General features: G+C 60.9%; 38 protein-coding genes, 2 tRNA genes, 1 other RNA gene and 1 riboswitch. Of the genes, 10 read left to right on the forward strand and 31 right to left on the reverse strand.

The window, feature by feature from the left end:
• Positions 1-128: 128 nt before the first annotated feature.
• Positions 129-401, reverse strand: a complete 273-nt coding sequence (locus ADB02_RS11765; protein WP_241482429.1) for a hypothetical protein — start codon at positions 399-401, stop codon at positions 129-131.
• A gap of 1,170 nt (positions 402-1,571) precedes the next feature.
• Here ADB02_RS11765 and ADB02_RS06650 point away from each other — a divergent pair.
• A complete protein-coding gene (locus ADB02_RS06650; RefSeq protein WP_080969588.1) occupies positions 1,572-2,939 on the forward strand; it encodes an exonuclease domain-containing protein in 1,368 nt (455 codons plus the stop codon).
• 59 nt (positions 2,940-2,998) lie between these two features.
• Here the strand turns inward: ADB02_RS06650 and ADB02_RS06655 are convergent, their stop codons facing one another.
• The 4 genes from ADB02_RS06655 to ADB02_RS06670 form a co-directional block, all read right to left on the reverse strand.
• The gene (locus ADB02_RS06655; RefSeq protein ID WP_049190150.1) at positions 2,999-3,445 is read right to left on the reverse strand and encodes a DCC1-like thiol-disulfide oxidoreductase family protein; all 447 of its coding nucleotides are present in this window, start codon (positions 3,443-3,445) and stop codon (positions 2,999-3,001) included.
• Positions 3,442-3,966, reverse strand: a complete 525-nt coding sequence (locus tag ADB02_RS06660) for a hypothetical protein (RefSeq protein ID WP_141737768.1) — start codon at positions 3,964-3,966, stop codon at positions 3,442-3,444. The genes ADB02_RS06655 and ADB02_RS06660 overlap by 4 nt, the downstream gene beginning before the upstream one ends.
• Positions 3,967-4,041: 75 nt before the next feature.
• Positions 4,042-4,941 carry an ImmA/IrrE family metallo-endopeptidase gene (locus ADB02_RS06665; protein ID WP_049190155.1) on the reverse strand — a complete coding sequence of 300 codons (900 nt, stop codon included), beginning with the start codon at positions 4,939-4,941 and terminating at the stop codon, positions 4,042-4,044.
• A 12-nt stretch (positions 4,942-4,953) separates the two neighbouring features.
• Complete coding sequence (locus tag ADB02_RS06670) at positions 4,954-5,292, reverse strand: helix-turn-helix domain-containing protein (protein WP_049190157.1); 339 nt, start codon at positions 5,290-5,292, stop codon at positions 4,954-4,956.
• A 289-nt stretch (positions 5,293-5,581) separates the two neighbouring features.
• Between ADB02_RS06670 and ADB02_RS06675 the strand changes: the two genes are divergently transcribed.
• Both ADB02_RS06675 and ADB02_RS06680 read left to right on the forward strand, forming a co-directional pair.
• Positions 5,582-6,991 carry a MurT ligase domain-containing protein gene (locus tag ADB02_RS06675; protein ID WP_241482430.1) on the forward strand — a complete coding sequence of 470 codons (1,410 nt, stop codon included), beginning with the start codon at positions 5,582-5,584 and terminating at the stop codon, positions 6,989-6,991.
• Positions 6,992-7,804, forward strand: a complete 813-nt coding sequence (locus ADB02_RS06680; RefSeq protein ID WP_016421874.1) for a type 1 glutamine amidotransferase — start codon at positions 6,992-6,994, stop codon at positions 7,802-7,804.
• A 39-nt stretch (positions 7,805-7,843) separates the two neighbouring features.
• Here the strand turns inward: ADB02_RS06680 and recR are convergent, their stop codons facing one another.
• The 16 genes from recR to ADB02_RS06755 all read right to left on the reverse strand — a co-directional run bounded on the left by recR (position 7,844) and on the right by ADB02_RS06755 (position 24,399).
• The gene (recR, locus tag ADB02_RS06685; RefSeq protein WP_005511888.1) at positions 7,844-8,470 is read right to left on the reverse strand and encodes a recombination mediator RecR; all 627 of its coding nucleotides are present in this window, start codon (positions 8,468-8,470) and stop codon (positions 7,844-7,846) included.
• Between the two features lie 37 nt (positions 8,471-8,507).
• Positions 8,508-8,831 carry a YbaB/EbfC family nucleoid-associated protein gene (locus ADB02_RS06690; protein ID WP_005511884.1) on the reverse strand — a complete coding sequence of 108 codons (324 nt, stop codon included), beginning with the start codon at positions 8,829-8,831 and terminating at the stop codon, positions 8,508-8,510.
• Between the two features lie 114 nt (positions 8,832-8,945).
• Positions 8,946-11,768, reverse strand: coding sequence for a DNA polymerase III subunit gamma and tau (locus tag ADB02_RS06695; protein ID WP_049190161.1), 2,823 nt, complete (start codon positions 11,766-11,768; stop codon positions 8,946-8,948).
• A gap of 30 nt (positions 11,769-11,798) precedes the next feature.
• Positions 11,799-12,524: a suppressor of fused domain protein gene (locus tag ADB02_RS06700; RefSeq protein ID WP_005511889.1), complete on the reverse strand. Its 726-nt coding sequence runs from the start codon at positions 12,522-12,524 to the stop codon at positions 11,799-11,801.
• Between the two features lie 34 nt (positions 12,525-12,558).
• On the reverse strand, positions 12,559-13,830 hold the full coding sequence (locus ADB02_RS06705; RefSeq protein ID WP_176719102.1) for an aminotransferase class I/II-fold pyridoxal phosphate-dependent enzyme: 1,272 nt from the start codon (positions 13,828-13,830) through the stop codon (positions 12,559-12,561).
• Positions 13,831-13,955: 125 nt separating this feature from the next.
• Positions 13,956-15,425 (reverse strand): SulP family inorganic anion transporter, encoded by a 1,470-nt coding sequence (locus ADB02_RS06710; protein ID WP_049190164.1) that lies wholly within the window; start codon positions 15,423-15,425, stop codon positions 13,956-13,958.
• A gap of 323 nt (positions 15,426-15,748) precedes the next feature.
• Positions 15,749-15,843: signal recognition particle sRNA small type (ffs, locus tag ADB02_RS11155), an RNA gene on the reverse strand.
• A 245-nt stretch (positions 15,844-16,088) separates the two neighbouring features.
• Positions 16,089-16,174 (reverse strand) — tRNA-Ser (locus tag ADB02_RS06715).
• Between the two features lie 174 nt (positions 16,175-16,348).
• Positions 16,349-16,696, reverse strand: a complete 348-nt coding sequence (locus ADB02_RS06720; RefSeq protein ID WP_049190165.1) for a metal-sensitive transcriptional regulator — start codon at positions 16,694-16,696, stop codon at positions 16,349-16,351.
• A 3-nt stretch (positions 16,697-16,699) separates the two neighbouring features.
• Positions 16,700-18,898 (reverse strand): heavy metal translocating P-type ATPase, encoded by a 2,199-nt coding sequence (locus ADB02_RS06725; RefSeq protein WP_049190167.1) that lies wholly within the window; start codon positions 18,896-18,898, stop codon positions 16,700-16,702.
• Between the two features lie 20 nt (positions 18,899-18,918).
• Entirely contained in the window at positions 18,919-19,128 is a 210-nt protein-coding gene (locus ADB02_RS06730) for a heavy-metal-associated domain-containing protein (RefSeq protein WP_049172422.1), read from the reverse strand.
• A 37-nt stretch (positions 19,129-19,165) separates the two neighbouring features.
• Positions 19,166-20,344, reverse strand: a complete 1,179-nt coding sequence (locus ADB02_RS06735; RefSeq protein WP_049190169.1) for an HNH endonuclease signature motif containing protein — start codon at positions 20,342-20,344, stop codon at positions 19,166-19,168.
• Between the two features lie 120 nt (positions 20,345-20,464).
• Positions 20,465-21,985 carry an AMP nucleosidase gene (locus ADB02_RS06740; protein WP_049190172.1) on the reverse strand — a complete coding sequence of 507 codons (1,521 nt, stop codon included), beginning with the start codon at positions 21,983-21,985 and terminating at the stop codon, positions 20,465-20,467.
• A gap of 80 nt (positions 21,986-22,065) precedes the next feature.
• Positions 22,066-22,419 carry a hypothetical protein gene (locus tag ADB02_RS11290; protein WP_080969589.1) on the reverse strand — a complete coding sequence of 118 codons (354 nt, stop codon included), beginning with the start codon at positions 22,417-22,419 and terminating at the stop codon, positions 22,066-22,068.
• 10 nt (positions 22,420-22,429) lie between these two features.
• Positions 22,430-22,550: riboswitch (SAM riboswitch) on the reverse strand.
• Between the two features lie 89 nt (positions 22,551-22,639).
• Complete coding sequence (locus ADB02_RS06750) at positions 22,640-23,908, reverse strand: Nramp family divalent metal transporter (protein WP_305764021.1); 1,269 nt, start codon at positions 23,906-23,908, stop codon at positions 22,640-22,642.
• 38 nt (positions 23,909-23,946) lie between these two features.
• Entirely contained in the window at positions 23,947-24,399 is a 453-nt protein-coding gene (locus ADB02_RS06755) for a flavodoxin family protein (RefSeq protein WP_049190179.1), read from the reverse strand.
• A gap of 142 nt (positions 24,400-24,541) precedes the next feature.
• Between ADB02_RS06755 and ADB02_RS06760 the strand changes: the two genes are divergently transcribed.
• Positions 24,542-24,889: a DUF4288 domain-containing protein gene (locus ADB02_RS06760; RefSeq protein WP_049190182.1), complete on the forward strand. Its 348-nt coding sequence runs from the start codon at positions 24,542-24,544 to the stop codon at positions 24,887-24,889.
• Positions 24,890-25,153: 264 nt separating this feature from the next.
• On the opposite strand, the gene gluQRS is transcribed toward ADB02_RS06760, so the two are convergent.
• A complete protein-coding gene (gene gluQRS / locus ADB02_RS06770) occupies positions 25,154-26,116 on the reverse strand; it encodes a tRNA glutamyl-Q(34) synthetase GluQRS (RefSeq protein ID WP_053087286.1) in 963 nt (320 codons plus the stop codon).
• A 315-nt stretch (positions 26,117-26,431) separates the two neighbouring features.
• On the opposite strand from gluQRS, the gene ADB02_RS11295 reads away from it, so the two are divergent.
• Together ADB02_RS11295 and ADB02_RS06775 are read left to right on the forward strand one after the other, a co-directional pair.
• Complete coding sequence (locus tag ADB02_RS11295) at positions 26,432-26,575, forward strand: hypothetical protein (RefSeq protein WP_224783815.1); 144 nt, start codon at positions 26,432-26,434, stop codon at positions 26,573-26,575.
• A 126-nt stretch (positions 26,576-26,701) separates the two neighbouring features.
• Complete coding sequence (locus ADB02_RS06775) at positions 26,702-27,478, forward strand: queuosine precursor transporter (protein WP_049190189.1); 777 nt, start codon at positions 26,702-26,704, stop codon at positions 27,476-27,478.
• 59 nt (positions 27,479-27,537) lie between these two features.
• On the opposite strand, the gene ADB02_RS06780 is transcribed toward ADB02_RS06775, so the two are convergent.
• The 5 genes from ADB02_RS06780 to ADB02_RS06800 form a co-directional block, all read right to left on the reverse strand.
• Positions 27,538-28,317 carry an ABc transport system integral membrane protein gene (locus ADB02_RS06780; RefSeq protein WP_049190211.1) on the reverse strand — a complete coding sequence of 260 codons (780 nt, stop codon included), beginning with the start codon at positions 28,315-28,317 and terminating at the stop codon, positions 27,538-27,540.
• 13 nt (positions 28,318-28,330) lie between these two features.
• Positions 28,331-29,284, reverse strand: a complete 954-nt coding sequence (locus ADB02_RS06785) for an ABC transporter ATP-binding protein (protein ID WP_049190213.1) — start codon at positions 29,282-29,284, stop codon at positions 28,331-28,333.
• Between the two features lie 228 nt (positions 29,285-29,512).
• Positions 29,513-30,814 carry a tRNA guanosine(34) transglycosylase Tgt gene (tgt, locus tag ADB02_RS06790; protein WP_049190192.1) on the reverse strand — a complete coding sequence of 434 codons (1,302 nt, stop codon included), beginning with the start codon at positions 30,812-30,814 and terminating at the stop codon, positions 29,513-29,515.
• Between the two features lie 61 nt (positions 30,815-30,875).
• The gene (locus ADB02_RS06795) at positions 30,876-33,914 is read right to left on the reverse strand and encodes an MMPL family transporter (RefSeq protein WP_049190195.1); all 3,039 of its coding nucleotides are present in this window, start codon (positions 33,912-33,914) and stop codon (positions 30,876-30,878) included.
• A 425-nt stretch (positions 33,915-34,339) separates the two neighbouring features.
• Positions 34,340-34,430: transfer RNA gene (locus tag ADB02_RS06800), tRNA-Ser, on the reverse strand.
• Positions 34,431-34,662: 232 nt separating this feature from the next.
• Here ADB02_RS06800 and ADB02_RS06805 point away from each other — a divergent pair.
• A complete protein-coding gene (locus tag ADB02_RS06805; protein WP_048732160.1) occupies positions 34,663-35,643 on the forward strand; it encodes a diaminopimelate dehydrogenase in 981 nt (326 codons plus the stop codon).
• A 107-nt stretch (positions 35,644-35,750) separates the two neighbouring features.
• On the opposite strand, the gene ADB02_RS06810 is transcribed toward ADB02_RS06805, so the two are convergent.
• The 3 genes from ADB02_RS06810 to ADB02_RS06820 form a co-directional block, all read right to left on the reverse strand.
• On the reverse strand, positions 35,751-35,939 hold the full coding sequence (locus ADB02_RS06810; protein WP_049190198.1) for a CsbD family protein: 189 nt from the start codon (positions 35,937-35,939) through the stop codon (positions 35,751-35,753).
• A 135-nt stretch (positions 35,940-36,074) separates the two neighbouring features.
• Positions 36,075-36,605: a tRNA adenosine(34) deaminase TadA gene (gene tadA, locus ADB02_RS06815; RefSeq protein ID WP_256379070.1), complete on the reverse strand. Its 531-nt coding sequence runs from the start codon at positions 36,603-36,605 to the stop codon at positions 36,075-36,077.
• A complete protein-coding gene (locus ADB02_RS06820) occupies positions 36,595-37,152 on the reverse strand; it encodes a tRNA adenosine deaminase-associated protein (protein WP_005510946.1) in 558 nt (185 codons plus the stop codon). Before ADB02_RS06820 ends, tadA begins: the two co-directional genes overlap by 11 nt.
• Before the next feature lie 38 nt (positions 37,153-37,190).
• On the opposite strand from ADB02_RS06820, the gene ADB02_RS06825 reads away from it, so the two are divergent.
• Positions 37,191-38,216 (forward strand): prephenate dehydrogenase, encoded by a 1,026-nt coding sequence (locus ADB02_RS06825; protein WP_049190201.1) that lies wholly within the window; start codon positions 37,191-37,193, stop codon positions 38,214-38,216.
• A 9-nt stretch (positions 38,217-38,225) separates the two neighbouring features.
• Complete coding sequence (locus ADB02_RS06830; RefSeq protein ID WP_049190202.1) at positions 38,226-39,074, forward strand: CoA transferase; 849 nt, start codon at positions 38,226-38,228, stop codon at positions 39,072-39,074.
• A gap of 47 nt (positions 39,075-39,121) precedes the next feature.
• Here ADB02_RS06830 and ADB02_RS06835 read toward each other — a convergent pair whose 3' ends face one another.
• Entirely contained in the window at positions 39,122-40,111 is a 990-nt protein-coding gene (locus ADB02_RS06835) for an LLM class flavin-dependent oxidoreductase (protein WP_049190204.1), read from the reverse strand.
• A 428-nt stretch (positions 40,112-40,539) separates the two neighbouring features.
• On the opposite strand from ADB02_RS06835, the gene ADB02_RS06840 reads away from it, so the two are divergent.
• Positions 40,540-41,724: an IS256-like element IS3503 family transposase gene (locus ADB02_RS06840; RefSeq protein ID WP_011018353.1), complete on the forward strand. Its 1,185-nt coding sequence runs from the start codon at positions 40,540-40,542 to the stop codon at positions 41,722-41,724.
• The last annotated feature ends 43 nt before the right edge of the window (positions 41,725-41,767 follow it).

A 41,767-nucleotide genomic window follows, 5' to 3' on the forward strand; every position in this document is an offset into this window, starting at 1 on the left:
CTCCTGGTCGAAAGTGGTGATGCATTCACCGCCTGAACCTACCGTGCTCAAAGTGTCATAAACCTAGTCACTTTCTTTTTGGGGCAAACTATCCAGCGGTCCCTCGGCCCCACTACCCAATTACCCAACTACCCAATCAACGGGCCGGCATTGCGCACATCCGCGCGGAAAGTCACCCCACCTGCGGCTACCACGCGTTCGCGCTCGATGAGGATTGAACGGAGCGTCGATAAGCGAACTGCGTGCAATTCCACCTCTTTCCACACCACCCGCGCGACATCCAGCCCCGTTGCGCGCAGCGAACGCTCGCGGTAAGTCTCCCGCGTGAGCAGCTTGGACTGAGCCGCGGGCGTCGGCGCGACCTCGCTCGCCGAATACTTGATGTGGCCGTCGAACTCCACGACAAGCAGCAGTTCAGGGATATAAAATCCACGCGGGCGAGAAAGTGCGGCGGATCGTGGCTGGTGCCGCGAGTCCAGATTTCGGCTTGCTCGTGGAACTTCAGGCCGAGTTCGAGAAGAGCGGCTTTAGTCAGCGCCTCACCGGGCGTTTCGCAACGACCATGACAGACCGCGAGCGCACGATGAAACAGCTCTTGGCCCCGCACGCTGGGATAATGCACCGGGAGCTCCTCCAGCTGATCGCGCGTGGCGCCATGCCGCAGCGCACCTTCGACAGCCAACACCGCCGCCCGCCACGACACGGACTCCGGCCCCTTCTGCCTGAACCGGACGCGACACTCATCGAAGGCCGCACGCGCGAGCACCGCGACCCGCCGGTCCGCGAGCCCCTGCGTGTGATCCAGATGGATCTCCGAGCGCAAGCGCATGCAATAGTCGATGCCGTGGAACTCCTGACTCCCGCCCACGACCACAATCTTCGCATCGCGCACCAGCACCCACGAACCGTGCAAGGCCAGCGCTGCAGCTCCCGAAATGACGCCTGACGACGTCTCGGAGACCACCGCCAAAGCAGTAATAGCCAGGCGTTTCTCGCGGTGGAGCCCCTCCCAGGCATGCGCGACTACATAGTGACCTCGGCAAAGCCGCTCCAGATAACCGGCCCGCGCTTGCCTTGCGACCTCGCGGTATCCATTCCCCGGCTGGTCATCCGGCCTAATGATTCCAAACTGGTCCGCCACCAGTTGCTTGCGTTTCTTGTTGACCATTTCTCCCCCGCCCCGTGGTTGTTGTCCTGTGGCTGTTGCCCCGTGGTAGTTATTTCGTCCTTATTTTTGTGGCGCTGTTTTGTGGCTCTATTTCGTGGCCTTGGCTTGTGGCACTGTTTTGTGGCCCCTATTTAATAAGGCGCGGAAATTGCCCTCGCGGTTCCATTCCTTTTCGGCTGAGCACCCAGTCGGGGGAAAACTTTTGGGCCTTGCGTGGTTTTTGTAGTTTGCGTGGTTTACGGGACCCGTGTGACCGTGCCCCACGGTCCTTCTGAGCTTGAGGCCGAGCTAGTGCCCAAGTTACTGACTAGGTTTATGACACTTTCGTGGCAAATTTTGTCCTCAAAGTGTCATAAACCTAGTCACTTTCTCCGCGGGTGAGCGCACCCGCTAGTCTTGAGGCATGACTGAATCGGCGCGCGAGGAGCGCAAAGCGACTGGGACCTCTTCTCAGACGAAGAGGCGGCGGCGGAATCGTCGCCGTTCTCAACGCGCGTCGGCAGCGGGCGCGAAAACACCACCAACAGCACCGGCTTCCACCACAACGGACGCAGCCACGACCAACGCAGCTACGCCGGCCTCAACCACCACCGACGCGGCCACGACCAGCGCGGCTATTACCGGCGCAATCGCAACCGGCGCGAGTACCGCTGGCACACCGGCCACAGCCACACCCACACCGGCCACAGCCGAGACCGCCGCAACAAAGGCCGCTGACGAGCACAAGCAGTTCTCGTCGGCGGAGGAAGCTCCTTACGCAATCGTGTCCATCCAGGCCACGGGCATCCACCCCAAGACGTCTCGGCTGGTCAGTCTGGGAGTATCCACCGCCGACAGCAGCGGCAACATCGTGGACACCTGGCATGTCGTCATCAATCCCACCGAAGATCCCGGCCCGACACACCTCCACGGCCTCGAGCCCGCGGACTTCGAGGGGGCACCGAAATTCGGGGTGATCCAGGCCAAGCTCGCGCACGCGCTCGATGGGCGCACGTTGGTTGCTCATAATGCGCCGCTGGTCTGGGGTTTTATAGTTGCCGAGGCCAAGAGGGCCCGTCGTCAAGCGAATCGTGAGCGATCCGCGCGGAATAAGCGGGGGCGTCGTCGTACGCGCACTCGCGTCGCGAGAATTCCGGCGCCCGCACGGATTGCCGATACGTTGGAAACGGCGCGCCGCCAGGGCAAACGGCTTGACGACGCACGCCTGCGCGCCGTCGCGCGCGCCTATGGCCTCGATGTGCCTTCGCCCGAGGCATCGATTGCTGGCATCTCGGTGCCGGAGCGAGTGCGGACGTTGGATGACGTCACCACCACGCTTGCGCTGTTCCGCGCACAGGGCGGGCTCGATGCGGGCGCAACCCTGAACATGTACACGCCCGACCAGCTGCGCGAAGACATTGTGGGCCTGCAGCGCTCGGCAGTGCGTGTCGACGCGATGGAGGCGCCGCGCCCCGTGGAGAACCCCGGCCGCTATACGCCGGGGCGGAAGCTCGCGGAGGGTATGGAGTTCGTCGTGGCACCAGAGGTGTCGCTGGACCCAGATGAGCTGATTGAGGCGGGAGTGCGGGCTGGGCTGGCCTACTCGGAGAAGGTCACGCGAGAGTCATCGGTGCTGGTGTGTAACCGACCTGCGGATGTGACTCCGGATCAACTGACGGGCAAGGCCATGCATGCCCACCGGAAGGACATTCCGATCGTTTCCGATGAGGCATTCTTGCGACTGGTCGGAGAGATGTCGCCGGCCGCTGTGAAGGACGAGGCTAACGGCTGACTCGGTGGCTGCTCATTGGGTAATTGCAGTGGCACTGGGGCAACGGGCCTGCCGGATAGTCATCTTGTGGAGTCTAGTTTGCAGGCGTTAAGCCCCAGGACCGCGCTGATTCTGTGACGGTTGGAAGCGACAACCTTATAGATAAAGCTCCACAGTTTTGTCAGTGGCGGGAAGAGCAGGAATGTGCCCGCACATCGGAATAGTGCCTTGGTGCCGCCCTCACGCAAGGCGATACCTATCGCCTCGTGGCCGTACCGAAATTCTCGGCCGCTCTTAGCACCAGGTTCACCGACTGCTGCTTCGGCTGGGATTGTGGCGACCGCCGGGGTTGGAAGCATGGCGACCGCCTCAGCTGAGATGTGTTGACGAACTTCCTCTGGCAAGGACTGGTCTTCGGGACTAGCACCAATCATGCGGACACCACTGAGTTTGGCCAGAAGGGTCACGCTTGCCTCGCAGAACCCACAATCGCGGTCGTAGTAGAAAGTGATGTCAGGGTTCATCATTTTTCGGCGGCCTTTTTATACAGACTCTTGCCATTAAGTTTGGTGTGCTCAAAATTGACTAGGACATCAAATTTCTGGAGGTCTTCCCAAATTTCCTTGGCTTGCCCGCGCGACCCAATAGAGCCCGACTTCACGCATTGCAGTAGCACGTGCTCGGTATTGAAAATGTATCCAGCTTCTTGCTTCCGCGCTAGCTCACAGGCATCACCATCATCCATGATGAGCGCAGTGGCTACGCCCTTACCCTGATCTTTCGCATAAAGACAATGGGCGATAGCGATGTACTCTCCCAGGTGTTTAGCTTTGCCCCCTTGAAAGGTATAGCCAGGACCAGAATAGAGGCGAACATAGGGATAAAGTTTTTTGTGGTCATCGTCGAGAACTTCGACATTCGGGTGCCCCAGAAACCAATCCCAGTGTCTCTTTCCGCAGTTGAAGCGCCGTTTATCCAATTTGCGTTCGACTTCATTTTTGACTGCTCCTGGAATGCTGATGGTCTTCTTGCCTGCGAAGTCGAGCAAATACTGGTGATTCTTCGAACATACGAAATTAAGAAGTACGCTTGTATCAGCTATTAGGAGGTAACCAGCCATCGTTTATTGGGCGCTTTCTGAACTATCGGGACCATCGCCGAAGAAAGCGTCTAGTTCCGCGAAGGGATCTGCTTCCGTGTCAGCCGCATCCTGATTCTGCACATTCGCATCATGCCTCAATGGCGGTAACTGTGACTGCGATGCACTTATCAGCTCCTTCACCTCATCGACACTGCTCATTTCAGCAAAAGCAATGCTGGGAAGGTCGACTATCCCCTGTTCGTAAGCGCGATATACGTCTTTCACCAACCGCGCTGATGGTTGCACTAGTTCGGAGACCTTTACCGCGCGGTCATAGTCAGCTTTCCAGCCATACCGGGCAGCCAGCGTGGGAGCTGATACACCTTTCAGTTCTTCCGATTGCCCTTCGCTAATGAGGTCTGCGCGCCTCATCTGAATAAGTGCGACTCGCGGCGAAATTTGATACTTGCGAACGACATGGGACAACGCAGCAAGGACGTCACCTCCACCGATAAGCTCGCCGAGGTTCTGGTCTGTTTTCAACCCATCAGTTGGGCAGAGCACATTACGAGCGAAGGCATCAGCACGAACTTCCTGATAATCACGCTTGCCACAGGCGTATATTCCAGGCTCAGAGTGCTCATCATCTGCAACGATTTTCGAGGACTCGAAATCATTGGAAACAAAATGCCCAATTTCATGCGCAACGGTAAACCGCTGACGGTAAGGAACGGATGACTTCGCAATTCCAATGACTGTCGCTCCCGTCACGGGGTCACGCAAAGCAAGTGCATCAACATTGGCTGGTAAATCCAGAATCATAAAATCTGCATTAACCAACTGCATAAAGCCAGCGATGTCGGCGATTGGATCATTTCCTAGGGTGTGCTTCTTGCGGAACTCTATAGCAAGGTCGAGCCCCTCCTTGCTCGCACTGCACATGGGGAACCCTCCTTAATTTTGAGTTAGCAGCACTCGAAGCTGCAGGTAAGGCAAAAGCATCTCCCGCGCTCCCTTAACACTCGCGCCATCCTGTGAAGTGCGGGCCACGGCCTGCACACGCTGGCTGACCGGGTTTTCCTCCACAAGTTCATCCAACGGCACGCCAAGAGCCCACGCAAGCGCCATAACCTGCTCAAGTGAGTAAGTCGCCTTGCCATTTTCCAGGCGACTGACTGCAGATTGCGACACCACACCATCGGTGGCGTCAGCCAAATCACGTGTGGTCATGCCACGATTTGTGCGCAACTGATGCAAGCGCGCGCCGAAGAAGTTGCTTTCTGTATTAGCCATACCTCTTCCCCCTTATCTGCTAGTGGACAGTATAAGGCAACACATGAATCAAAACAATAATTCTTTGATTCAGTGCTTGAATTCGATTCCTCAAAAACGCTTTCTCACCTCGGTAATCTCCTTCCTCTCTTCCGCCGCATGACCGCCTAATCCCCGAAGATCAACATGATCGCAATCACCTCAAAGTTCAGATTTCAAGGCTCCGCAGGGAGACCTCCCACAAATCCCATCAGGCCTCGCAGGCCTGCTTCTTAGGCCTAGCCCTTTCGTGCGCGTAATATTTACACACATGACAAATGGCACCTCTCCGCAATCGCATTCCGCTGATAGCGCGGATGCCAGCCCGCACGGTACTGCTTCGAGTGGCTCCCGCGACTCGAATAGTTCTCTTGGCCTGCGCGGCACCGGCGCCCGCCTGCGCGCCGGCCTCGCCACATCCGCCGCTCACGCCGCCACCTGGGCTTCCAGGAAGTCCGGCCGCGGCGCGGGTGGCATGATTGGTGGCCTGATTGCGCAGAAGATTGACCCGCGCATTCTGGCTTCCCTCGGCAAGGGACGCCCGGCCGCGATCATCACTGGCACCAACGGCAAGTCCACCACCACCCGTATGTTCGCGGCCGCCATGCGCGCCGCTGGCCACAACGTGGCCACCAACGAGGGCGGCGACAACATGGACGCGGGTATTATCTCCGCGCTGCTCGCCACTCCCGATGCGGACAGCCTGGTCCTGGAGGTCGATGAGCTGCACGTCCCGCACATCGCAGAGGACCTGAAACCGCAGGTCCTGGTGCTGCTGAACCTTTCCCGCGACCAGCTCGACCGCGTCGGCGAGATCAACAAGATTGAGGCCACACTCCGCGCTGCGGTGGACGCTAACCCGCAGGCGACGGTCATCGCCAACTGCGACGACCCACTCATCGCGTCGGCTGCGTGGGATGCCAAGAAGGTTATTTGGGTCTCCGCGGGCGGTGGCTGGACCAACGATGCCACCTCTTCCCCGCGCACCGGCGGCCCCATCATCCAGGACGGCCACAACTGGTACGCCGTGAAGCCACTCCCGGACGGCTCGGAGTTCAAGCGGCCAGAGCCGGACTACCGCATCACTGCGGAGGGAGTCATCACGCCTGCTGGCGACACCCTGCCAATGAACCTCACGCTGCCGGGCAACGCCAATCGCGGCAACGCCACCTTGGCGATTGCGGGCGCTGTCGATATGGGCGCGGACCTGGAGAAATCCCTCCGGGCCACCGAGACCGTCGACAACGTTGCGGGCCGCTACTCCACCATGGTTGTGAGAGATGACAAAGGCGCCGAGAAGCACGTGCGCATGCTGTTGGCCAAGAACCCGGCCGGCTGGCAGGAGGCGCTGTCCATGGTCGACCGCACCGCAGATGCAGTGGTCATCGCAGTCAACGGTCACGTCGCTGACGGCGAGGATCTGTCCTGGCTGTGGGATGTCCGCTTCGAGGACTTCGACGGCATGGATGTGCTGTCCGCGGGCGAACGCGGAACTGACCTCGCGGTGCGGTTGCTGTATGCGGGCATCGATGCGAGGTTGGTCGCAAATCCGCTGCAGGCGATCCGGTCGTGTGAGGCGCGGGGGTCGTCGTCAAGCGTTACCCGAGTTGAGGTGCTGGCGAACTACACCGCCTTCCGCGATTTGAAGCGCGACATCGAACGAGCACAGGAGGAAAAGTAAATGAGCGAGCTGTCTATCGGCCTGATCCTCCCGGACGTGCTGGGCACCTACGGCGATGACGGAAATGCGCTGGTGCTGCGGCAACGCGCGCGGATGCGTGGGATTGACGCCGAGATTGTCCCGATCAAGCTGGGCGATGCCGTCCCCACCGACCTGGATATCTACACCGTCGGCGGCGGCGAGGACGTCGCACAAACCATCGCGGTGGAGCATCTGATCAATGACGGCGGCATCAAAAAGGCAGCCGAGGCCGGGAAGCAGGTCCTCGCGATTTGCGCGGGCTTCCAGATCTTCGGCAATTCCTTCCGCGCGGGCGGACGCGACGTCGCAGGTCTCGGCCTTGTCGATTGCACCACCGATTCGCTGGAGTCGCGCGCGATCGGCGAAATCTGCACGCTCGTCGATCCCACGAACGGTTTGCTTGACGACGTCGACGCCAGCCCACTGACTGGCTTCGAAAACCACATGGGTCGCACGACCCTGGGTGCCGATGCGAAGCCGCTTGGTCGGGTTGTCCGTGGCGTGGGCAATACCGGCCCGGAAGTGGAGCAGGCGGACTCCGGGATTGCTCCGGGAGTGGATGTTTCTGCACTCACACCGACCGGTGGCGCCGAAGGCGCGGTGCAGGGTTCGATTATCTGTACCTACCTGCACGGACCTGTGTTGGCTCGCAATCCGCAGCTGGCTGATCTTTTGCTGGCCCGCGCTACCAACCAGGACCTGTCGAGCCTGGCTCCGCTGGACCTCGAGGTCGTGGATAAGCTGCGCGAAGAGCGCATCCCGTCCAAGCCGCGTCCGAAGAGCGAGCGCTAGTTTTGTAGTTTCGCGCGCGGCCGGTTGGCTGGACGGCGGCTAGACCTTCAGCCGGCCCGTCAGCGCGCGGGACAGGGTGAGTTCATCGACGAACTCCAAGTCACCACCGAGCGGCATGCCGGAGGCCAACCGAGTGACCTCGAGATCCGGGAAGTCCCGCAGCAGCCGGGCCAAATAGGTCGCGGTGGCTTCGCCCTCGGTGTTGGGGTCAGTCGCGATGATGACCTCGTGGATTTCAGGGGGTTGGGTCTCGTCGACGTCGTCAAGCACGCCTGCGATACGTTGCAACAGCGTGCGGATATTGAGCTCGTTCGGACCGATGCCGCCAAGCGGATCGAGCGCCCCGCCGAGCACGTGGTAGCGACCGTTGTACTCCCCCGTGCGCTCGATGGCCTGGATATCGCGCGCCTCTTCAACGACGCACACCAAACCGCGGTCGCGGCGTGTGTCCGAGCAGTACTGGCACACATCGGTTTCCGAAATATTGCCGCAGACCCGGCAGAATTGCACACCCTCGCGCACCCGACCAAGCGCGGATTGGAGCCGGCCGATGTCCTCCGGCTCCGCCTTCATCAGGTAGAAAGCGATACGCTGAGCTGACTTCGGGCCGATGCCCGGCAGGCGCGAGAACTCATCAATGAGATCTTGGAGTGGTCCCTCGAACAATGATAATTACCTACAAATACTGGTCTGAAAAGCTAATTTAGAAACCGAGGCCACCGAGACCGTCGAAGCCCTGGGACAGCGGGCCCATCTTCTGCTCCGCCAGCGACTGCACCTTAGCGGTAGCGTCCTGGAAAGCAGCGAGAACCAGGTCCTGCAGCCCGTCGACGTCCTCCGGGTCAACGACCTTCGGATCAATGGCGATGTCCGTGACCTCGCCCGAGCCCTGCATAGTCACCTTGACCAGACCGCCGCCGGCCTCACCGACGATGGTGGAAGCGACGATCTCCTGCTGTGCTGCCTGCAGCTGCGCCTGCATCTGCTGTGCCTGCTGCAGAATTGCGTTCATATCTGGCTGAGTCATAATTAATGTTCCTAACTATTGTGATCTTTACGTGCTGATTTGTAGTTACGCGCACGCTTCTAAGGCTCATCGCCCATGCTTTACGACGCGCATCGCCGCCCCATTCTAACGGCTCTAGCGGTCTTCCAGCGGTTTGGCTCCCAGCTCCTTTTCCAGCATCTCCATGACCACGTCCTTTAGCGAGCGGTGATCGAGAGACCCGACCTCGTTCGCGGCCTCGAAATACTCGGAGGTGTCCTCTTCGTAGTTGTTGTCCTGCGGGGTTTGGGGAACCGGGTTGTAGTTGGTGTTGGCGTTGGAGTTGTAGTTGGACGGGTTGCGCGAACTGTAGCTCTCTGTGCCCTCTGCGCCCTCTGGTGGAGCGAACTCCTCCATCGGCTCTGGTGGCAGCGGGACGCCGCCGAAGCCCGAATCCTGATTGGCCTGGGCCTGGGCGTTTGCCTGTGCATTGGCCTGGGCCGCGCGCAGGAATGACTGCGGCTGATTTGGCTGCTGCGGTTGTTGCTGGGCCGGGTTCGGGTTCGGTTGAGCTGGCTGGCTTGGTTGGCTTGGCTGATGTGGCTGTGCCGGCTGGTCGTGGCCTGCCTGCTGTCCCATCGCAGCACGCTTGGCGGCTTCGATTTTGGCACGGCGCTCAACAACGGATGCGTATGCCGACGACCGCTGCGGGCCTGGCTGCGGCTGCTGTACCTGCTGCTCAGATGTCTCTGGTTGCGCTGGTGCTGCTGGTGTCGGTGCAGGGGCGGTGTCGTTCGGCGAGGACGAACCTCTTGACGACGAATCATCCTCCCCGGAACCACCATTAGTAGCTGTTGAACGCGGTGCGCGCGGGCGCGTACCGACGACACAGTGCACCTGGCCGTTGAAGCCCGTCACCTGCTTCACTGCAGCGGACAGTGCCTGAGCGTAATCAGGCGTATTGAGCCTGGTAGCGAGCGCTCCTGTGCTGTGTCCAATGACGAGCGTGTCGTTTTCGACATCGAGCGGTACCGCCTGCTCGGCCAGCACGCGAATGGGGAACGCATGCTGTCCGTCGACAGCCGCAAGGATGTCCTGCCAGTGCTCGCGGATTTGCTCGATACCGGCGGGTGCAGGTTCGGGCTCCGGCTGTGCTGGTTGCTCCGGCTGTGGGGCCTGAGTTGGCTGTTCAGAGTGAGCTGTCGAGGCAGAGACAACTGGCTCCTCCTCGACAATCGACATCGAGCCGCCTTCCCCCTCACGCTCGCGGGTTTGCTGCTCACGCTCCTGCGCAAGCTGCGCCCGAGTCTGCTGCTCGCTGATGCGGGCATGCTCCGCCATCTTCCGACGGAACTCACGAATCTTCTCCGCCTGTGCTTCTTCCTCGGACATCGGCTGCTCAGCCGGTTCAGGCTGCTGCGGTTGTTCGGCCTGCTGAGACTGTTCAACTGATTCGGCCGGCGTAGCCTGCGTAGGCTGTTCAGGCTGTTCAGCGGTCGCAGTAGGTGCTTCTGGTGCAGGCTGCGGCTCAGTCACCGACTCCTGCGACACCGGTGCCGCTGGTGCAGACTGCTGCTGAACAGGTTCCGGCTGAGCCTGAGGCTGCGACGCTGCCTGCCCAGCACGACTGCCCTGGGCCTGCGCCCCCTTCTTACGCTGGGCATTCCGCTGGCGCCATGCCTCACGAGCCGACTGGCCAGACTGCATCGGCGAAGCATCGGCCTCAGCCGCACCCGACCCCGGCCCCGCGGCGGAAGACGCCGGTGCCGCTGCGGGGGTTGCGGCCCCCGAGCCGTCGGCAAGCGCGGGCCTGCCGTGTTCCAACGCCTCTACGCGCTGCAGCAGCGACTCCACCGAATCTTCGGTGGCGGGCAGGAGCATGCGCGCGCACAGGACCTCGAGAAGCAGACGCGGCGAAGTCACGCCGCGGAAGTGACGCAGGCCGTCAGAGAGCACCTGCGTGAAGCGCGTCAGGGTAGCCGGGGGAATTGTCCCGGCCTGCTCCAGGACGCCGTCGATTTGGCTCTCCGGAATCTCTACAAGCCCCTGCTCCAGCGCGTTCGGCACTGCGGACAGCACCAGCAAATCACGCACTCGGCCAAGCAGATCCGAGGCAAACCGAGCCGGATCCTGGCCCGACATAATCACACGCCCGACCACGCTAAACATGGCCGCGCGATCGCCTGCCGCCAGCGCCTCAATCGCATCCGTGATGATTACGCTGTCAGTGACACCGAGAATGGCCGCAGAAGTCTCATAATCCACACCATCGGTGCCGGAACCAGCAATGAGCTGATCCATAACCGACAGCGAGTCACGCGGCGAACCGCCACCGGCCTGGATGACCAGCGGATACACGTCCGGCTCTACCCGCACACCCTCGGCCGTGACCACACGCTCAAGCAGCCCGCGCATATCCGGCGGGGTCAAAAGCCGGAACGGATAGTGGTGTGTACGCGAGCGAATCGTCGGCAGCACACGCTCCGGCTCCGTGGTCGCAAAAATGAAGATGAGATGCTCCGGCGGCTCCTCCACAATCTTCAACAGCGCATTGAAACCCGAGGCGGTAATCATATGCGCCTCGTCAATAATGAAGATGCGGTAGCGCGACTCCGCCGGCTGGAAGATAGCCTTTTCCCGCAGCTCACGCATATCTTCCACACCGTTGTGGGAAGCCGCGTCCAGCTCAATAACGTCCAAATTGCCCGGACCACCCGGCGCCAACGCACGACACGACGCACACTGGCCACACGGTGTCGCCGTCGGCCCCTCCGCACAGTTCAAACTGCGCGCCATAATGCGCGCCGACGAAGTCTTGCCACAGCCACGCGGCCCGGAGAACAAATACGCATGGTTAATGCGGTTGGGACGCCCCTGCGCATCACGAGATTCCAACGCCGCCGACAGCGGGTCAGTTACGTGCCGCTGCCCCACCACTTCGGCGAACGATGCCGGACGATACTTCCTATACAGAGCCACGTGCTCAGCCTACCTTCCACCCCGGACCGGCTAGTTCGAACCCTCCTGGGAAACAACCGACTCGCGGCACCAATCCCGCAGGTCAGCGTCCACTTCGGCCAACTTCTGCATCAACGCCTGCGGACCCTGCTGCTCATAAAACACCAGCTCCGCATCCGTAATTGGCACCAGCTGCGTCATCGTGGTCATGCGCCCCTGCGGCGACTCCACATCGCCCTCATGCAGGCTGATCTTGCCCGGCATCTCGGACACATTGGGCACCCCGTCGCTCCACACATACGGCACCGTGCACAGCACGTGCGCCACGGTAAAGGCCGCGCTTGACGACGACTCCCCTACCTCGGCCACCTGATCGGCCGCCAGCCGCACCGCATTCGGGATGACACGGCCCGGAATTGGCGACAGGAACTCCGGTTCTTCCTCCACCAGCGCTCCCGCGGCCGCGACCATGGTGGCCACGGGAAAATCAGCGTATGCGACGGAGAAGAGCTCCACGCGGATATCCGTCTTTGCTGCGCCGGTCAGGCCACAGTAGTTGCGGCCCAACTCCACGGTGGCGGCTGCCGTTTCCGGACGACGCTCGTTCGCTTGGCCGTCCGGCCCGTCGTAAAGTGAGAACTCAGCGACCCGAAGCGGAGCCGAATCGTGTTCCTGCCCGTGCCGACCACTGCCCGGCAGCTCCGTCACATACTCGCTGACCTGGGGTTCTCCGGGGAAAAGCCCGGAGATCCAAAACTTCGTCTCTTCGAAGTTCATATAGTCCTATCCCGACCTACCTGGCCTGCTTAACCTACGCAGTCGCCTTCTCAGCGGCGGCGAGCAGCACACAGGTAGCGACGCCATCCATAGCAACCTCGAGCTCCTCCATCGGAGGCAGCGACGGTGCCAGGCGGATATTGCGATCATTCGGATCCTGCTTCAGCGGGAAGGAAGAACCAGAACCGGTCAGCGCAATGCCGGCCTCCTTGGCCAGCTCCACCACGCGACGAGCAGTGCCATCGACCACGTCGAGGTTGATGAAGTAACCGCCGGTCGGCTTCGACCACTCTGCCACGCCGTACTCCGTCAGGCGCTCATCCAGAATCTGCAGAACCTTCTCAAACTTCGGAGCCAGCGAACCTGCATGACGACGCATCTGCTCACGCACGCCCTCCGCGTCACCGAAGAACTTGGCGTGAGCCAACTGGTTGACCTTGTTCGGGCCAATGCCGCGGATACCAGCGTGCTTGAGGTAATCCTCCAAGTTGGCGTCCGAGGAAGCGTAGAAAGCAATACCAGCGCCTGCGAAGGTAATCTTCGAGGTCGAGCCGAATGCCCACACGCGGTTCGGGTTACCGGCCTCTTCCGCCCACTTAATGACGTTGTGAATCTCCGGGAACTCATCCGTCAGCGTGTGAACCATGTAGGCGTTATCCCACATCAGACGGAAATCCGGAGCGGCGGTCTCCATTTCAACCAGACGGCGGCAGACCTCAGCGCTGTAGGTCACGCCCGTCGGGTTGGAGAACATCGGGACATTCCACATGCCCTTAATCTGCGGGTCGGAGGCCACCAGCTTCTCCACGACATCCATATCCGGACCGTCTTCGTTCAACGGCACCTGGATCATCTCAATGCCGAAGTGCTGCGTAATGGAAAAGTGCCGGTCATACCCCGGAACCGGGCACAGCCACTTCAGCACCGGCTCCTCGTTCCACGGGCGCTCCGAGTCCACATTGCCGAACTGCATGGCCCACGAAATCAGGTCAAACTGGATGTTCAGGCTGGAAGCATCCTGTGCCAGGACGTTTTCCACCGGCAGATCCAGCAGTTCCGCCCAGATAGCGCGGATATCAGTAATGCCCTTGGCGTTGCCGTAATTGCGGACATCCTCCCCAGAAGCCGAAATGTAATCCGGCGCCGGGAGACCCAGCAGGGCGTTTGCGAAATCGAGCTGCTCCGACGACGGCTTACCACGAGTCAAATTCAGTGCGAGGTTACGGGATTTCAGTTCCTCATATGCCTTCGCAAACTCATCCTTGTGTGCCGCCAACTGCTGAACATCGAAGGAATCCACGGCCATGGTGTACGCACCCTCCCAGGTATCGGACATAAGTTAAAACCTGACAAAACTGGCACGGAAAACTTTTTCCCCGCGCCGCATCCGGCTTTGCAACCAAGTGTAAGGCATACCCCGGATTGGGATTTCTACAACTTCCCCGACAGCGCATCCAGACGCTGCTTACTCGGCCCCTCCAAGCCGATAATCTCTACCTCTTTGCCCCGGTCAGCAAACTTGACCCGCACCGAATCCAATGCCGCCACTGTGGAGGCATCCCAAATCTCAGCCTCCGACATATCGATGACAATCCGCTGCGCAGGATCGGTGTAGTCGAATTGGTACACCAGGTCGTTACTGGAGGCGAAGAACAGCTGCCCCCGCACCTTGTACGTCCGGGAGTGGGCGCTGGGATCGTCGTCAAGCACGTCAATCCTGACCAGGTGAGCGACACGGCGCGCGAACATCAGCGACGCCACGACCACACCCAAAACCACGCCGATGGCGAGGTTATCCGTCGCCAGCGTGGCGATGACCGTCACCAGCATCACCGCCGTCTCCGAACGCGGCATCGGGCGCAACGTCCGAGGGGAAATCGAGCGCCAATCGACTGTGTCCACCGACACCACGACCATCACCGCAACCAGCGCCGCCATCGGAATCACTCCAACTGCAGAACTGAGCAGAAGGACCAGAATGAGCAGGAAGACACCGGAAAAGAGCGTCGTCAAGCGAGTGCGTCCCGACGATTCCTTCACACCCACCATCGTCTGACCAATCATCGCGCAGCCAGCGATACCGCCGAAGAAACCGCCCGCGATGTTCGCCACACCCAGCCCCCACGTCTCGCGGGTCTTGTCCGAATGCGTATCCGTGATGTCGTCCACGAGCTTCGCCGTCATCAGCGATTCCATGATGCCGACAATCGCCACGCCCACCGAATACGGCGCAATCAGCTGCAGAGTCTCCCAGGTCAGGGGCACATTCGGGATCAGCAGCTGCGGGAGGGATTCCGGAAGCTCGCCCATATCGCTCACGTTCGGCACGCGCCAATTCGCCAACACCGCAACAAGCGTGACGACGATCACCGTTACCAGCGGAGCCGGAATCGCGGTGAACACGCGGGGCAGGAACACCATAATCGCAATACCCAGAGCGACCAGCGGATACACCAACCAGGGCACATCGATGAGATGCTCGAGCTGCGCAGTGAAAATGAGGATACCCAGCGCGTTAACAAAGCCAATCATGACCGCGCGCGGAATGAAACGCTGCAGCTTAGCGATACCCAGCGCCGCAAAAGCAATCTGCAACACACCCGCGAGCAGCACCGTTGGAATGAGGTAATCCATCCCGTACGTCCGCGACAACGGCGCGACGACGAGCGCAACCGAACCAGCGGCAGCAGTAATCATGGCCGGGCGGCCACCCGTAAAGGCAATCACAATGGCCATAATCACCGAGCTAAACAGCCCCACCGCCGGGTCCACGCCCGCCAGGATGGAAAACGAGATGACCTCGGGGATTAGCGCGAACGACACCGCAGCACCGGCCAGCAGCTCGGTGCGCAGGCGCTTCGGTGAAGAAACTGCGAACCGGAAGGAGTCCCACACGCCCATTGGCGCTGGGGTTTCTCGGGTTTCTGGTGGTCCTGGAGTTTCTAGCGGTTCTCGTGTTGTCTGTGGTGGCACTCGCGTGTCGTCTGCATCGCTCATGCACAGTATTCTGCCAGACCAGCGAACGCGAAACGCGACCACTTGTGGCCAAGGTATTCACCTATCGATGCGCTGCAGCGTGGCCATAAGTGAATAGCTCATCGATAGGTGAAATGGCCTGGCCAATATCGCGGGGATAAGTGCCGAAAAACATCGATAGGTCACAGGAAACCGTCGACAAGTGCCCGAAACCTTGCCACAAGTGCCAGAAGAACGCTGGGGTTAAAAAAAGGGGACCCCACGCACCCGTCAGAGCTCGCTGACCCTTGCTGCATTCCTGCCCTGGGGGAGTTCACGAGATGGACGCCACATGGGATCCGTGAAGACAGCCTACTACAGGCCCAGGCAAAAAGTCACACTGCTAGCGCTCGCCGCACCGTTCAGCGAAGAACTGCCACACTAATCAGCGCACTGCCACCACGGATTCGTCACCAGTTTCGTGACAGCATTCATGACAGCTTTCATGACAGTTCCCCGCCTCCCCGCAGCCCCCGGCATACACTGCAAATCCACTCACCTGCATAAATACAAGAAAACCCCCGGCGTAAACCGGGGGTCTTCACTCTGCGGAGGATGTGGGATTTGAACCCACGAGGGATGTGACTCCCGCACGCGTTCCAGGCGTGTGACATAGGCCGCTAGTCGAATCCTCCAACGTCGTTAAAGACTACCCAACAAACCCCATTTTCCCAAAACGCGCCCCCTACCAGGGAAAACGAGGCATTTAAGCGGTACTTCTTCGCAATCGGTGCCACCAACAGCAACCAACTCCGGTTGCCGACTGCCGACTGCCGTTTCGCCCCCCACTCCCGGAATTTTTCCGGGAGTTACTTAGCCAGCCGAGCGATTGCCGCCGATGCCTCCTCCAACTTGGCATCCAACTCTTCCTGGCCGCCCTCAGCCGCATGCACCACACAGTGATGAAGATGAGCATCCAAAAGAGTCAACGCCAACGACTTCAACGCCGAATTCACCGCCGAAATCTGGGTCAAAACATCGATACAGTACTCTTCGTTCTCAATCATCCGACCAATGCCACGAACCTGCCCCTCAATGCGACGAATACGGGACTCATAACGCCGCTTCTCCGCGAGATAACCGGGATCACTGGCGTTATGGCAGCAAGAATCGTCGTCAAGCGAATGCGATTGAGACGAACAACAAGACTCACTCATGAGTTACTCCTTTTGGTTATCTAGTTGACTCGGAGAAAAACCGCGCAGACGCAGACTGTTGCCGACCACAAAAACCGACGAAAACGCCATCGCAGCGCCAGCCAACATCGGATTCAACAACCCCAGCGCGGCGACAGGAATTGCCAAAACGTTATAGAAAAACGCCCAAAAAAGATTCGAACGGATTGTGCGGAGCGTCCGGCGTGACAACCGCAGCGCATCCGCAGCCGCCAACAGATCACCACGCACCAGCGTGATATCCGCAGCCTCCATCGCCACATCGGTGCCCGTGCCCATCGCCATGCCCAAATCCGCCTGCGCAAGAGCCGCAGCATCATTGATGCCATCGCCGACCATCGCCACACACGCGCCGCCAGCCTGCAACTTCTCAATCGTCGCGACCTTATCCTCCGGCATCACTCCCGAAATCACATCCTCGCGAGCAATACCGACCTCATCTGCGACCCGAAACGCCGGGCCGGCGGCGTCGCCGGTCAGCAGAATCGGCCGCACCCCCCACTCCCGGAATTTCGCGACCGCAGCCGCCGACGTCGGCTTCACCGAATCCGACACCTCCAACGTGCCCAGGAGCTCGCCGTCGCGGCGCACCGCAACCACCGTCCCCCCACTCCCGGAATTTTCCCCGGAGCGGCCGACCTCGATGCGGTGGCCGTCTACGGTGCCCTCAACCCCCACTCCCGGAATATCCCGGAAATCAGAAACCGGGAGTAGAGAATCCGGATCCGCCGCGCGCACAATCGCCTGCGCAATCGGGTGGTGCGACGCCGCTTCCACCGAAGCGGCAAGTGGCAGCAGATTTTCGGGAGTGGGAGGGACCTCCGTCACCTCCATCACACCCGTAGTCACCGTGCCGGTCTTATCCAGCACAACCGTGTCGACCTTCCGCGCCGACTCCAGCACCTCCGGGCCACGCAGCAGCACACCAACCTTGGCACCTTCACTCGTGCCGACCAGGAGCGCTGTGGGCGTCGCTAAGCCAAGCGCACACGGGCACGCGATGATGAGCACGGCGACCGCGGCCGTGACCGCCTCACTCGCGCCGTGCCCCGTAAACAACCACGCGCCGAGCGTGACCGCGGCGATCGCGATGACGGCGGGCACGAACACTCCCGAAACCCGATCCGCCAGCCGCTGCACCGGCGCCTTACCCGTCTGCGCCGCCTCGACCATCGCCGCCATCTGCGCCAACTGCGTCTCCGAGCCCACGCGCGTCGCCCGCACGAGCAGCCGCCCAGACGTATTGATCGTCGCCCCCGTCACCTCATCGCCAGGGCCGACCTCGACAGGCATCGGTTCGCCGGTCAGCATCGACGCATCCACCGCCGACGCGCCCTCCACGACAACGCCGTCCGTCGCGATCTTCTCACCAGGCCTAACGACGAACACCACTCCCGGACGGAGCTGTTCCACGGGCAGCCGCTTCTCCACTCCCGAACTTTCGAGAACGGAGACATCCTTGGCGCCAAGCTTCATCAACTCCCGGAGTGCCTGACCGGCGTTGCGCTTGGAGCGCTTCTCGAAGTAACGACCAATCAGCACAAACATGATGATGCCGGCCATCGCCTCGAGGTAGATGTTCATATCGGCATCACCAGGAGTGACCGTGAAGTGGAACTCGTGCTTGAGCCCCGGCAGCCCGGCACGCCCGAAGAACAACGCCCACACACTCCAGAGGAACGAAGCGGTCGTCCCCATAGTGATTAGCGTGTCCATGGTGACCTCGCCATGACGCAGATTCTTCAGTGTCGCGCGGTGGAACGGCCAGCCGGCCCACACAAAGACCGGCGCCGAGAGCGTGAGACACAGCCACTGCCAATTAGTGAACTGGAGGGCAGGAATCATCGACATTGCGATGACGGGAGCAGTGAGGATGACAGCGCCGATGACTCGGTTGCGCAGGTCTTCCAGCTCCCGGTCTTTCCCTTCGGGAGCAGCACCCGGTTCCTGTTCGGGCTCCTCCTGCGGAAGCTCAGCGGTGTACCCCGCTGCCACGATTGTGTCGATCAGTTGCTGCGGGTTGATGTCCGCCGGCGCCTCCACATGCGCCTTCTCGGTCGCATAGTTCACGCTCGCGTTAACGCCATCAAGTTTGTTCAGCTTGCGTTGGATACGGTTTGCGCACGACGCACACGTCATCCCGCCGACGGGGATATCAAGGGTGAGAAGTTGCTGCTCAGACATCCGCTTTCCTCTTTGGGGGTTTAGTTTGCGACCGCCTTGTAGCCAGCTTCATCCACTGCTGCGATTACGGCAGCGGTGTCAATGTCTGCATCCGAGGTCACGGAAAGGAAATTCCGGGAGCGGTCAACCTGGACATCAGTGATTCCCGGGAGTTCAGAGACTTCCTCCCGCACCGATGCCTCGCAGTGTCCGCATGTCATGCCAGTAACAGTAAAAGTTTGATTAGCCATACCCCAATATATACCCCCTATGGGTATATCTGTAAAGCTATTCGCGCTGACGGTAGCCCGAGTAGGCCCGCCCCGCGAGAGCTGTCGGGAAGGCAAGGTTGAATTCGGGCGGCGCGTGCGGAGACGGCGGGTGGCGGTAGACCGCGCCGGAGCCGTCGTCACGCTCGAGGTGCCCGTTGAGGCCTTGCCTGTCGTCATCGTTGGCGGCGTTGTGTTCTTTGCAGGTCATGACCATGTTTTCCATAGTCGTGGCGCCGCCGTTTTTCCTGGCGACCAGGTGATGGGCCTGCCCAGCGTGGGCGGGGCGCGGGCACCCGGGCCACGCGCAGATGGGGTTGTCGAGGATCATCGCGATGCGCTGTTCCTCCGTCGCCAGGCGCGGGTTGTGTATCGGGAGTAGGTCGGTCGGCGTGTTGTGCTCGTCGTAGACCAGCACCCAGCCGGTGTCCGCGAGCAATGCCTCGACGAATTGTCCGGGAGTGAGGACGGAGCCGTTGGAGGTCGCCGCAAACCGCGGGCTGTACTCCACGATGTCTTGCGCGGTTACGATGAGCGCGGGCTGGTAACGGAGCTTGTCGACGTCGTCAAGCGGCCCCTCCGCCCCGTGTGCCAAGCGTTCTGCCAGCGCCTGACCGACACACCGATCCCGGGTGTAATCCTCGTGCGCTTTGGCGATTTCAGCTGCGCGCACGGTCAGCGGCGCGACCAGGTCGTCAATCATGTTCGCCGGACCGGTGACCTGCAGATGCTTCATCCCGCGGATGTCCGGATTCCGGGAGACGTGGGCGCGCAGGTGCTGCGGCGGCTCGTCGGTGCGGTTGAGCTCCTTGACCTTGGTGCGCATGTAGGTGTCGAGGCCCTCGAAGTCGTATGCTGCGGCGGCGCGGGTGAAGTCCAGGCGGTAGTACTCCCGGATTTCGACGTTGTTGAGTTGCCCGGAGCGCTTGTCGATCTGCATGACCGTGTCCAGCGACAGCTTCAGCTCCCGGGCGATCGCGACGGCTTTGTCGCGGGATTCGACATCCATATCGCCCTCGACCGTGCCGAACAGCCGCTCGGCACAGCGCAGCAGGCGCTTGAGGCGGAAGGGGTCGAAGCCGATGCTGGCTGCCAACTCCCGGTGCCCGGTGGATTTTTCCGGGAGTGCGGCGCGCAGGTCGGCGAGCACGTCAATACCCCGTGTCGCCAGCGCGCTGAGCAGTCCCAATGTCGTCATGGGGCTAAGGCTAGTTTCCGGGAGTGGGCGGCTTCAATCGCTTTTTGGCGTTGTCCACAGCCATCGTAAAGCATGCACAATCTGCACAAACGGGCTTGACGACGCACTCCCGAAAGTGCCCTACCGGAACGCGACCTCTCCCACCGGCCGACGTAACTTCCGGGAGTGGAGGGTGTCGGGAGCCGCGGCCATGTCCTCGCACGCGCGCACGGCGGCCATGAGGTGCTCTTCCTTGGAGGATTGGTAGAACTCGCGGGCAGATTTCGGGAGTTTGGGTTTGTCGTGCAGCGGCATGTCGGAGACGCTGAGCAGCGCGCCGTAGGGCACGCGGAAGCGGTAGCCGTTGGCGGCGATGGTGGCGGATTCCATTTCGACGCCGATGGCGGTGGATTTCTGCAGCTCCCGGTAGAGGTCGGCCTGGGAGCGCCACTCCCAGTTGCGGTCGGAGGTCGACAGTACGGTGCCGGTGCGCAGGCGCTTTTTCAGCTCATCGCCGGTGAGTCCGGAGACGCGGGCGAGTGCATTGGTGACGGCGAGCTGAATTTCCGCAATCGGCGGGATGGGCTTTTCCAGGGGCACGTAGTTGTCGAGGACTCCGTCGGCGCGGTCGTAGCCGTTGGCGAGAATCATGTCGCCGATGCGCATGCGGCCGTCGAGGCCGGCGCAGTGTCCGACCATCATCCAGCAGTGCGGACGCGTGACGGCGAGACAGTCGGTGATGGTCTTGGCGTTGGAGGGGCCGACGCCGATGTCGATGATGGTGATGCCGCATTTGTCGTCGCGAAGCAGGTGGTACGCCGGCATCTGCGAGGCGTGCGCGTGCTGACGGCAAATTCCGGGAGTGGGGATGGCGCCGATGTCGTAGCGCTGCCCACCCGGGCACGCCAGCGCCGTGTACCCGTGCGGATTTCCGGGAGTGAGGGTGGCGGCGTATTCGAGGAACACGTCGGTGTGCAGCTGGTAGTTGGTAAATAGCACGAAGCGCTGGATGTTTGCGGCGTGCGACCCGGTGTAGTGCTCGAGGCGCTGGAGGGCGAGGTCGATGCGCTGGGCGGTAAAGAGGCTCAAAGGCTTGATGAGCAGGCCCAGGTAGTCGGCTTCGCCGTCGGCGATGGTGTCGTCGATGCTGGCGGAGTCGATGGGGGNAAACGTCTTCTCCACTGCCGCCAGCATGCTTGCCGACGCCCCTTCCCTCCCCGCCGCTTCCTCGGCGGCCGCGTCGAATCCGCGGCACATCCGGAGTGGGATGGGCTGGTCGGAGACGCGCACCTCGACTTCGCCGCCGTGGTTGGCGAGCAGGTCGGTAATTTGCTCGATGAGGTAGGTGCGGAACATCACCGGGCGGGTGATGGTGGTGGCATACACTCCCGGACGGTCGACGAAGCCGTGTGACAGGGAGGGGTCGACATCCTCGACGGCGCTGCCGGCCGGGACGGTGAAGCGTAGTTCGGGGTAGTAGGCGCGCACCGGCCCACTCCCGGAATTTCCTTCGGTAGCGGCGGTGTACTGCTCGACTAGGTAGGCCATTCCTGCCCGGTGGATTTCGGTGAGCCGGTCGACGGCTGCGGCGGCGTCGGTGTAGAAGTCGCCTTCGCCTTCGGTGGGCCAGAACGGGGGTGTTGCGGAGTCTCGTACCTGCATAGCCCAAGGCTAGGCGGAGAGGTTCCCGCGCGCATCCGCGCCGCGCTCATCACGCCAGGCACGCGCACGAAACCAGCAGCTCAGTGCCGGCTCCACACTCCTTCGCGGCTGCGGCGGACTTCAAAGACCTGGTGCACGTGGTAGCCGCCGATGGTGGGGATGGTGAGGAAGTGGCGACCGTCGTCAAGCTCGTGCCAGAGGATGCGGCCGTAGCGCACGCCGTCGCGGACGTGGGCGCTGAGGTAGTCGGCGCGTTGTTGGCCGCGGAGGGTGGCGTAGAAGGCGGGGTCGACGGGTAGTTGGACGAGATTCCGGGAGTGGGGGTCGATGTCGACTTCTTGCAGTCGGATGGCGACGGGTCGGCCGTCGACGAGAAGGTCAGCGGTGTGACGGCTGAGGTGGATGATGTGGACGTCGCTTATTGAGGTGTGCATTTGGCGCTCCTATTCGCTCTTCCCCGCAGGCGGTCTGTGGGGCTGATCTTCCTTTGGGGCACCGGGTCCGCGAATCGGGCGGTTGCCTATCGACGCTGTCAAAGGCCATTTCTCGTCGATATCTTGTGATCGTGCCGCCCACCCTAACACCAACTAGACAGCTTTGTCTACCATCTCCCGCACGCTTTACGACGAGGCCCCCACCTCCCCCTCCCGGAAGCTACCCCTTCCCCGTCAGCACCAGGACCACCAGCGCCACGTTGAGCGCGATGATGAGCCCGCAGATAACCCACGCGACCCGGCGCAGTAGTGGGGTGTTGGCCCAGATGCCCATCTCGGCACGCGAGGAGGTCATGCGCACCAGCGGGACCAGCGCAAACGGGATGCCAATCGACAGCACCACCTGACTGAGCACCAGCGCCCACGTCGGCTCCACGCCGCTGGCGATAATGAGCAGCGCCGGAATGATGGTGACTATTCGGCGCACCAGCAGTGGCACACGCACCTTCAGCAGGTCGCGCATAATCAGGTCACCGGCGTAGCAACCGACAGAGGACGACGCCAGCCCGGAGGCCAACAGCCCAACACCGAAGAGCACGCCCACCACGGGACCAAGCACGCTGGTCACGGCGGCGTGAGCACCTTCGATGGAGTCAGTCCCCTCCACTCCCGGAAGTGCTTCGGCCGCGAGACACAGCATGCCGATATTCACCGACCCAGCCAGCACGAGGGCGCCGAAGACATCGAGGCGCGTGGCCCGCAGGTGCTGGCGCAGCGAGGAGTCATCCTCCACCTTGTACTCGCGGTCGCGCACCAGCCCGGAGTGTAGGTAGACCGCATGCGGCATCACGGTCGCACCCAGCATGGATGCCGCCAGCACCACAGTGTGCGCGCCCTGGAAGCGCGGCAGAATTCCGCTGGCCATCTCCCCGAGGCTCAAGCCCGTGACAAACAGTCCGGCCAGGAATCCCACCGTAATGACCAGCAGGAACGCCACAATTACGCCTTCAAAAGTGCGTTGCGAACGCCCACCCTGCAGCAGCAACAGCCCCAGCGAGACCGCACCGACGATGACGCCACCGAGTAGCATCGGCGTTCCGAAGAGCAGGTACAGCGCGGTGGCACCACCAATAATTTCCGCCACATCCGTCGCTGCCGCCACAATCTCGGCCTGCACCCAGTACGCCAGCCGCCCCGGCCGGTTCGAACCGAAGCGGTCGGCAACGCCTTCGGTCAGCGACCGCCCCGTCACCAGGCCATACTTCGCTGACAGGTACTGCACAACCATCGCCATGAGGTTGGACACGACCAGCACCCACAGCAGCAGATACCCGTAGCTCGCGCCCGCAGACAGGTTCGCAGCCACATTTCCGGGGTCCACGTAGGCAATCGCCGCCACAAACGCAGGCCCCAGCAGACTCATCATGGGCTTGCGGTTTTTCTCGCTTGACGACGTCACTTGCGACCCTTGTGCCCCTGAATCTTTCACCCGGCCATTATTTCACGGCCTCGATACTAAATCTTCAATCAGCCCAAAATTTGGGCAGCCATGGTGCCACCGAGATTCACCAGGCGGTCGGGGATGTCGTCGTCAAGCGAACCGACAAACACGACGGGCTCGGCCGCAAGCTCCCACTTGTAGCCGGTCGTGATGGTTTTCATGGCGTTTTCCGCGCCGGTGGTGTCGAAGCCGCCGCGGATCCAGTAGGAAAATGGCAGCCCCTTAGTGGCTTCCTGCGCCTCCCGGAAGGTGGTGTCGAAGAAGTGCTTGAGCGCGCCGGAGATGTATCCAAAGTTGGCGGAGGTACCGAGCAGGATAGCGTCGGCGCTGGTCAGGTCATCGATGGTGGCGTCGAGGGCCTCGACGACCTTGACATCCACGCCCTCTAGCGCGGGGTCGTTGGCCCCCTCGAGCGCATGGCTTAAGACTTCCTGCAGAAGCGGGGTCGGGGAATGGTGGACGACTAGAAGAGTAGGCATGCCCCGAGGGTATCGGCAGTGATAGGGTAAGCGCAGGTTTCAGCAACAATCCAATGTTTATCAATTCGAGTAAACGTGGCGTCCAGTAAGAAAGCCTCAAATTCGTACTGAACTAGGCGGCAATCGAAGAACGGAAAAATAGATGGAACCATACATCGGAATTGCAGTTTTTGAGTTAACAAAGCAAAGAGATTCAACCTCGGCGAATGAGAGCTTCTTCCGTGAGGACTTATACATTGTCTTTGCCGATTCTGATAGCGCCGCATACGCGCAGGTCGAAGCATTAGCCCACGAAAATGAATCAGCCCCAGAAGAGCCTTCCCACTCGGGAGGATCTGTCACGTTGCGCCACATCGTAGATGTCGCCCCCGCTCTTTACGGTCGCGTCGATACAGACATCGACATCTATTCTCGCCACTTCGCTTCCCTCGAGGATTACAAGCGCTTCGAAATGAAATTAGGTGGCAAAGATCCTCTAGCGGAGTCCTAGGCCTCGTACCATGAATCGCTTCCGCAATTTCGCAGCTGCCGCACTCCTCTTAGCCCTGACTTGCTACATTGGACTGTTTTTCGTCAGCACTGCACTCTCCGATGCCTGGACAATACCCCTCGCTGTCGGCGTCTTCGGATTCGGCCTAATCAGCTTCCTAACAGCGCTAAAAGCCCGGTCAAACGGTTTGACAATCGTAGCGGCACTAGTTGCATTCGCACTCTTGCCCCTAACGTATGCACTAGCCGTAGTTCTCGGCGGGCCCTAGAAAATCACCTGTCCGCGAGGAATTTCCAGACCCGCACGCAGGGCTTCAGGGAGGTCGGCAATGGAGCCGAGTTCTGCGCCACTATCGCCACCGTCGCTACCATCGCCACCATCGCTACCAACACCGCCACCGAGCGAATCCAGAATCCACCGCTGCGCTGCACCCACGGACACCTCGCCGAGAGTCACGTCGCCATCCCGCTTGGACAATCGGCGCCCCTTAGAGTTCACCACCAGTGGCACGTGCACGAACGAAGGCGCCGCATACCCCAAAAGACCAGCCAAGTACGTCTGGCGCGGGGCGGAGGACATCAGGTCATCACCACGCACGACTTCAGTGATACCCTGCTCGGCATCATCGACGACGACCGCGAGGTTGTAGGCCCACATGCCATCGGCACGCTGAAGGACAAAGTCATCGATCGGAGCGGCAATCTCGCCATACAGCTCATCGGTCGCGGCCCCCTCACTCACCTGCGATTTCAGGCGTATCGACGGCCTTCTCCCCGCCGCCGCAAATTCGGCCTTTTTCGCGGAGAGGTGCTCGTCGTCAAGCGAACGGCACGTGCCGGGATACTGCCCTGGCACGCCATGCGGCGCGGAGGAGGCGGCGAGGATTTCACGGCGCGTGCAGAAGCAGGGATAAGTCAGGCCGCGTTGCGTGAGGTCGGCGAGCGCGGATTCATACAGGTCAGAGCGTTCTGACTGGCGGACCGGGGCGCCATCCCAGTCTATGCCGATGGCCTCGAGATCGGCGAGCTGCTGCGCCTCATACTCGGGGCGGGAGCGCTGGCGGTCGATATCTTCGATACGCACGATGAAGCGACCGCCCTGCGCGCGGGCGTGCGCCCAGGCGAGAACCGCGGTGCGCAGGTTTCCCAGGTGCAGCCGACCGGTCGGCGAAGGGGCGTAGCGGCCGGTGGGTAAAGTGGAATTAGTCAACCGTTGGGAACTGGTCACAGGAATATGTTAGCGAGACCCCAAGATGATAGTTGAAATCTTGGGGAAAGATCTCCGGTTGAATAATTCAAATCATCTTGGAGGAAATTCATCTATTACTCGAAAGGCATTCATGACCTCTCAATAAAATCAAGGGTTAATGTATGCGTGACTTTTTGTAAGCGGATCTTTTAGAGGAGAACAATGTCATCACGTTTGCGCGTAAATTGGCTAGCATCGATTTCCATTATCGGACTAGTCGTGAGCCTCCTCTGTCTCCTGGGCATCGCAAATGGGATGTACACATTGAGCAAACTAGCTAACCAGACTGCCGTTATGAGTACAGCAGCTATTACGGCAAAGACAGATCGCGCGCTGCTCTACTGCTTAATCGCTCTTGCCAGCCTGATTGTAAGCTGTTTTACATTTATTGTTAACGGAATGCGCAGTAAGCGTGGAGCTAAGAAAACAAATAATTAAACCCGCTCATCCTCTAACTCCTGCGGACTCAAACCCACAGGAGTTAGAGGATGAGAGGCAGAGTCGGCCTCGAAGACTTCATCGGCACTCGCTTGGAGCCCTGAGCGGCAGGTAACATTCCCTCCCGTGACAAATAACGAAAACCTGCCCAAGTCTGGGCCGGGCAACGCCGAGACTGCCGCTGTGAGCACCTCGCACGCGCCCGAGAACGCAACTAAGTCCGAATCCACAGCAACCACGCCACGCCACATCCCGGTACCGAAATCGCTGTACCCGATGTTCACGGCCATTTTCATTGGCGTGCTGATTGTCTCCAACATCACCGCCACCAAGGGCGTGGAAATCTTCGGCCTGGCCACCGACGGTGCCTTCTTCCTCTTCCCCTTGAGCTACGTCATCGGCGACGTGCTTTCCGAGTGCTATGGCTACAAAGCCACCCGCCGCACCGTGTGGACCGGTTTCGCCATCCTCGCCGGCGCAATGCTCTGCTTCTTTGCCGCCATCAAGCTCCCGGCGGCACCGTGGTACGAGAATCAGGAAGCCTTCGCCACTGTGCTGGGCACCGTCCCGCAGCTTGTTCTCGCAGGTCTGGCCGGTTATGTCGTCGGTCAGCTGCTCAACGCCTGGTCGCTCAACGCCATTAAGAAGCGCACTGGTGAAAAGGCTCTCTGGGCGCGACTGATGGGCTCGACTGTGGTTGGCGAGTTCGTCGATACGCTCATCTTCTGCTCCATCGCCGCCACCGCTATCGGCATCGATACCTGGGGTACCTTCGTCAACTACGTCATCGTCGGCTTCATCTGGAAGACCGCCGTCGAGATTGTAGTCATGCCAGTCACCTACGCCGTCATCGCGTGGGTCAAGCGCCGCGAAGGCTACTACGACACGCGCGTTCCCGCTTAACGACGAAAAAAGTGCCGCGACCTCGCCTGAGAAGCGAGTAGTCGCGGCACTTTTTGCTTTTACTTCACATCCCGTTTGGCATTGACCCAATGAGCAACGCCAACAGCCACAACAATCCAGGCCACCAGCACCACGATGTTGAACCACATCGGCTGCGTCATGCCGGCCTCAAACCCGATGCGTGGATTCTCCGGATTTGCCATCAGACCGCCCAATTGCGTCGACAACTGCTGAATGCGTGCACCCGGCGTGACCAGCCACAATGGCCGGAAAATCGCATACGCCAGCGCCGCGAACTCCAGCATGCTTTCCACCACCAGAATCCACACCAGCGGAATAGCGACAGCGGCCACGCGCGAGCGCGTCAGCACTCCCAGCGACATCGCGATTAGTCCAAACACTACAAAGCCAAGCACTCCGGCGAGCATGTCCGTGGCAGCGTCGCCGCCCTTGAACTCCACGCGCGGGGAAACCGTCACCGATAGCCAAGCAAGCGCCACACCAATGACCCAACAGACAGCAATCAGCACAAGGGTCAGCGTCATCCGTGCCGAAAGCCACAGGCTCCTTCGGTCCTGCGTCAAGAACGCATGCGCATTCATCTGATCGTTGTACTCACCCGCCAGGGTGGAGCCACCAAAGGCAATCACGATCATGTTGAAGATCACGGTCCCCAACAGCAGCAATTCCCAATCAGCGGTTGCACCAGCGTCCGCCGCCATGCTGAAAGCCGCCATCGGCCCAGCTATCGAGCCCACCAACAACACCACATACACCCACGTGCCACGCAGGCTGGCTAGCTTCGTCCACTCCGACCGCAAAGCGTTTCCAAAACTCATCTCAGTCACTCCCCTACTGCCCAATCGCCTGCGCGCGGTATTCCTGCGATTCCTGGGTCGCAGCCAGGAACTTTTCCTCCAGGTTGTCGCGCTTCGTGTGCAACCGCGTCACCAACAGCCCCTCACGCAGAGCAGCGGCCGCAATGTCGCGGCGGAGTTGCTGCTCGCTGATGCCGTCGTAAAGCGGAATGCGCAATTGCTTATCGACGTCAACCCCACGCGCGACCGGCCCTAACGCCTGCAGCAGCCGAGCGGGGTCATCGACTTCAACTTCGATGACCGTGCCGTCGGAAAGGAATTCATCCATGCTGTACTCGCCGATCATGCGACCGCGGCCGATGACGACGATGCGGTCGGCGGTGAGCTGCATCTCGGAAAGGAGGTGCGACGACACGAGGACAGCGCAGCCCTGTGCGGCCAGCGCCTTGATGGTGTGGCGCATCCACGAGACGCCTTCGGGGTCCAGGCCGTTGACCGGCTCATCCAAAATCAGATGCTGCGGCTTGCCGAGCAGAGCCGCTGCCACTCCCAGACGCTGCTTCATGCCCAGCGAGTAGCCGCCGACCTTGTCCTTCGCCGCCTCGGTCATGCCGACCTGCTCAAGGCACTCTTCCACGCGGGTGTCGGGGATGCCGGCGCCGCGGGCGAGGGCCCGCAGATGAGCGCGGCCCGAACGAGCCTTGTTGTGCCAACCGGCATCCAGAATTGCACCGGCGATGCTGGGCTTATTCTTCAGCGTGGAAAAGGGCTGGTTGCTGTAGGTGTTGCCCTGGGAATCCGTCCCGGTGAACAAGGCCTGGCCCGTGGTCGGGGTATCGAGGCCCAGCATGCAGCGCATGGTGGTGGACTTGCCGGAGCCATTTGGGCCGAGAAAACCTGTCACTACACCGTCGGGAACGGTGAAGGACAGGTCATCGACGGCTAATTTCGAACCGTACTTCTTGCTGAGTCGTTCAACCGTGATCATGTCCTCCATGATGCCGGTTGAGACTGCCTCGCGCAGTAGAGCTAGGTCTAGTTTTGGGCTTCCCCCGGGCCCGCCCAGCCGCCACTTCACGCCACTGGACTGATTCGGGTGTTCCCTGCCACTTCACGCCACTGGTGTCACCTCATGCCACCTCCACAGATGGCACGAGGTGACATGGCTGTCGTGAAGTGCGAAAAGGCAGAAGCCTAGCCCCAGCCCAGCCGGCCCCTAATTCCCCACCGCACGACCACCGTTGGCGTAGTAGCGGCCCATGAACTCATCGCGATACTCGAAGAACCGGTCCTCCAGGATCGCAGCGCGAATGTTCTCCACCAGCTGCACCATGAAAAACAGGTTGTGAATCGTGCACAGCGTGCCAGCCAGGTACTCCTTGGCCTTCAACAGATGATGCAGGTAGGCCCGGGAATAATTCAGCGAAGTGTAGGAGGGCACCTCCGCATCCACGGGGCGGAAGTCGTTCTTGAAGCGGGCATTCGTCAAGGTCATCCGGCCATCGAGCGTGTACACACCACCACGGCGGGCAAGCCTGGTCGGAGCCACGCAGTCAAAGGTGTCGGCACCGGCCTCGACAGCGGCGAAAATATCGTCCGGCTCGGAAATCCCCAGCAGGTGGCGGGCGCGGTCGTCGGGAAGCTCGTCGTTGACCCAACCGCAGATCAGGCCCAGGTTCTGCTTCTCAATCGCCCCACCAATGCCATAGCCGTGGAAGCCGAGCTGGCCGGCATCCTCGAACTCGCGGGAGAGCTCCACCAGCCCGCGGGCGGCCTTGCGGCGCAGGTCTTCGTACTGCGCACCCTGCACGACACCGAATAACTGCTGGATGGGCAACTGGTCGTCGTCAAGCGAATGAACATGCGCATCGACCTGACCGCGCGAAATCGTCAGCTCGTTGTGAGCCTCCAGGCAACGGCGCGCCCAGCGGTGCGTGCGCTCGACGGATGCCTCCTGGTAGCCGCGGGTGTTCATCAGCGTGGTGAGCTCGTCGAACGCCATCATGATGTCGGCGCCCAGCGCGTGCTGAATACGCATGGACACCTCCGGCGTGAAGCGGTGCTCGGAGCCATCGATGTGCGAGCGGAAAGTCACGCCGTCCTCGTCGACGAACGCGTTGCGCTCTTTGCCCTCGGCGACGATGTCGTCTTTCTGCATGCCGGTGACGTCCATCGCGAGGGTCTTTTTAAAGCCCGCGCCGAGGCTGAGCACCTGGAATCCGCCGGAGTCGGTGTATGTCGGGCCGTTCCAGTTGGAGAACTTTGCCAACCCGCCGGCCTGGTCGACGATCTCCTCGCCGGGCTGCAGGTACAGGTGGTATGCGTTCGACAGCATCGCCTGCGCGCCCGTGGACCGCACCTGCTCTGGCGTGAGCGTCTTCACGGTCGCCTTCGTGCCGACCGGAATGAACGCCGGCGTAGCAATATCGCCATGCGGGGTGTGGATGGTGCCAGCACGTCCGCGCGCGCCTTCGATTTGCTTTACGACGTCAAAGCCCGTCGTCCTCGACTGCGACATGAAGCTCCTTGGTTGTGGTCCAGTGCTAATGCCTTGAGGTTACCTGGGCGCTATTCGCGAGTTACTCAGCGCTGTCGTTTTCCTCGGGTTGGGCCGCGTTTTCCGGGTCCCACACGGCGCGGCTACGACGTGGCGCTTCCTCTTCGAGTCCTTCGCGCCTCATCAGTTCCGCAACCGTGATCTTCTTCCGCTTACGAGCCGGGCTGTAGTACGGGCGGACCTCGATGTCCTTGGCATTTTCCGGGTTCGGCTGGGCGTCGGTTGATTCAGCTGGTTCGGGCTGCATGAGCTGTTCGGTCGGTTCGGTCGACTCTGCCTGCTCCGCCTGCTCTGGCTGTGCCGGCTGCTCTGGCTCAGCTGGCGCCGTCGGAGCGGACAGTTCGGCCTGCTCAGTGCGCGCGGACTGTTCGGCATGCTCGGACTGGTCAGCGGGTTCGAGCTCCTTCAGCTTTGCCTTCTTCCGCTTCGGAATCCAGCGGTTACGCTTCTTGGTCGCAACCGCCACAGCGGTACCACCTGCTGCGCCCGCCGCGCCCGCCGCGCCCGCCGCAGCGGCTGCACCAGCACCAACTTCACCATCGGCACTGTCTGTTTCGTCCTCGTCAGCGTCCGTGTCGCCAAAGCCACGCCCAGCACCTTCGCTTTCGGGCAACAGGGACTCACCGCGAGCCATACGCTCGCGGCGGCCCTTCTCCACCAGCTCCTCGGAAACCTCTTCCAGGGCAGAGCCTTCGACATCCACAGAAGGCAACACCTTGTCCAGCCACTTCGGCATGTACCACGTAGCGCGGCCAAGCAGGAACATGGATGCCGGGATGAAGGTCATGCGAATAACGAAGGCGTCGAAAAGCACTGCGGCACCCAGCGCGAAGCCGAATACCTTAATAATCGCCAGGGGCTGCCCGGCGAAAGCCGCGAAGACGGAGATCATAATAATCGCAGCGGCAGTGACCACACGAGCGCCGAGAGTAAAGCCCTCAACGACCGATTCTTCGACCGCGTTGTACTTCGACTCTGGTGAGGATTCACCCTTGTTGTGGGTGTAATGCTCGCGCATGCGGGAAACCAGGAAGACCTGATAGTCCATGGCCAAACCGAACGTCACGCCGATGAGGAAGATTGGCACAAAGCTGACCAGCGGACCCGGAGTGCTAATCACGCCCCAGAGGCCGTCCTGGAAAAATGCCACTGTGACACCGAATGCGGCTGCGACAGAGAGCAAGAAGCCCACACCCGCAGTCAACGGCACCATCAGGGAACGGAAAATCATCAGCAGCAGGATCACTGCCAGACCCACGACAACGCCCAAGTAGAGCGGCATTGCGCCCTGGAGGCGGTCGGTGATGTCAATTTCAATAGGAACCAGACCAGTGACACCGGTGAATAGGCCGGTGGTCTGCTCAATCTGCTTCTGCTGATCGCGCACCGCGTTCATCAGCTGCTTGGTCGCAGGATCGAGTGGACCCGACTTCGGGGTCATAATCATCTTGACCGCAGTGCCGTCATGATTCATGCCAATCATCTGGATGTGCTCGACACCGACGTTGGATTTGAACTGGTCGACAGCGTAACTATAGGAAGCCTTGCGGGCGGCCTCGATGTCAGAGAGTTCCGGGTTGGTCTGTCTCAGGGACTCGATAAGTGGTTTGAGCACCGGTGCATCGGGCTTCACATCGTCCGACTTGGCAATAATGATGAGCTGAGAGTTACGTCCCGCACCGAAGCCCTCTTCAATCATGGTGATGGCCTTGCGGTTCGTGCTGTCCTTAGCCGCAGTAGAGTCGGACGGCAGCGCCAGCTTCAAGTGCATGGCCGGGTAGGCCAATGCCAACAGCAAGACGATACAGCCGACCAGGAACAACCCTGGGGCCTTGTGCACGAAAGTGACCCAACGTCGCCCCATCGTCATCTCACCGAAGAAGGAAGAGCGACGTTCCTTGCGCGGGTTACGCGAGGGGTTGCCAGCAACACCGGGCACGCGACCAGCGAAGACCTTGTCGCCCAGCAGAGACATAACTGCCGGCAGCAGGGTCAGAGAGACCAGCACTGTGAAGGCCACCGTAATTGCCGCCGAAATACCCATCAGAGACATGAACGGCACCTTGGCGACCGTCAGCGCTGCCAAAGCGACAATCACGGTGAGGCCGGCGAAAACCACAGCGGAGCCAGCCGTACCGGTAGCCATGCCGATGGCGTCTTCGTTGGTCATCCCTCGGGCTCTTTCTGCCCTGTAGCGAGAGAGGATGAACAGTGCGTAGTCAATACCGACAGCCAGGCCGAACATGACGGCAAGTACCGGGGTAATCGAGTTGACGTCGGTGAATGCGGTCATCAATGTCACGCCGAAGACACCGATGATAATGCCCACTACCGCCGTCACAATAGGCAGGAACGAAGCGACCAGAGATCCGAAGGTGACAACCAGCACGATAAATGCCACGGTCACACCGATAATCTCCGAGGTCGGAGCTACCTCAATCGCGGGCTGCATGCCCGGGCCAGAGGCCTCGACCTTGATACCGGCGTCACGACCGGCCTGCATTGCGTCGAGAAGCGCCTGCATATTCTCCGGTTCGATGTCCTGCGGCATCTTGGCGTCGAAAACGAAGGTGGAAATACCGTAGCGACCGTCATCGGACACGGTACGCAGGGCATTGGCATCGGCCTCGGCAACATCCTTGGGCAGGCCGGCGGCCATGCCCTGTTCCTTGACCATCGCCTGCATCTTCGGATTGAGGTCTACCGGGTTGTGAAGTTGCAAATCATCGGAGATTTGGCCGACATTGTCGCGGATGCCGTTAATGACCTGGTCAACAGCTTCTTTATTCTGTGGGTCATCGAGCCTCTGCCCCTCCGGGGCCTCGAAGGCGACATAGATACGCTGCTCTCGAATTGGGTTCGGAACATCGGGGAACTTTTCCTCAATCACGTGCGAAGCCGTTGCCGACGGCATGCCGGGGATCGAGAACTGGTCGATGAATCCCTTCTGGAATGCGGCAACTGCACCGCCCAGCCCCGCCAAAATCAGGAACCACGCGATGATCACAGTCCATTTATGCAGGTAGGAGAACCTGCCGAGTTTGAACAAGGCCTTTGCCATGTCAAGTTTCCCTTACGTCTAATATTCGCCTGGACCGCCCCAACTGCAGCTTCCCCAAGTTCGCGCTAACCAAGCACTCCCTCGGACTCCACCTGCAGTTTGAAGCCTCTTCGCTACTCCGATGCTAGCGACCACCCCGGATTGGCCAACATCAACTCTGGCGCTGACATGGTCATTGAGGGCGGGCACGACATAAAAACCGGAAATACTTTTGCTAAGAGTAGCGGACTTCCCGGATAAACGTGAACAATGGGGTGTGTGTTACTGATGTTATTTTTGTGATTTAGGCGCTCCAGGTCGGGTGCCTCACCATTTGCCGCTTTACGACGGACACCTCCCACACCTCCACCACACCCAGACAATCAGGGCCGATTAAATGCAAAACCCCCGGGGCTCCTATTTAAAGGAACCACCGGGGGTTTTATTGGCGGTGACGGAGGGATTTGAACCCTCGGTACGGGGTTACCGCACAAAGCATTTCGAGTGCTTCACCTTCGGCCGCTCGGACACGTCACCGCTAGAAAACGTTACAGGTAGCCCCTTTATCTACCAAATCCCCAGGTCAGAGTAGCCAGGCCTTCGCCAAGCAGTTCACGGCGCACTTCAACCCGCGTCCCCCAAGCCCCTCAACCCTCCACCGCGCTATTCGGGGTGGCCAACGCCCGCTGAGATATGAAGGAATAGTCTGTAGCTTGAAATCTAGAAACTTAAACACAGAAGTACAGCCACACAGAAAGGGTTCTCCCTCATGATTCGTTCCGCCATCATCGGCTACGGCAATTTGGGCCGCAGCGTCGAAAAGGTCATCGCTGACCAGCCGGACATGGAACTCGTCGGCGTTTTCTCCCGTCGCGATTCGCTGGACACTGAGGCCCGCGTACTCCCGGCGGCGGATGTCGAAAAGTACAAGGATGAGGTAGACGTACTGTTCGTGTGCCTCGGCTCGGCCACCGATGTCCCGGAGCAGGCTCCTGAGCTGGCAAAGAACTTTACGACGGTCGACACCTACGACAACCACCACGAGATTCCGAAGCACCGCGCGGCCATGGACGCCGCCGCCCGCGAAGGTGACAACATCGCCATGATCTCGACCGGCTGGGATCCGGGCCTGTTCTCCCTGAACCGCGTCCTGGGCGCTGCTATCCTGCCGGGCGCAGACCAGATGACCTTCTGGGGACCGGGTCTGTCGCAGGGTCACTCCGATGCCGTGCGTCGTGTGCCGGGAGTGAAGAAGGGTGTCCAGTACACCAAGCCGAACCCGGAAGCTATCGAGGCCGTAAAGAAGGGCGAGGGCGCAGACCTGAAGGGCAACGAATGCCACCTGCGCCACTGTTTCGTCGTCGCTGAAGAGACCGGCAACGCCGACGAGGACGCCAAGCTCAAGGAGCAGATCCGCGAAACCATCGTGACCATGCCGGATTACTTTGCCCCTTACGAGACCATCGTGGACTTCATCTCCGAGGAGGAGTTCGACCGCGATCACCAGGGCATGCCGCACGGTGGCCAGGTCATTACCCGCGGCCAGGCCGGTACGTCCGGTCACGTCATCGAGTTCGGCCTCGACCTGGATCGCAACCCCGACTTCACCGCAGCTGTCCAGGTTGCCTACGGTCGCGCTGCCTACCGCCTGAAGCAGGCTGGCGAGACCGGTGCCCGTACCGTCTTCGAGATCGCCCCGTACCTGCTGTCCGCCGAACCACTGGATGACCTGGTGGCCCAGAAGCTGTAGCCAGCCCCAACGCTGGCAGCCGGCCATCGAAACACAAAGAACCCAACCGCCTCCGCGTATCAGACGCGGAGACGGTTGGGGTTATCTCTACCCGAGAACTAAGCGCTTTACTTGTCAGTCAGCTTGCCCAGGGTCTCAGTGGCCTTGTCCTTCAGGTCCTCAGCACCCTGCTTGACCTTCGAAGCAGCCTGCTCGCCCTTGCCCTGGTTTGCCAGGTCGTCGTTGCCAACGGCGTTGCCGGCAGCTTCCTTAACCTTGCCGCCCAACTCGTCGGCCTTGTTCTGCAGCTCGCTCATTATGTAAGCCTCCTATGTAAACGACTTATCTATTCTCTAGAGCCACCGTCTAGCAGCTCCACTAGTTCCGACGGTACGTGAAAATGAAGGCTCGTCACGGCCACGACGGGAATTGTGACCTAACTGTGACCCCGCTCACGCTTCCAACTGCCGTTGCCGTTCGAAGAATTCCCGCAGGTAAACGGAGCATTCGTCGGCAAGCACACCCCCGCGCACCTGCGGCGTGAATGCGTGGGCGGGATCGCGGATGACATCGGCGATAGAGCCGCACGCGCCGGTCTTGGGCGACCACGCGCCGAAGACCACGCGCCCCACGCGCCCCATGACGCACGCGCCGGCGCACATCACGCACGGCTCCAGCGTCACGACCAACGTGCACTGCTCCAGCCGCCAGCCGTCACCAACAGCGCGGGTGGCCTCGCGCAACGCAATGACTTCGGCGTGGGCAAGCGGGTCACCATCAGCTTCCCGACGGTTTGAACCCCGGCCTACAACCTTGCCCTCGGCATCCACGACCACGGCTCCCACCGGCACATCCCCGGGTGCCGTGTGAGCAGCTTCGGCAATAGCCAGGCGCATCCACTCTTCGTCGAGAGTGTCCTGTTTTCGACGGGGTAGCGCGCTTGGCCGCTCGGTCAGGTGACCTTTGTCAGGGTTAGTCGTCATAGGGGTCGTAGTCGTCATCGTCGCCGTCGTAATCCAGGTCGGCGACATCGGCTAGCTCCTCGGCACACCCCAACTCCTCAGCGATGGCCAGAAGCTGCTCGGACGCCCACAGCGACTGATCGTCACAGATGGACTCCAGGGCTTCCTCCGAACAGCCCAGGTCAGCGAGGATATCCATGTCCCCCTCAGCCCAGGCATCGACATCGTCGAGCTCGTCCTCGTCGAGGTCGGGGATATCCAGATCCAGCTCGTCGAACACATCTGCCGCAATGTCATCGGTCACGGCAGCGGTAGCGTCGGAAAGCACTACGCGCAGCGACCCAACTCCCTGGCGCACGAGAATGAAGTAGTCGTCGTCGATATTGAGCATTCCGACAGCAGCGCGTTCCGAACGCAGATTGCGCAGCGCCTGTGCGGCGTCAGCGAGCGAATCGGTGGCGTCGTCCCCGAGGTCGACGACGCGCCAACCGCGCTCCCCCATAGTTACGGCAACCGCGAAGGAGCGGTCGTCATCGGAGGTGTACCCTCCGGAAAAGGTCGTGCTCATAACCCACAACGCTAGTCGCTGTATGTCATGCTTGTCAGGTGAGCAATTTCGAGTCCCCCTCCCCTGCTTCGTCCTTCCTGTCAGCTGCACAACTACCCGCCGTATGCATCCTCGGTTTGGGCCTCATCGGTGGCTCCATGATGCGCGATCTGCGGGCTCATAATGTCGAATGCTTCGGTTGGAATCGCTCGTCCGCAACGGTCGAGGAAGCCACGAAGGAGGGATTCGACGCCAGTACAGATCTTCAGGCCACGCTCGAACGTGCTGAGGCTAGCCGCGCGCTCATCGTGATCGGCACCCCCATGACAGTCGTCGGCACGATGCTCGACGCCATCAACGAGCACGCCCCCAGCTGTGGCATTACGGATGTGGTCTCCGTGAAGGCGGCCGTCGCCGCCGAGGTCTCCGCTCGCGGGATGGAGGAACGCTTCGTCGGCGCGCACCCAATGGCGGGGTCCGCGCAGGCGGGCTGGTCCGCCACGCTCGAAGGGCTTTTCGACGGCGCCCCCTGGGTCATCACCTACGACCTAGCAGCTGCTGCCGACGCTGCGGGCAAGCCCGTCCCGGAGCGCTGGATTGAGGTCTTTTCGCAGGTCGCCAACTTGGGAGCAGCTCTTGGCAGTCAGCTCATTCCAGCGCTGAGCGACCACCACGATGCCAGCGTCGCCCGCATCTCCCACATGCCACACCTGGCAGCCTACGCAATTGCCGCCGCCGGTGAAGCCGGTGGCCCTCTGGCCATTTCGCTGGCGGCCGGCTCTTTCCGCGACTGCACCCGCGTCGCCGCCGCTGCTCCCGACATGGTCATGTCCTGGTGTGAGAACAACACCGAACCCGTGCTCGCCGCGCTTGACGACGTCATCGAGCGCCTCACCGCCGCGCGCACCCAGTTGGCCACCGAGGGAACCGCTATGGACCTGGCCAAAACCGGTCAGATTGCCCGTGTCCGCTACGAGGCCCGCCCCGCTCACCGCCCGATTTTCCGACTGCGCGTCGGCGAGGGCGACTGGATCAACCAGTTGAAGTTGGCCGAAAGCGTCGGCGGCCAGGTAGATGTGTTCTAGTGTGGAACTATGTTTTCCCCCGAGCTGCACACCAGCCTCGCCGGCATCACTGTCGTCAACTTCGCCATTAACGTTCCGGGACCACTGGCCGCTCAGCACTTGGGCCAGCTAGGCGCCCGGGTGATTAAGGTCGAACCACCCACAGGCGACCCGCTCGGTTCCTTCGGCCGCCCCTGGTATGAAGCTATGTCCGCAGGTCACGAGATTATCCAGGCGGATCTGAAGAGCGATGAGGGCCGCGCACAGCTGAGCTCGCTGATTGATGAGGCCGATGTGGTCATCACCTCGGTTCGCCCCTCCGCGCTGGAACGCATGGGGCTGGCGGGTCTCCACGAGCGCCCGAATGGGCCGGTGCATATCGACATTGTCGGTGATACCAAAGCTCCAGAAACACCTGGCCATGACCTGACCTACCAGGCGGAGGCCGGAACTCTCACGCCTCCAGCCATGCCGTCGGTGTTGTTGGGCGACATCCTGGGTGCACACTTTGCGGTCACCGCTGCCCTTGCCGGGTTGATTAAGCGGGCGGGTGCGGGTGCAGACGTCGTAAAGCAGCCTGGACTGCACTGTCGCATTGGCCTGAAGCAGGCGGGCGAGGCCGGTGCCGCGCCGCTGAAGTACGGCATGACGGCGCCCGGCGGACTACTCGGTGGCGGCCTGTGGACGTACGGCCTCTACCCCAGCGCCGACGGCTACGTGGCCGTGGCAGCGCTGGAGCCGCACTTTGCCGCCGCCCTGACCGAGGCCACACGCGCGAGCAACCGCGAGGAGCTTGCGGATTTCCTCCGCGAGCGCACCAACGCCGAAATCATGCAGCTTGCCAGCGAAAAGTCGCTGCCGCTGGCTGCAGTGAAGTAAGCGGGTCAGTTTAAGGCCGCGCGCCTCGGGGGTCGGGGCCTGGAGCCTTACGCGGTCAACCCCGCGGCCTCTGCGGTGAGCTCCACCGAACGCAGCCGGTCAGGAACCTTCAGCGATTGATGAGCCACAATCAGCTCATCCGCCGTCGAGTACTCACCGAACTGCGCAATCTGCTCACGCACCTGCGCCACCGTGCCGACTGCCGTGTGACGGAACATATTCTGCACCTGGCGCCCCTGCGGAGTATCCATCAGAACCTCCGCCTCATCGTCAGTGAGGTGATGCCCACCGCGACTCAGGAACCGCCCGACCATGTTCCTGCGGGTAGCGAAGTACTGCTGCTGCGCGTCCTCTTCGCTTTCCGACGCAATCACATTCATGGCCGCAAAAGCGTACGGCTTATCCAGCTGCTCAGAAGGCTGGAACTGCTCGCGGTAGACCGCGATGGCATCGCGAAGCGCGTCCGGAGCGAAGTGCGAAGCAAACGCGTACGGCAAGCCGAGCGCCGCTGCGAGTTGAGCACCAAAGAGCGAGGAGCCCAGGATGTACAGCGGCACATGGGTGCCGCGACCCGGAATTGCGTTGATGCCCTTGATCAGCGACTCGTCGGAGAGGTAACCGCGCAGCTCCTGCACATCCTGCGGGAAGGAATCGGACGAACGCGGGTCACGCCGCAGGGCGCGCATAGTGGCCTGGTCCGTGCCCGGCGCACGACCAAGCCCCAGCTCGATGCGATCCGGGTACAGATTCGCGAGCGTGCCGAACTGTTCCGCGACCGTCAGCGGTGCATGATTCGGCAGCATGACGCCGCCGGAGCCGAGGGTGATGCTCTCGGTTTTTGCAGCCACGGCTGCGATAAGAACTGCCGGCGACGAGGACGCGATGGAGTTCATATTGTGGTGCTCTGCGTACCAAATACGCTGATAACCAGCCTTTTCCGCTGTCTGCGCCAAATCGATGGAGCCCTGTAGGGCGTCGGCGTGGGACTGCCCCGAGGCTACGGTAGCGAGGTCAAGAATGGACTCAGTACGAATCATGGTTCCACAGTCTAGACCGTTAGTCGGATATTGCGAGTTTGAGATGCTTCGAATATTGAGGCGCTGGGGTTTGGGGTTTTGGGGATTCGGGTGCGGGTGGCTCGTGGGTGGATCGTGGGCGGCTTGCGGGTGGACGGGCTCATGGGTGGCTCGTGGGCGGTATTCACTTGTCGATGAGGTATTCACATATCGATGAGCTATAGCCTGGCCACAAGTGAATAGCTCATCGATATGAGCGCAGGCAGAGCCAATACCGCGCGCATAAGTGCCAGAAAAGGGTTAAGTAAAGAAAAGTGTGTCCGCATGCCACCATAACCCCAGACCACACACCACAAATCACCAAAGAATAGCTCCCCGAAAGCTATTACCCACACCATCCCGCACCTCCGGCCACATTTGTGCTAACCGCACACCGGTTGGATTAAAGGATGACCACCAACCGCCCCAGCTGCCCACTATGCGGCAACAACACAAAGAAAAACGGCACCACCAGCAAATCAACCACCCGTTGGCGCTGCACCCACTGCGGACACTCCTTTACCCGCAACACCCAAACCCACAACAAAAACACCGCCACCATGGCTTTGTTCATCCAATGGGCCACCGGCACCCAATCTCTAACCACCTTCGCCGCACACCATGGCGTAACCAGGCAAACCATGCACCACCGATTCCGATGGTGCTGGTGGATCATCCCCACACCCACCATCGACTCATTCCGCATCCATGACCAAATCTTCCTCGACGCGACCTATCTAAAGTCCGGATGCCTCCTGATCGCAGCCAGTAAAACCCACGTCATCAACTGGACCTGGGCCAGACACGAAACCACCGCCGCCTACACCGAACTCCTACGCCCCATTGCCGCACCACTAATCGCAGTCACAGACGGCGGACAAGGTGCCCAATCAGCCATCCACCACTGCTGGCCAACAACACGCATCCAACGCTGCCTCGTCCACGCCCAACGAACAGTCCGCCGCCACACCACCAGCAACCCCCGCACCGATGCCGGCAAAACCCTCTACCGCCTAGCCCTGAAACTCACTCGCATCACCGACCTTGACCAAGCATCCACATGGGTCGCCCACCTGCACGAATTCGACCACACCTACCGGGAATGGATGAACGAGAAAACCACCATCAAAGACCCTGCTACCGGCGCCTACACCAAGGTCTACACCCACCAACGCGTCCGAGCGGCCTATCAATCATTGCTATCTCTGCACCGCAGAGACCTGCTGTTTACCTACCTGCAACCCCCACCAACAACCATCGACCCCGACAACCTTGCAGCAACAACAAACAGCCTCGAAGGTGGCATCAACGCCCCCATAAAAGAACTAGCCCGCAGACACCGCGGACTATCACTACCGCATCAACGCACAGTGATGGATTGGTGGCTGTATCTACATACAGAAGTCCCTGACGATCCGGTCAAGATCGCCAGGGACCAACGATGGGGTCAAGACGCACTTTCCACAGCAACAGACCTGATCACCCACAACACCACAGCCACTACCAATGACATCGGTGCACCAGCAGAATACGACACCGCCATCGACACCAGCTACCAACACAACCTCGGCATCCAAAAAGGCTGGATCAAATAACCGCAACACGCCCGGAAAAGACACACTTTTCTTTACTTAACCC

Source organism: Corynebacterium sp. 212_CJEI, assembly GCF_001055915.1.
In the GTDB taxonomy this organism is placed as follows: Bacteria; Actinomycetota; Actinomycetes; order Mycobacteriales; family Mycobacteriaceae; genus Corynebacterium; species Corynebacterium jeikeium_D.

Bases quoted from the DNA above. Each gene is read 5' to 3' on its own strand.
- ADB02_RS06650 (WP_080969588.1), top strand. From the start codon at position 1,572: ATGACTGAATCGGCGCGCGAGGAGCGCAAAGCGACTGGGACCTCTTCT.
- ADB02_RS06655 (WP_049190150.1), bottom strand. From the start codon at position 3,445: ATGATGAACCCTGACATCACTTTCTACTACGACCGCGATTGTGGGTTC.
- ADB02_RS06665 (WP_049190155.1), bottom strand. From the start codon at position 4,941: ATGTGCAGTGCGAGCAAGGAGGGGCTCGACCTTGCTATAGAGTTCCGC.
- ADB02_RS06670 (WP_049190157.1), bottom strand. From the start codon at position 5,292: ATGGCTAATACAGAAAGCAACTTCTTCGGCGCGCGCTTGCATCAGTTG.
- ADB02_RS06675 (WP_241482430.1), top strand. From the start codon at position 5,582: ATGACAAATGGCACCTCTCCGCAATCGCATTCCGCTGATAGCGCGGAT.
- ADB02_RS06680 (WP_016421874.1), top strand. From the start codon at position 6,992: ATGAGCGAGCTGTCTATCGGCCTGATCCTCCCGGACGTGCTGGGCACC.
- ADB02_RS06690 (WP_005511884.1), bottom strand. From the start codon at position 8,831: ATGACTCAGCCAGATATGAACGCAATTCTGCAGCAGGCACAGCAGATG.
- ADB02_RS06700 (WP_005511889.1), bottom strand. From the start codon at position 12,524: ATGAACTTCGAAGAGACGAAGTTTTGGATCTCCGGGCTTTTCCCCGGA.
- ADB02_RS06705 (WP_176719102.1), bottom strand. From the start codon at position 13,830: ATGGCCGTGGATTCCTTCGATGTTCAGCAGTTGGCGGCACACAAGGAT.
- ADB02_RS06710 (WP_049190164.1), bottom strand. From the start codon at position 15,425: ATGGGCGTGTGGGACTCCTTCCGGTTCGCAGTTTCTTCACCGAAGCGC.
- ADB02_RS06720 (WP_049190165.1), bottom strand. From the start codon at position 16,696: ATGAGTGAGTCTTGTTGTTCGTCTCAATCGCATTCGCTTGACGACGAT.
- ADB02_RS06725 (WP_049190167.1), bottom strand. From the start codon at position 18,898: ATGTCTGAGCAGCAACTTCTCACCCTTGATATCCCCGTCGGCGGGATG.
- ADB02_RS06730 (WP_049172422.1), bottom strand. From the start codon at position 19,128: ATGGCTAATCAAACTTTTACTGTTACTGGCATGACATGCGGACACTGC.
- ADB02_RS06735 (WP_049190169.1), bottom strand. From the start codon at position 20,344: ATGACGACATTGGGACTGCTCAGCGCGCTGGCGACACGGGGTATTGAC.
- ADB02_RS11290 (WP_080969589.1), bottom strand. From the start codon at position 22,419: ATGCACACCTCAATAAGCGACGTCCACATCATCCACCTCAGCCGTCAC.
- ADB02_RS06755 (WP_049190179.1), bottom strand. From the start codon at position 24,399: ATGCCTACTCTTCTAGTCGTCCACCATTCCCCGACCCCGCTTCTGCAG.
- ADB02_RS06760 (WP_049190182.1), top strand. From the start codon at position 24,542: ATGGAACCATACATCGGAATTGCAGTTTTTGAGTTAACAAAGCAAAGA.
- ADB02_RS11295 (WP_224783815.1), top strand. From the start codon at position 26,432: ATGAGTACAGCAGCTATTACGGCAAAGACAGATCGCGCGCTGCTCTAC.
- ADB02_RS06780 (WP_049190211.1), bottom strand. From the start codon at position 28,317: ATGAGTTTTGGAAACGCTTTGCGGTCGGAGTGGACGAAGCTAGCCAGC.
- ADB02_RS06785 (WP_049190213.1), bottom strand. From the start codon at position 29,284: ATGATCACGGTTGAACGACTCAGCAAGAAGTACGGTTCGAAATTAGCC.
- tgt (WP_049190192.1), bottom strand. From the start codon at position 30,814: ATGTCGCAGTCGAGGACGACGGGCTTTGACGTCGTAAAGCAAATCGAA.
- ADB02_RS06795 (WP_049190195.1), bottom strand. From the start codon at position 33,914: ATGGCAAAGGCCTTGTTCAAACTCGGCAGGTTCTCCTACCTGCATAAA.
- ADB02_RS06805 (WP_048732160.1), top strand. From the start codon at position 34,663: ATGATTCGTTCCGCCATCATCGGCTACGGCAATTTGGGCCGCAGCGTC.
- ADB02_RS06810 (WP_049190198.1), bottom strand. From the start codon at position 35,939: ATGAGCGAGCTGCAGAACAAGGCCGACGAGTTGGGCGGCAAGGTTAAG.
- tadA (WP_256379070.1), bottom strand. From the start codon at position 36,605: ATGACGACTAACCCTGACAAAGGTCACCTGACCGAGCGGCCAAGCGCG.
- ADB02_RS06820 (WP_005510946.1), bottom strand. From the start codon at position 37,152: ATGAGCACGACCTTTTCCGGAGGGTACACCTCCGATGACGACCGCTCC.
- ADB02_RS06830 (WP_049190202.1), top strand. From the start codon at position 38,226: ATGTTTTCCCCCGAGCTGCACACCAGCCTCGCCGGCATCACTGTCGTC.
- ADB02_RS06835 (WP_049190204.1), bottom strand. From the start codon at position 40,111: ATGATTCGTACTGAGTCCATTCTTGACCTCGCTACCGTAGCCTCGGGG.
- ADB02_RS06840 (WP_011018353.1), top strand. From the start codon at position 40,540: ATGACCACCAACCGCCCCAGCTGCCCACTATGCGGCAACAACACAAAG.